The 57,671-nt window shown below is 36.1% G+C and carries 45 protein-coding genes (2 of these 45 running past the window's edge); 37 read left to right on the top strand and 8 right to left on the bottom strand.

The window, feature by feature from the left end; genetic code table 11:
• Together ACQKP0_RS04405 and ACQKP0_RS04400 are read left to right on the top strand one after the other, a co-directional pair.
• A protein-coding gene (locus tag ACQKP0_RS04405; RefSeq protein ID WP_427404599.1) for an SH3 domain-containing protein crosses the window boundary here: on the top strand, positions 1–615 show its 3' portion. It extends 117 nt beyond the left edge of the window; only the last 615 of its 732 coding nucleotides appear in the window; its start codon lies off the left edge, out of view; the stop codon is at positions 613–615.
• A 333-nt stretch (positions 616–948) separates the two neighbouring features.
• Complete coding sequence (locus ACQKP0_RS04400; RefSeq protein WP_427404598.1) at positions 949–1,284, top strand: hypothetical protein; 336 nt, start codon at positions 949–951, stop codon at positions 1,282–1,284.
• Between the two features lie 170 nt (positions 1,285–1,454).
• Here ACQKP0_RS04400 and ACQKP0_RS04395 read toward each other — a convergent pair whose 3' ends face one another.
• Positions 1,455–1,997: a signal peptidase I gene (locus ACQKP0_RS04395; RefSeq protein ID WP_427404597.1), complete on the bottom strand. Its 543-nt coding sequence runs from the start codon at positions 1,995–1,997 to the stop codon at positions 1,455–1,457.
• Positions 1,998–2,587: 590 nt separating this feature from the next.
• On the opposite strand from ACQKP0_RS04395, the gene ACQKP0_RS04390 reads away from it, so the two are divergent.
• The 11 genes from ACQKP0_RS04390 (at position 2,588) to ACQKP0_RS04340 (ending at position 21,115) form a co-directional block, all read left to right on the top strand.
• A complete protein-coding gene (locus ACQKP0_RS04390) occupies positions 2,588–6,739 on the top strand; it encodes a S8 family serine peptidase (RefSeq protein WP_427404596.1) in 4,152 nt (1,383 codons plus the stop codon).
• 123 nt (positions 6,740–6,862) lie between these two features.
• Positions 6,863–7,576 (top strand): hypothetical protein, encoded by a 714-nt coding sequence (locus ACQKP0_RS04385; RefSeq protein ID WP_427404595.1) that lies wholly within the window; start codon positions 6,863–6,865, stop codon positions 7,574–7,576.
• 261 nt (positions 7,577–7,837) lie between these two features.
• Positions 7,838–8,428: a hypothetical protein gene (locus tag ACQKP0_RS04380; RefSeq protein WP_427404594.1), complete on the top strand. Its 591-nt coding sequence runs from the start codon at positions 7,838–7,840 to the stop codon at positions 8,426–8,428.
• Between the two features lie 74 nt (positions 8,429–8,502).
• The gene (locus tag ACQKP0_RS04375; protein ID WP_427404593.1) at positions 8,503–12,021 is read left to right on the top strand and encodes a S8 family serine peptidase; all 3,519 of its coding nucleotides are present in this window, start codon (positions 8,503–8,505) and stop codon (positions 12,019–12,021) included.
• Between the two features lie 431 nt (positions 12,022–12,452).
• Positions 12,453–15,134, top strand: a complete 2,682-nt coding sequence (locus ACQKP0_RS04370; RefSeq protein WP_427404592.1) for an SH3 domain-containing protein — start codon at positions 12,453–12,455, stop codon at positions 15,132–15,134.
• 346 nt (positions 15,135–15,480) lie between these two features.
• Positions 15,481–16,182, top strand: coding sequence for a GntR family transcriptional regulator (locus ACQKP0_RS04365; protein ID WP_427404591.1), 702 nt, complete (start codon positions 15,481–15,483; stop codon positions 16,180–16,182).
• A gap of 11 nt (positions 16,183–16,193) precedes the next feature.
• A complete protein-coding gene (locus tag ACQKP0_RS04360) occupies positions 16,194–17,396 on the top strand; it encodes a CaiB/BaiF CoA transferase family protein (protein WP_427404590.1) in 1,203 nt (400 codons plus the stop codon).
• Positions 17,397–18,284, top strand: coding sequence for a hydroxymethylglutaryl-CoA lyase (locus ACQKP0_RS04355; protein ID WP_427404589.1), 888 nt, complete (start codon positions 17,397–17,399; stop codon positions 18,282–18,284).
• A gap of 16 nt (positions 18,285–18,300) precedes the next feature.
• Positions 18,301–19,332, top strand: a complete 1,032-nt coding sequence (locus ACQKP0_RS04350; RefSeq protein WP_427404588.1) for a DctP family TRAP transporter solute-binding subunit — start codon at positions 18,301–18,303, stop codon at positions 19,330–19,332.
• A 14-nt stretch (positions 19,333–19,346) separates the two neighbouring features.
• The gene (locus ACQKP0_RS04345) at positions 19,347–19,844 is read left to right on the top strand and encodes a TRAP transporter small permease (protein WP_427404587.1); all 498 of its coding nucleotides are present in this window, start codon (positions 19,347–19,349) and stop codon (positions 19,842–19,844) included.
• Positions 19,841–21,115, top strand: coding sequence for a TRAP transporter large permease (locus ACQKP0_RS04340; protein WP_427404586.1), 1,275 nt, complete (start codon positions 19,841–19,843; stop codon positions 21,113–21,115). The genes ACQKP0_RS04345 and ACQKP0_RS04340 overlap by 4 nt, the downstream gene beginning before the upstream one ends.
• Positions 21,116–21,268: 153 nt before the next feature.
• On the opposite strand, the gene ACQKP0_RS04335 is transcribed toward ACQKP0_RS04340, so the two are convergent.
• Positions 21,269–21,838, bottom strand: coding sequence for a hypothetical protein (locus ACQKP0_RS04335; protein ID WP_427404585.1), 570 nt, complete (start codon positions 21,836–21,838; stop codon positions 21,269–21,271).
• Between the two features lie 360 nt (positions 21,839–22,198).
• On the opposite strand from ACQKP0_RS04335, the gene ACQKP0_RS04330 reads away from it, so the two are divergent.
• The 3 genes from ACQKP0_RS04330 to rbsK all read left to right on the top strand — a co-directional run bounded on the left by ACQKP0_RS04330 (position 22,199) and on the right by rbsK (position 24,344).
• Complete coding sequence (locus ACQKP0_RS04330; RefSeq protein ID WP_427404728.1) at positions 22,199–22,372, top strand: substrate-binding domain-containing protein; 174 nt, start codon at positions 22,199–22,201, stop codon at positions 22,370–22,372.
• Positions 22,373–22,389: 17 nt separating this feature from the next.
• A complete protein-coding gene (locus ACQKP0_RS04325) occupies positions 22,390–23,346 on the top strand; it encodes a nucleoside hydrolase (RefSeq protein WP_427404584.1) in 957 nt (318 codons plus the stop codon).
• A gap of 104 nt (positions 23,347–23,450) precedes the next feature.
• Positions 23,451–24,344 carry a ribokinase gene (gene rbsK / locus ACQKP0_RS04320; RefSeq protein ID WP_427404583.1) on the top strand — a complete coding sequence of 298 codons (894 nt, stop codon included), beginning with the start codon at positions 23,451–23,453 and terminating at the stop codon, positions 24,342–24,344.
• 139 nt (positions 24,345–24,483) lie between these two features.
• Here the strand turns inward: rbsK and ACQKP0_RS04315 are convergent, their stop codons facing one another.
• From ACQKP0_RS04315 to ACQKP0_RS04305, 3 genes are all read right to left on the bottom strand, one after another.
• The gene (locus ACQKP0_RS04315) at positions 24,484–24,990 is read right to left on the bottom strand and encodes a DUF3189 family protein (protein WP_427404727.1); all 507 of its coding nucleotides are present in this window, start codon (positions 24,988–24,990) and stop codon (positions 24,484–24,486) included.
• 164 nt (positions 24,991–25,154) lie between these two features.
• Complete coding sequence (locus ACQKP0_RS04310) at positions 25,155–25,283, bottom strand: hypothetical protein (protein WP_427404582.1); 129 nt, start codon at positions 25,281–25,283, stop codon at positions 25,155–25,157.
• A 122-nt stretch (positions 25,284–25,405) separates the two neighbouring features.
• The gene (locus ACQKP0_RS04305) at positions 25,406–27,784 is read right to left on the bottom strand and encodes a 5'-nucleotidase C-terminal domain-containing protein (RefSeq protein WP_427404581.1); all 2,379 of its coding nucleotides are present in this window, start codon (positions 27,782–27,784) and stop codon (positions 25,406–25,408) included.
• A 442-nt stretch (positions 27,785–28,226) separates the two neighbouring features.
• Here ACQKP0_RS04305 and ACQKP0_RS04300 point away from each other — a divergent pair, with 442 nt between their 5' ends.
• The gene (locus ACQKP0_RS04300; RefSeq protein WP_427404580.1) at positions 28,227–28,646 is read left to right on the top strand and encodes a VanZ family protein; all 420 of its coding nucleotides are present in this window, start codon (positions 28,227–28,229) and stop codon (positions 28,644–28,646) included.
• A 51-nt stretch (positions 28,647–28,697) separates the two neighbouring features.
• Positions 28,698–28,838 carry a hypothetical protein gene (locus ACQKP0_RS04295; RefSeq protein WP_427404579.1) on the top strand — a complete coding sequence of 47 codons (141 nt, stop codon included), beginning with the start codon at positions 28,698–28,700 and terminating at the stop codon, positions 28,836–28,838.
• A 201-nt stretch (positions 28,839–29,039) separates the two neighbouring features.
• Here ACQKP0_RS04295 and ACQKP0_RS04290 read toward each other — a convergent pair whose 3' ends face one another.
• On the bottom strand, positions 29,040–29,954 hold the full coding sequence (locus ACQKP0_RS04290) for an LCP family protein (protein ID WP_427404578.1): 915 nt from the start codon (positions 29,952–29,954) through the stop codon (positions 29,040–29,042).
• A 725-nt stretch (positions 29,955–30,679) separates the two neighbouring features.
• Between ACQKP0_RS04290 and ACQKP0_RS04285 the strand changes: the two genes are divergently transcribed.
• Positions 30,680–31,432, top strand: coding sequence for a Cof-type HAD-IIB family hydrolase (locus ACQKP0_RS04285; RefSeq protein WP_427404577.1), 753 nt, complete (start codon positions 30,680–30,682; stop codon positions 31,430–31,432).
• A 195-nt stretch (positions 31,433–31,627) separates the two neighbouring features.
• Here ACQKP0_RS04285 and ACQKP0_RS04280 read toward each other — a convergent pair whose 3' ends face one another.
• Positions 31,628–33,772, bottom strand: coding sequence for a transglycosylase domain-containing protein (locus ACQKP0_RS04280; protein ID WP_427404576.1), 2,145 nt, complete (start codon positions 33,770–33,772; stop codon positions 31,628–31,630).
• A 262-nt stretch (positions 33,773–34,034) separates the two neighbouring features.
• Between ACQKP0_RS04280 and ACQKP0_RS04275 the strand changes: the two genes are divergently transcribed.
• Together ACQKP0_RS04275 and ACQKP0_RS04270 are read left to right on the top strand one after the other, a co-directional pair.
• On the top strand, positions 34,035–34,463 hold the full coding sequence (locus ACQKP0_RS04275; protein ID WP_427404575.1) for an SRPBCC family protein: 429 nt from the start codon (positions 34,035–34,037) through the stop codon (positions 34,461–34,463).
• On the top strand, positions 34,463–34,834 hold the full coding sequence (locus tag ACQKP0_RS04270; RefSeq protein ID WP_427404574.1) for an ArsR/SmtB family transcription factor: 372 nt from the start codon (positions 34,463–34,465) through the stop codon (positions 34,832–34,834). The genes ACQKP0_RS04275 and ACQKP0_RS04270 overlap by 1 nt, the downstream gene beginning before the upstream one ends.
• A gap of 233 nt (positions 34,835–35,067) precedes the next feature.
• On the opposite strand, the gene ACQKP0_RS04265 is transcribed toward ACQKP0_RS04270, so the two are convergent.
• Positions 35,068–41,826: a SpaA isopeptide-forming pilin-related protein gene (locus tag ACQKP0_RS04265; RefSeq protein ID WP_427404573.1), complete on the bottom strand. Its 6,759-nt coding sequence runs from the start codon at positions 41,824–41,826 to the stop codon at positions 35,068–35,070.
• Between the two features lie 336 nt (positions 41,827–42,162).
• Between ACQKP0_RS04265 and ACQKP0_RS04260 the strand changes: the two genes are divergently transcribed.
• From ACQKP0_RS04260 to ACQKP0_RS04185, 16 genes are all read left to right on the top strand, one after another.
• Complete coding sequence (locus ACQKP0_RS04260) at positions 42,163–43,371, top strand: response regulator (RefSeq protein WP_427404572.1); 1,209 nt, start codon at positions 42,163–42,165, stop codon at positions 43,369–43,371.
• 41 nt (positions 43,372–43,412) lie between these two features.
• Positions 43,413–44,003: a class D sortase gene (locus ACQKP0_RS04255; protein ID WP_427404571.1), complete on the top strand. Its 591-nt coding sequence runs from the start codon at positions 43,413–43,415 to the stop codon at positions 44,001–44,003.
• Positions 44,004–44,494: 491 nt separating this feature from the next.
• On the top strand, positions 44,495–44,932 hold the full coding sequence (locus ACQKP0_RS04250) for a transcriptional regulator GutM (RefSeq protein WP_427404570.1): 438 nt from the start codon (positions 44,495–44,497) through the stop codon (positions 44,930–44,932).
• Positions 44,932–45,462 carry a PTS glucitol/sorbitol transporter subunit IIC gene (gene srlA, locus ACQKP0_RS04245; protein WP_427404569.1) on the top strand — a complete coding sequence of 177 codons (531 nt, stop codon included), beginning with the start codon at positions 44,932–44,934 and terminating at the stop codon, positions 45,460–45,462. Before ACQKP0_RS04250 ends, srlA begins: the two co-directional genes overlap by 1 nt.
• Positions 45,463–45,477: 15 nt before the next feature.
• Entirely contained in the window at positions 45,478–46,485 is a 1,008-nt protein-coding gene (srlE, locus tag ACQKP0_RS04240; protein ID WP_427404568.1) for a PTS glucitol/sorbitol transporter subunit IIB, read from the top strand.
• A 257-nt stretch (positions 46,486–46,742) separates the two neighbouring features.
• Positions 46,743–47,681, top strand: a complete 939-nt coding sequence (locus tag ACQKP0_RS04235) for a sugar-binding transcriptional regulator (protein WP_427404567.1) — start codon at positions 46,743–46,745, stop codon at positions 47,679–47,681.
• A 515-nt stretch (positions 47,682–48,196) separates the two neighbouring features.
• Positions 48,197–49,471, top strand: a complete 1,275-nt coding sequence (locus tag ACQKP0_RS04230; protein WP_427404566.1) for an NAD(P)H-dependent oxidoreductase — start codon at positions 48,197–48,199, stop codon at positions 49,469–49,471.
• A 70-nt stretch (positions 49,472–49,541) separates the two neighbouring features.
• Entirely contained in the window at positions 49,542–49,895 is a 354-nt protein-coding gene (locus ACQKP0_RS04225; RefSeq protein ID WP_427404565.1) for a PTS glucitol/sorbitol transporter subunit IIA, read from the top strand.
• A 493-nt stretch (positions 49,896–50,388) separates the two neighbouring features.
• Positions 50,389–51,372, top strand: a complete 984-nt coding sequence (gene pdhA, locus ACQKP0_RS04220; protein WP_427404726.1) for a pyruvate dehydrogenase (acetyl-transferring) E1 component subunit alpha — start codon at positions 50,389–50,391, stop codon at positions 51,370–51,372.
• A gap of 15 nt (positions 51,373–51,387) precedes the next feature.
• Positions 51,388–52,371 carry an alpha-ketoacid dehydrogenase subunit beta gene (locus tag ACQKP0_RS04215; RefSeq protein WP_427404564.1) on the top strand — a complete coding sequence of 328 codons (984 nt, stop codon included), beginning with the start codon at positions 51,388–51,390 and terminating at the stop codon, positions 52,369–52,371.
• Between the two features lie 12 nt (positions 52,372–52,383).
• Entirely contained in the window at positions 52,384–53,715 is a 1,332-nt protein-coding gene (locus ACQKP0_RS04210; RefSeq protein WP_427404563.1) for a dihydrolipoamide acetyltransferase family protein, read from the top strand.
• Positions 53,716–53,726: 11 nt separating this feature from the next.
• Complete coding sequence (lpdA, locus tag ACQKP0_RS04205; RefSeq protein WP_427404562.1) at positions 53,727–55,133, top strand: dihydrolipoyl dehydrogenase; 1,407 nt, start codon at positions 53,727–53,729, stop codon at positions 55,131–55,133.
• A gap of 118 nt (positions 55,134–55,251) precedes the next feature.
• A complete protein-coding gene (locus tag ACQKP0_RS04200) occupies positions 55,252–55,716 on the top strand; it encodes a PTS sugar transporter subunit IIA (RefSeq protein WP_427404561.1) in 465 nt (154 codons plus the stop codon).
• A 51-nt stretch (positions 55,717–55,767) separates the two neighbouring features.
• Positions 55,768–57,189 (top strand): PTS galactitol transporter subunit IIC, encoded by a 1,422-nt coding sequence (locus ACQKP0_RS04195; RefSeq protein ID WP_427404560.1) that lies wholly within the window; start codon positions 55,768–55,770, stop codon positions 57,187–57,189.
• A gap of 30 nt (positions 57,190–57,219) precedes the next feature.
• A complete protein-coding gene (locus ACQKP0_RS04190) occupies positions 57,220–57,501 on the top strand; it encodes a PTS sugar transporter subunit IIB (RefSeq protein ID WP_427404559.1) in 282 nt (93 codons plus the stop codon).
• Between the two features lie 109 nt (positions 57,502–57,610).
• Positions 57,611–57,671 carry the start of a hypothetical protein gene (locus ACQKP0_RS04185; protein WP_427404558.1) on the top strand. Its footprint extends 359 nt past the window's final position, so the window shows 61 of its 420 coding nt (coding positions 1–61); its start codon is at positions 57,611–57,613; its stop codon lies beyond the right edge, outside the window.

The following is a 57,671-nucleotide window of genomic DNA, read 5'->3' as shown; positions in this document are numbered from 1 at the left end:
GATTTGGAAAATGGAACATTAAATGTTCGAAACGGGCCCGGAATAAATAATAAAAAGATAGGTTTTTTGCGAAACGGGGCAAAGGTGAATGTGTATAATCAGACAAAAAGTGGATGGTCTGAGATTCGATATAATAAGAAAAAAGCTTATATATCCACGCAGTACCTTCGATTTGATTTGAAGATGTCTCTTGCCCAAGCAAAGAGCATTACGGATAAAGTGATTAGTATGCAGAGAAAGACATGGGAAAGAAACTATACGAAAAAACAGATCTATTCTATCATAACTCCCGGATATACAACCGCCTATATTGATAAATACTTTAAACAGCAAATGAGAACTGCTGGAAAAAATAAAAATGGCACGCAATTATATCATGTGATTGAAACTGAAATCTGGGGATATGCCATAGATACGTTTGATTGGAAGGCGGAATATCAACCAAAAAAACCTGCAATTTCCTATAATAAGAAAAATGAAAAAGAGTACGTAGTAGTTTCCCAATTTTTACTCAATGAGGAAAGTGGAGATCATACAAGTAGATTATATTTAAGCAGAAGCAATCCAAAAAAGAATTGGAAAGTTTATAAATATACTAGGAAATACGGGAAATAAGGTGCCTGACACTCTGTGAAAAAATAAACTTTTGATGAATAAGCCAATTGCACAACGTAACCCGTGTCTACCTTAATAAATAATAACGACAATTAAGTTCATCAACCTGCAATCGCCCTCTCTTTAAGAAGGGCTCTTTACCGTTGATAAATAATAACCAACAATAAACTGTCCATCTCAGGTGGAAAAAAGACACAAAAGTCCACGTGCGGTGCCTGACACCCCATGTGACACCACACTGTAATTCTACAGACATAAAAATGAAAAATTCGATTGGTAAAATACATGATAGTTATTCATCTATATTTAAAACGTGAATAAAGGAGATTGAATATGGAAGATCATGTGAAAAAGTCTTTGGAAGAGTGGAAGGCAGAAATTTGTGAGTTGTTAATTGAAATAGATAAAGAATATGAAGAAATAAAACAAGAATTGCAGGTGTACAATTATAAGTTTAGTATTACGAAACAAGTCATACAATCGACTGTGAATGGTGAAATTATTAAAACAATCCGTGAACTTTATCATACTCCTTTTGAACAAAGGTTTAGCCAATTGAAGGAAGATATTAAAGATCTTGAAGAGAAGAAGAAAGTTTTTCAGATGTTTGTTGATAAAATTGATAAAGTGAAAGGGAAAGAAGATGATAAGGCGATTACATATGTTTAATATTCTGGGAACTCTTCATTTCTGACACAACAGTATACATAAACAACGACAATTTAGCTAAAAACCTAGTCACAATAGTCACACATCTTAGCAAAAAAATTCTTCAGCAGTTAAATTATCGGATAGGAAAAAACGTCCTTTATATGTAGGACGTTTTTTTCTACATGTCATTAACTTAGCCTTTCATTCCTCTTTGGCCTCGAAAGTCTTTCATACACTTCCAAACAAATATACCCAGTAGCAGGGATAAGGATTAGTAGAATAAAACCAATAGGGCCGCTAACAAACTTCGCAAAATATCCTGCTTTTGGAATTTTTAAAACAAGACTGCCAACAAGATGATCTGGGGTGACGATCTTTGAATCTTGTACATTATTATTATCCCCTTTAGTGACAAATCCTACTTTCCCTTGATCTTGTTGAACAGCAATGACCCGGTGGGTAATAAATTTTGTCGCTGTTTCTTGAAATGTAATCACATCATTTACTTTCACGTCTGCTGGATTGACTTTATTAATAATGACCATGTCACCAGCCTTTATGTATGGATGCATACTATTCGTTAAAACGGTTAATGGACTAATTCCAAAAATAGTAGGCACTTTCTCTGGATGCTTTTTCGATTGAAACGTGAAATATAGCAAAAAGGCAATGACGAAAAAGATAATGACGAGAAAAATGATAGAAATGACTTTTGACAACGATTTAATCATAATTTACCCAACCTTTACTAAAATATCAGAATGTTCATTAAAATAAATATTCTCTCGCCATTGTAAACTGTTTCGACTCCATTGAAAAACCTTAAAATTATCTGAAATTTTTCCGTTTTAAAGTGGAAATGGAGTCTATTCTCCATATTCCTCCATTTTCCTCATGCTCACAAAGTATCTGAATGGTTTGTCAAAAATAAGTAAAAAATTATGGATTTTCTAACAATATCCATGAAAATTGATAGCAACCTCATTCAACTTGGGGTAATTCCGCTTATTTTTCGCGATAACTCTTTTTTCATATAGGTAATTAGACGCTAGGAATAAAGTGTGTATTTATGCATTTTATTGTCGATTAGATTCAAAATTATGAATTTTTTCCTATTGCATGATGGTAAGAAAGAACCGAGTTTTGAAATAACAATTACCCCAATTTACGACAAATATAGCCTAATGTAAAATTTACTATAGTGAATATTCTATTAATTTATTTTTATTCAAATTTTCTATTATGAATAAAAATTCAAATTAATAGAAGCGCTTCTCAGCGAATATTTTCGCATAAGTAAAAGCCATAAAGGAGGAAGAGTATGAAGAAAAGGAAATTAGGCCGTATTCTTTTGGGAACAGCTTTATCAGCTAGTTTACTAGCTTCCGGCAGTATTCCCCATAATGTATTGGCCAAAGATCAAGTATCATCAACAATTACCAATGTAGAAGAGGTGCTAAAGGGTTTAACCGATGAACAAAGAAGAGCACTTAAAGAACTTGAGATCGGACCTGGATTTGTTATTTCACCCGATATTAACACCAACAGTCCAGAGCTGGTAAATGTCATTGTTGAGTTTAAACCATTGCCTGCAAAAGTAGAAGTACTTAATCAAACGGCAAAAGGAAAAAGATTGTCTGTAACTTCAGCAAATGACAAGGTCGAAGCATCTCACCAACAATTTAAAAAGGAATTTAATAAACTTACGAGTTTGAGGATTGCTAGTAGTCAAAATTTGAATCAGTCAAAGATTACTAGAGAATATAAAAATGCCTTTAACGGAGTAGCCATTACGATACCAGGAAATATGATTCAGGAATTAGTGAAATCAGATGTGGTAAAACGAGTATGGAATAACAAAGAATTTAAGTTAGATCTTCCGAAAGAACCAGAAGAACTGAAATCAACTGGACAATCAGGTACAGCTGACAGCAATCGCCAAATTGGTGTGGACAAGCTGCATGAAGAGCATATCACAGGAAAAGGGGTAAAAGTTGGGGTCATTGATACTGGAATTGACTACAATCATCCAGATTTAAAAGATGCCTTTAAAGGCGGTTACGACTTTGTAGACAATGATGATGATCCAATGGAAACAACATATGAGGATTGGAAAGAATCGAATTACCCAGAAATCAATCCTTACACAGGTTCTACCTACTATACTTCCCACGGGACTCATGTTTCGGGAACGATAGCTGGACAAAAGAAAAATCATGTTGATTACGCAGTCGAAGGGGTAGCACCAGAAGCAGATCTTTATGTTTACCGTGTACTGGGACCATATGGAAGTGGAACAACTGATGCGGTTCTTGCTGGGATCGATCGGGCAGTACAGGATGGGATGGATGTTATCAATCTATCATTAGGAGAAAGTATTAATGATGCTCTCCATCCGACTTCCGTTGCCATAAACAATGCGATGCTTTCAGGAGTGGTATCTGTTGTTGCAGCTGGAAATGATGGGCCAGATGAAAAAACAGTCGGATCTCCTGGTACATCCGCATTAGCGATTACTGTCGGAGCAAGTGATTTTTCGCAAACGATCGCAACATACTCCGGTAGTGTTGGTAATGAGAAGTATAGTGAAATGAAATTGTTAGGGAAGAATTTCACAGACAAGCTAGAAGATTTGAAGGGCAAAGATTTCCCAGTAGTTTATGCAGGACTTGGAAATAGCAGTGATTTTGAAGGAAAAGATTTAACTGGGAAGCTAGCATTAATTCAACGTGGTGAAATCGCCTTTGATGAAAAAATTAAAAATGCCCAAAAAGCTGGCGCAAAAGCGGTTATTGTCTACAATAATGTCGATGGAGAGATACCGGCTTATTTAGGAGAAAGCACGGGTTATGTTCCAACCTTCCAGTTAACAAAAGCTGACGGAGAACGTTTAAAATCGCAAGAAAATGTCTCATTCACATTTGACACAATGGGAGAAGTTCATACAGAAGGTGATCACTTAGCAGACTTTAGTTCTCGTGGTCCTGTCGTGAAAAACTATGATATTAAGCCAGATGTTGTTGCACCTGGAGTGGCGATCTTTTCAACCTATCCAGAATATATGAATCACCCGCAAGAAGGTGAAAATTACGATGTTGCTTACACCCGCATGCAAGGAACATCAATGGCGGCTCCACATGTAGCAGGTTCAGCAGCCCTGATTTTACAAGAGCATCCGGAATATACACCTTTTGATGTAAAAGCGGCATTGATGAATACAGCTGATGCCTTGAAAGAGGATTATTCGGTTAATGAAGTCGGAGCAGGTCGTATTGATACGTATGATGCAGTTCATGCTGAAACAACCTTTAAAGTAATTGACAAAACAGAGAATATGGACGGGGATAAAACCGTTGAAATGGATGAAGAAACAGGATCAATAGCATTTGGCAGCCATTATCAAGACGATAAGGCCATTGATGATAGTAGAAAAGTAGTGATTCAAAATCATAGTCAAAAGGAAAATAAAGAGTACAAAGTAGAAGTCGAATACGTACCAGCAAAAGGTAATATTCAAGATGCACAGAAAAATGGCGTCAAAGTAAATGTACCATCATCCGTTACGGTATCTGCTGGACAAATTAATGAAATTCATCCAGCGATACATGTGCCAGAGAAGGCCGCTTCAGGATTATACGAAGGCTATATTCATTTCGTGAATCAACAAAATGAAGCGGAGAGCTATCAAATCCCGTTTGCCATTCGATACACAGATAAAGGAATAGACTATGTTGATATGATTAAGCCAGCAGTCTCAAACACTATTTCTTTTCACCCATTTATGGATCCATATCTATATGGCACATTCAAATTAAAGAGTCCGATGAAATCGATTGATTTGATTGTCAAAGACGGGAAAACTGGAAAACCAATCGCCCTAATGGCAAGCGGTGGAAATGCAGAACCGGATTACGAATATTTTTTAATTAACTTTAGAGGAACCGTCTATCCGTTTACAGGTGATCCGTCCCAGCCAATTGCTGATAAGCCGATTATGTTATCTGAAGGTGACTATACGTTAGAAATGTTTGCAATAGATGAAGATGGAAAAACCTATACAAACGATCAAACGATTGTCATTGATAATACACCACCGGAAGTTACATTTACAGATTTTAAACCAGACTTCTATGAAGTCAAACCATCGATGCTTACCGATGAAGATGGGTATCATGCCTTATGGGCACACGGCAAGGTGCATGATTCTACGATCGATTTATTGAATTCAAAGGGTTATCATTTTGATCAATCTGCGAATCAGGTTGTCTACTATCAAAATTCACCTTTCCCATCTGGGACATTACCTGTACAGCCAAACGGGGATGTCAAATTTGGTGTATTGCCTGAGGAAATCAATGAACCTATGACTCTTGTGCTATTCCCATATGATTTAGCTACTGCAGCCTATCCGAATGGCAGGTACAAATATACTTTTGTAAAGGAAGGTACAGAGTACGCATTGCAGAGTTACGATAAAGAAAAGGTACAACTTGGTGACAAAGTCACGATGACGTTAAGTTTAAACAATGTGGAAAAACTTTTAAAAGGCGAGTTCGGAGTTGAATACTCTCCAGATTTGTTTGAATTTAAGGATGTAAAGGTAAACAAAGTATTTGAACAGTATGCGAAAGAAAACAAAGTGAAGATTAATCTTGATAAACCTACGCTTACTGATGATATTTGGACCAAAACAGTTCATGTAGGGGCTTCCATAGATCAAAACGATTTTAAAGGATTTGACGGAGATATTCCATTCCTCGATGTCACCTTTAAAACGATTAATGATGAATATTATTATGGTAAATATGAGTTTACAGTTAATAACTTCTCGTATACGAAAGCAGGAGCATCTGAATCAACTAGTATTCCTGGCTTCTCCAAAGAAGGCTTTACGATTGTTTCGAAACATTCCGTCGTACAAGGATACATCAATCCAGAAGGTTTCCTGAAAGAAGATGGGACAATGAGCAATATTGACTATACGAAAATAGGAGCGAAGGTTTACGCGAAAGCTGGAAATGGAAAATCATATCAAGGAACAATTGATGAAAGAGGTTATGCTGAAATCCATGGAATTCCTGTTTCGGAAAATGACTATGATATCTATGTTGAAGTTCCAGGACATCTTACAAGTAAACTAACAGTCAAACTCGGTAAAAATGTAGATGGCGAGTTAATCGGGGAATACTATAGTTCACGAATGGAGAAAAATTATGCCGGAGATGTAAATGGCGATGGAATGATCGATATCAATGATATCATCCAAGCATCTGCCTTTTATGAGAAGAAGCACGACAAAGAAGATATTAACAAAGACGGCATTGTGGATGAAAAGGATATTCGTTTTATTGAAAAGAACTTCATGAGAGTAGGTCCTAATGCGAAGAAAAATGCAAAGCCACAAGAAAAGCTTGGTAATAAGGGATTAGAAGATTTCTTACGTGCTCTCGGCCTTGAACCAATGAAAAAGTAAAAGCGTTTTTAACATTTTACACTAATGAAGTGCCTGTATTAACAACATGTTAATACAGGTACTCATTATCCATACAACATTGAATCCGCATCCACAATATAAATTAAAAGGGAGGATTTTTTTATGAAAAAAGCAAAAAAAGCGTTATTGGGGACAACATTAGTGGGGGCTTTAGTTGTATCAGCAGGATTTGGAACATATTCTTGGTTCACTTCAGAGACGAATGCAGCTGGACAAATTGCTAACGGAACATTGCAATTAAATAATGGACAAAATATCACTGAAAAAATCATTGATGGAGTCGATTTTGCCCCATCCCAATTAAAGTATGGAGAATGGATGACGATTGATAATACGGGAACACAAGATACACACATTAAAGCAAGCTTAAACCAATCATTAGATAAGGATATTAATATTAAAAAATATAAAGTTGGCTACATCGCTTTGAAATATAAGGAAAAGCCAAGTGGAGATGTTTTGAAAGCTTCGAAAATTAAACTTGAAAAACTATTTGATGGAACGACGAATGTGGTAGCAACATTACAAGAGTCTAATGGTGAAATCGAGGTTGCACCAGGTGTAACTGCAGTTACAGGATTAGTGGGAGAAGATGGAGTAGCAGGTTTTAAAGCTGTTTCTAATAAAGAGTGGATTCTAGGAGATGGAACGGATAAATCATTCTGGCGATTGAAATCTGATCAGTATATCGACATCGTGTTTGCTATTAAACTAGATGAAAGTGCAAACAATGACTATCAAGGTGTGAAATACACAGCAGATTTGAAAGTTCAAGCAAAACAAACAGATGATGGTTCCAAATACGACGGTGAATAAGCGGGTAGGGCAGTCGATCATTCGACTGCCTTCATTTAAAAGGAAAGAAAGTATAAAATTTACTAAGGATATTAGGCATGAAAAGTGTCTGCTGTGTCTAGCTCCAGCGCCTATCGGCTAGCGGATTTCTTTGTCTTCTCCCTACGATAAGTTGACATCGACTCGTACCTCGCCGTGTCTCCTTTATCTCAGTCGAAGACTACGAAATCCGTACACCGATGAGCAAGGCGCTTGCGCATTTCTTAGCAAGGAGCGAGTGGTATGAGAAAACATCACTTTCTAATGATCATTCAGTTCACTTTTTTAATCTATTGCATGTTTTTCTTCATTAGCAAATTTAACACATATGCTTGGTTTACATCAGAAATTAAAGCAAGTGGACAAATTACAAATGCAACAACGAGTGATTTATTATCCATTTCAACTAATGAAATTTCCTATCAAAAGAATTGTACGATTTCTCAGGAAATTGTGATTAAAAACATTTCAAATTTAAACATACCTATTCAATTTATTGATCAAAAGGAACAACTGGATCCCGGTGAAACATTCAAGACGACGATCAATCAGATCGTTTCATGTAACGAGACTGAAATTAACTATCATCTCGTCGGATTAAATCATTATATAGATGAAATGATTCGTGTTCCCCTGGATCAAGCAAAGCTTTTAGCTACAGTTGAAATGAAGCAAGAAACCAATGAAATAAAGGAAGATCCAGAAAATAATTCAATTGAAAATACTGGGACAGAGGATGTTGAGAATCAGGATCCAGTAGAAAACAACAAACAACAATTAAAGCAAGAAGATCCCAATAAGGATGAGGAGCAAGAAGAAACTAGTAATCTATAAAAATTGAATATGGCTAACCGATTACGAGTACTAGAGTAAAGTTTTACAGATTCATAATGGGGTGGGGATAAAACATGAAGCGAAAAAAGCGATCGTTTCCATACAAAATCATTAGTTCAAGCATTTTAGCAGCATTATTAGTCAGCGGCAGCAGCTATACCTTTGCGAGCACAGAAAATCATGATAGTCAGAGCAAGGTGAATGTCGAATCTATTGTTAAAAAGGGTCAGGAAATCTTTATAGAAGAGCGAAACGAAGCAAGTAAAGATGCTGCAAACAAACTAGGGATAACGAAACAAGAAATAAACAAAGCAACCAATAAGCCGTTTGCACCTAAGGACAAAGTAAGGATAATGGTGGAGTTAGTCGATGAACCACTGATGGATACGGAAGCAAATAAATCCGAAGAAACGAAACTATTAAACACACAGGAACAAGTGATAAACCAAATTACAAAAAAAAGAATGAAAACAAAACTGAGACATCAATTTGTTCGAGGTGTTAATGGGTTTAGTATGGAAACTGAATTTCGTAATATGGAAGAAATCAAAAAAATCAAAGGTGTTGCCAATGTAACGATTGCAAATACGTATACAGAAGCGATGAAATCTTCTAAAGGAATGGTACAAGCCCAACAGGTTTGGGAAGAGCTAGGCTATCATGGAGAAGGTATGGTAGTTGGCGTTGTCGATTCAGGTGTTGATTATCGTCATAAAGATATGGTGATGTCAGAAGAAGGTAAAGCAAAAGAAAAGTTAACTGAATCCAACATTAAGAAAAAGCTGGATGCGACTGAAGTAAATGACCGCTGGTATACAGATAAAGTCCCAACAGGCTATGATTGGGCAGACAATGATGATGATGTTCTTCCATATGAAAGCTCACATGGAATGCATGTCTCAGGAACAATTGGAGCAAACGGTGATGAAGACAATGACGGGGTAAAAGGAATTGCTCCTGATGTACAAATTCTTGCAGAAAAAGTGTTTTCTGATCATGGCGGTGGAGCTTATGAGGATGATATTGTTGCAGGAATCAACCATGCAGTTGTAATGGGAGCAGATGTCATTAATTTGAGCTTAGGATCAGATGGCGGTTTTGTTGGTGAAGAGGATGATGCGGTGCAAAAAGCTATCCGACTTGCCACCAATAATGGAGTATTGGTCGTTGCTGCTGGAGGAAATGCTTATTATAGTACGAAAAATAGTAAGCTGCCTTCTTCGACGAAACCTTATGCGGATAACCCAGATATTGGTGTTGTAGGATCACCAGGTGTCAGTCCATATGCCTTGCAAGTGGCTTCCTATGAAAATAGTGTCGTGCATAAGCCAAGTATGAAATTATCAGATGGAAGTGAAATTGCTTTTCAAGAGCCTAGTTATTTAAAATTAGAAAAAACAATTAAACAAGGACAAGATTACCCTCTAGTTTTTGCTGGTAAAGGCGATGCAGAGGACTATAAAAATATCGATGTGAAAGATAAGGTTGTCGTTATTCAACCAACTATAGATTATGGCATGAATTCACATCTTCAATTTAATGCTCAAAATAAAGGAGCGAAGGCAGTCATCATCGCACCGATTGCAGCTTGGGGAGACTATAAGAATTCACTATTTAGTCCGTATGCGATTCCTGCTGTTACAACTAGTATAAAGGATGGCCAAAAGCTTATTGATCAATTACAAAATGGCCAGTCTATTTCCTTGAAGCTGGGCGGAGGACTATGGGTTCAAAATCCCAAACATGATGAAATGTCTGATTTTTCTTCAATGGGTGCTCCACATACACTTGACTTTAAGCCAGAAATTACAGCACCGGGTGGAGGAATCTATTCAACGGTTTTTGACAATCAATATGATGTGTACAATGGTACTTCCATGGCAACGCCTCACGTTGTTGGTGGAGCAACACTTGTCCTTCAATCATTCTATGAAAAAGGCTTACCAAAGAATTTGAATACTGTATTAAAAGCAAAAACCGCTTTAATGAATACTTCAAAAATTGAGTATGATCCAAATACAGGAAATCAAATTCCGTATTCACCGCGTAAACAAGGGGCAGGTATGATGCAAATTAAGAATGCATTACAAACACCTGTATTAGTTGAAAGTAAACAGGCAAGTGCAGAAAGTAAAGGCTCGGTGGCGTTAAAAGAAATCAAAAATCAAATGGCACAATTTGATTTAAATATCGTCCCTCTTTCAAATAAAAAGTCAGAAGATATTGAGTATAACGTTTATTTAGATGTCTTAACTGATGATACAGAATACAAGGAATATGATTTAAATGGAGATGGGAAGCCGGACCGTTCTCATGACTATTTAACGCTATCAAGTAAGCGTGTAAAAAATGCCATCGCATTACTAAATGGGAAAGAGATCAGCAATGAAAAACCAGTAAAGGTTAAAATCGAAAATGGTAAGGCACAAAATTTACATGTAGACATTATTCTACCAAAAGATTTAAGAAAAAATAGTTTTGTAGAAGGATTTGTAAGGTTTGTCCCTGTAAATAAAAATCTACCAGAATTATCGATGCCATACATGGGCTTTTATGGTGAATGGGAAGCGCCGAAAAATATTGATGCACCAGCATGGGATAAGGATGTTTTCCTTGGCTATACCGTACTTTGGAACGACTTGGATGAATTGCCTTTAGGGTATGATCTAAATACGGGGAATTTTGATCTTAGCCGTATTGTTTATTCTCCAAACTCCATTGTTCCGGGGGTATATCCTTCATTTACAGTTTTACGAAACTTAAAAGAAGTGAATCTTTCCGTTGAAAACAGTAAGGGAAAGAAAATTCGTCAGTTAGGGAATTTTAGTGAATTTACTCCTGACGGTAGACCGTGGAAGTTTAGCAAAAATATTATGGCGTACGAAGATTTTGCTATTTCAGGAGAAATGTATCCATGGAATGCAGAGGATGACAAAGGAAATGTTGTTCCAGATGGTGATTATCAAATAGCGATTACTAGTACACTTGACTACAAAGGTGCAAAACCGCAAACAGTGAAAATGCCAGTTAAAATCGATTCCGTCGCACCTACCATTGATAATATTCAAGTGGAACCTGAAGATGGAAAATACAGAATTACATGGGATGCTAAAGACAATCCAGGAGGAAGCGGGTATGACGGTGCGATTCTATATGTCAACGGACAGTATTATTCGTTGCCTCCAAACGCAACTTCCTACCTTTCAAAAGAAGAACCAAAAGGAATTGTCGTTTTAGGTATTGACTGGGCAAGGAATGTAGGCTTCGGCGTATGGGGAGATCCATCCTATATCAATGAAGGGATGCTAATCAGCTATTTAAGCGTATACGGTTCTAATATTAACAAAGATAATCCACTACAAATTAATGGATTTGCGATGAAAAAGGTAAATTGGAACTTTAAAATAGCTGGACCAGACGGTGAAATCGTCGATACATTCGACGTCAATCATCAAGTAGAAATTCACTTGAAATGGGAGCCAAAAGCGGACTTGCCAGATGGAGTCTACACCATCTATACAGAAGCAGAAGATGAAACTGGTTTTCATGTAACGGCTAAACCAAGACAATTTACGGTTAAACAAAAGAAATAGGTTGTAAAATCGCCCTTGACCAATGTTAAGGGCGATTTTTATATGTGTGACGGACACTTTTTCTTTGTGCAAAGTACGGGACGAGGGGTCCCTTGTCCCTCTATAGCCTCACTTCAGAAAATACATTCCATAAAGGAAAACAAAGGGTGATTCTATTTTTTTTTAAAAGCTTCCTAAATTTGATAATAGGTATGGCTATAAATTTCTGACGAATTAGATATTAACCTTAGACATTCTTTTCGAACTTGTCTTCTTTTTTCTCCAAGAATTTTTTGTTTTACATGTTATTTATGGTTTTTCTTACTATAAAAATATGAGAAAAGGACTATATAGGAATCTCGAAATATTATGTTTTTTGACAATTATCGACTTGTGCGAGATATCTATGTGCTAGTATTTATATATACCAATTAATAAGGAAGGTGAGAAACATGAAGAAAGGTGTAATTGTTCCAAGCCTATGCTTTGCAGTTCTTTCTACTGTTGCTTTTGAGAACACGATTCATGCCGCAGAACCTGCTAAAAATGAAATTAAAATAGTAAACGTAAGTCAAGGTTCCTCATTGAATATGCGTAGCAGCGCATCGACTAAGGCCTCAATTATTATGAAACTAGCAAAAGGAACAGAGGTTACAATTCTGTCAGAATCGAATGGCTGGTCAAAAATCAAGGCAAAAGGGAAGACTGGCTACGTAAGTAGTCAATACTTAGTAAAAGCAAAGGGAACTGGAACTACACCAGCTAAAACCGTCATCAAATATGTAGATGTCAAAGCAGGATCCTCGCTTAATATGAGGAGCAGTGCATCCACAAGTGCTGCTATTGTAGTGAAATTAACAAAAGGAACAGAAGTCACAGTATTATCAGAATCAAAAGGTTGGTCAAAGATCAAAGCAAAAGGAAAGACGGGTTATGTAAGCAGTCAATATCTATCAAAAACGAAGGGGAAAACGACTAGTTCAATATCCCAACCCCAAAAAGAGACTACGCCAGCTAAAACTGTTATCAAGTATGTAGATGTCAAAGCAGGATCCTCGCTTAATATGAGGAGCAATGCATCCACAAGTGCTTCCGTTATAGCAAAATTGTCAAAAGGAACAGAGGTCACAGTACTATCAGAATCAAAAGGCTGGTCAAAGATCAAAGCAAGCGGAAAGACGGGTTATGTAAGTAGTCAATACCTATCGAAAACGAAGGGGAAAACGACTAGTTCAACATCCCAACCCCCAAAAGAGACCACGCCAGCTAAAACTGTTATTAAATATGTAGATGTCCAAACAGGATCTTCGCTTAACATGAGGAGCAGTGCATCCGCAAGTGCTGCCATTGTAGCAAAATTATCAAAAGGAACAGAAGTCACAGTACTATCAGAATCAAAAGGCTGGTCAAAGATCAAAGCGAGTGGAAAGACGGGCTATGTAAGTAGTCAATACCTTGCAAAAACGAAGGGGAATACAAGTACAACACCCCAACCACCGAAAGAGACGACACCAGCTGAAACAGTTATTAAATATGTAGATGTAGAAGCAGGATCCTCGCTTAACATGAGGAGCAGTGCATCTACAAGTGCTGCCATTGTAGCAAAATTAACAAAAGGAACAGAAGTCACAGTATTATCAGAATCAAATGGATGGTCAAAAATTAAAGCGAATGGAAAAACTGGCTATGTAAGCAGTCAATTTTTGTCTAAATCTAAGCAAAATACGAATACTGAGCCAAAAACAAAATACGTCAATATTGAATCTGTTTCAGGGATCAGTATGTATACGAAACCATCTACAGATTCTTCGATCATTGTAAATATTGCAAAAGGGGTTCCAGTACTTGTTTATTCGGAATCAAATGGCTGGTCGAAAATACGTGTATATGGAGAAGATGGATATGTGAAAACAGAATTCCTCTCAGAAACGAAGCCAATAGATAATTCAGGAGAAAATAATGGGAATAGCTCTGAAGAAGACCAAAGTATTATCAAATATGTAAATGTAGATCCTGGATCAAATTTAAATATGCGTTCTACTCCTTCAGCACAAGGATCAGTTATTACAAAATTAACAAGAGGAACGGCTGTTAAAGTTCTTTCGGAAGAAAATGGCTGGTCAAAAATCACGGCAAATGGAAAAACAGGATATGTCAGCTCTCAATATTTAATACTAAATATGAATGGTTCAGATCTAAATAATGGTTCAAAAACGTACAATTACAATCAATACAATCTTTCATTAGATAAAATGGTTCAAATTCAAACAGCTGCAAATGCGCAAACAGATAATAAATACCGTACATATATTAGAGAAGATGCTTTGACATTAGACTCCTTAACAAAACCAACGAAAGGAACTGTTAACGGTACTGGTTGGAATGTACGAGGCGGTGCAGGGACAAGTTATTGGATAGTGGGACAAGTATCGAGCGGCAGTTCTCTAAAAATTCTCTCCTCTATCAAAGGATCTGATGGATATACATGGTATGAAGTCGATTATAATAAGACTTGGGTAAATGCGAGTCCTGAAGATATTAAATATTATCTAGATCCAAGCAACTTTATCAACGACTCAATGAAATCTCTGCAGTTTATTAATCTATCAAAATCAACAAACCTTGAAGTAACTGAAGTGAACGATCGAATTCTTTCTGGAAAAGGTATACTAAGTGGGAAAGCAGCAGCATTTATTACTGCTGGACAACAATATAATATCAATGAAATATACTTAATTTCCCATGCGCTACTTGAAACAGGAAACGGGACATCTACCTTAGCTAAAGGTGTTAAGGTGAACGGAAAAACAGTTTATAATATGTACGGAATCGGAGCATATGATGGAGATGCGATAACAGCGGGTGCACAATTTGCTTATAATGCTGGCTGGTTCACACCAGAACAAGCCATTATCGGTGGTGCACAATTTATCGCACAAGGATATATTAATGCTGGCCAAAATACACTTTATAAAATGAGATGGAATCCTGATGGAGCGGTAAAATTAGGTGCTGCAACTCATCAATATGCAACTGACATTGGCTGGGCAGAAAAGCAAATTATCCAAATTCATAATTTATATAGTTTAGTAAGTTCCTATTCTTTAATCTACGAAGTACCAGTTTATAAGTAATTGATTACATGGCCATCTTTAACTATATCTTGGTTAAAGGTGGCTTTTTCATGGTGGGACGCGGGGTTCACTGTCACTTTTATAGTATTTCACTCATCTATTCTCTATACTTATACCTCTTATTCAATAGCCATAAACTTCTCCTTTTAGCTAATAGCAGAATTGAAAACTCGTGTTAGTACTAACACACTTTCACACATTAACTCCAAATTTTTCTTATTGATCCTAAAATGTTCATATAGCTATATCAAAACCCTTTAGGATCAATCTTTAAGACCAACTAATATTAACACATAAAAAGGGTTGACTATTAAAATTATTTTGACTATTATAATAAATATGATTATTGTATACAGTCTACGAAATAGCAAAGAGGGTGATCTCAATCGTTCAGGCTATAAAAAAAGGAACAACTTTAAAAACACAAGTATATGAATATTTGAAAGATCAGATTATTATGCAAGAACTGAAACCTGGTGAGAGACTAATTGAAGAAAAAATATCAGAAGAATTAAAGGTTAGTCGTAGCCCAATTCGTGAAGCTATTAGAATGCTTGAAAAAGACGGATTATTATTGGTCAATTCTTCTGGGGGAGTAACTGTAATTCAACCATCTAAAGAAGATTTTCAATATTTATTTGAATGTAGGGTGGAGGTAGAGCCACTTGCTGCCTATTACGCAGCACAAAGACGTTCTCAAGATCAGCTTGAAACAATAAGAAGTTATCTATTACAAATGGAAAAGATAACTGATTCGAATACTGTAAAAAAAGTTCACGATGCAAACGTTAATTTCCACGAAGCAATAGTTGAGGCGAGTCTAAATCCATTTCTGGTTTCTATGATTACTCAACTTCGCGGAGTGAATAGTTTTTATCGAAAATCATTTTTAGAAGTAAATCAGATTTATTTGGAAGATGCAATGCGAGATCATCAAAGGATATTTCAAGCAATTGTGGACCAAGATGCGGATGAAGCTAAACGTTTAATGAAAGCACATATTGAAAACGATTACACTTCCTTTATGAGGTTTAGTGATCAATCGTAGGAGGGTGACAGATGTCTAAAAGAAAACCACTTGAAGGAATCAAGATCCTTGAACTAGGAAACTTAGTTGCTGCACCATTTGCAGGAAAGATATTTTCCGAATTTGGGGCTGAAGTGATTAAGGTGGAAGAGCCGGCAAAGGGGGATCCACTTAGGAATTGGCGAGTTATGCATAATAATACATCCTTATGGTGGTACGTCCAATCACGTAATAAAAAGTCTATTACTGTTAATATGCGAGATGAACAGGGGCAGAAATTAATAAGAAAAATAGCAGCAAAAGTGGATGTAGTTCTTGAAAACTTTAAACCTGGTACTTTAGAAAGATGGGGCTTAGGGTTAGAAGATCTACGTAAAGTAAATCCATCCATTATTATGACAAGAGTTTCAGGATACGGACAAACCGGTCCATATCGTGAAAAACCTGGATTTGGAAGCGTAGCTGAAGCAATTGGTGGTCTCCGATTTTTAACGGGATATCCGGATTTACCACCTGTACGGGTAGGTATTGCGATAGGTGATCTAGTTGCAGGTTTATATGCAGTAATTGGAACGTTAATGGCACTGCGTGCAAGAGAAACGAACCCTGACAAAAAAGGACAGCTTGTTGATGTAGCACTCTATGAATCTGTTTTTAGTTTACTAGAAGGAATTCTTCCTGAATACGATTTAACAGGATTAGTGAGAGAGAGGACAGGGACCACTCTTCCAGGAATAGCACCGTCAAATACATATGAGTGTGCAGATGGAAACCACGTTGTGATCGGAGGAAATGGGGATAAGATTTTCCAAAGATTGATGACAGCAATAGGGAGAGAAGATTTAGCGAATGATTCGAACTATGCTACTAATCAAGGTAGAGCCGCAAATGTAAAATTCATTGATCATACAATTGAACAATGGACGAAAAAGTATCCACTAAAACATGTTCAGAAGATACTGGATGATGCATCGGTCCCAGTAGGTCCAATCTATGGAATTAAAGAAATTGTTGAGGACGAGCACTATAAAGAAAGAGGAATGTTGCAAGAAGTAGAATTGCCCGATGGAAAAAAGGTATTGGTCCCTGGAATTGTACCCAAGTTATCTGAAACCCCAGGTGAAATAAAATGGAATGGACCAAAACTAGGTGAACACAATGAAGAAATTTTCAAGGAATATATGGATTTTACTTTTGAGGACTTTAAAAACCTAAAAGAACAAGGAGTCATATAGATGACGGATGTGAAAATAATCGATGTAAGCCCTAGAGATGGATTACAAAATGAACCGAATTTTGTACCAACAAATAAAAAGAAAGAATTAATAAAATTACTGCTGCAAGCTGGGTTACAAAATATCGAATCAACTTCGTTTGTCCACCCTAATAAAGTGCCACAAATGGCTGATGCTTCTGGTGTATTAAATGAGGTTAGTACTTTTGAAAAGCTTAAAGCAACTGCATTAATCCCCAATTTAAAAGGATATGAAAGAGCTAGAAAACATTTACTTACTGAAGTGAATTGGGTGAGTTCAGCAACTGAAACCTTTAATCAAAAAAATATTGGTCAAACAATAGATGAAAACTTTAAACAGTTTGAGTTACTTGTCAAACAGGCTAAACATGATGGTATAAAAACATGCTTTTCCATTGCAGTTAGTTTTGGATGTCCGTACGAAGGTATGGTATTAGAAGATCAGGTTTTGAATCTCGTAGAACGAGTGAAAAACGCTGGTGCTGATCGTATAGGTATTGCTGATACAATCGGTATTGCAACACCGGATCAAGTGGGAAGATTAATGAAAAGAGTATTGGAAATATCTAGTGAAACACCGGTTGCCATTCACCTGCATGACACAAGGGGATTGGGATTAGCGAATGCATACTCTGCTTATTTGACAGGAGTCCGCATATTTGAAACCGCTGTATCAGGCATAGGAGGCTGTCCGTTTGCACCGGGGGCAGCTGGTAATTTAGCAACTGAAGATTTAGTGTATTTATTCCACAGGATGAACATTGATACAGGATTAGATTTTGAAAAACTTCTTGATGCTGCAGATTACGCTGCAAGTCTTTCTTCTAAAAATCCACTTGGACGCATCAGGCACGTAGAAAGAAAATAATGAGGGGGTAATAAAGGTGAAAAGAGTGATGAAGTCATTTGTAATGTTAATAATGTCTGTACTTATTTTGGCAGCGTGTAATACATCAAAACTTAAAACTAGTAGTTCCAATGCTAGTGGAGATGGCTATGAAGAAACAACAATTCGTTTAGCATATAATCTACCTCAAGATCATCATATTTCAAAAGGTATTGAGCAATTTGCAAAGGATGTAACCGAAAAGTCCAATGGAGCAGTGAAAATTCAAGTGTATCCTGCAGGTCAGCTACTTAGCGATAAGGATATGAACCAGTCAATATTGACAGGTGGCGTAGAGATGGGAGTAAATTCATCCACACTTTGGGCTAGTACAGTACCAACAATGGGAATTTTTGATGTTCCATATGTATTTACAAATTATGAAGAAGCTGGGGAAGCTTTGAAAGGTGAGTTTGGTGATAAATTACGTCACGCAATGGAGGAGAAAGGTGCGAAAGTACTGATGTTTGCAGATTATGGGTATGCACAATTTGCAAATAACAAACGTCCATTAAAATCACCTACTGACTTCAAAGGATTAAAGATTCGTAGTATTGGAGATATCCCGTCAGAAATGATTAAAGCGTATGGTGCTTCACCAGTATTCATGGGTGGAGGGGAAGTATACATGGCACTTCAACGTAATACCGTAGACGGTGCTACTTCAGGAACAACAGCTATGGTGCAGCGGAAATATGACGAAGTTACAAAATATTTAACAATCAATAATTATGCATACTTGGAATTCATCTTGGCAGTAAACAAGGATTTTTGGGATAAACTACCTGAAAAAACTCAAAAATTATTGACTGAAACAGCAAAAACGACAGAAGATTGGATTCGTTCGCAAGCTAAAATAGAAGATGAATCAACAGCAAAACAGTTAAAAGATAAGGGAATGGATGTATATGTAGTTCCTGAGGAAGATTTACCAATGTGGAAAGAAGCAGCAAAGCCTGCTTGGGATGCATTTTCTAAAAATGCAGGGGATTTAGGAAAAGAATTGTTAGAAATGGTTGATCAGAAGTAGGGAGGAAACTGAATATGAAGGTAATGTACAAACTATCTGATCTACTCATCAAATTGGGAGCCTATTTAGCGGGTTTCTTCATCCTTCTAACAACATTTATGATTTTCTTTGAAGTCATCTCGCGAGCAGTATTTAATCATCCGACAAGTTGGGCAACCGAATTATCTATTTATTCAATAATCGGTAGCTGCTTTCTGGGTAGTGCTTATGCTGTCAGGACTTATTCCCATATTACCGTAGATTTACTTATAAATAATGTAAATGACCGTATAAAGACTATTCTTGCATACTTATCAAATACACTAGGGTTAGTATTTAGCATCATTTTTGCATTTTATGGATTTGAGCATTCAATGAAAACCTTGGAGTTAGGTGTTAAATCTGCATCTTTATTACGAATCCCTATGTACCTACCGGAATTATTTCTACCGGTAGGTGGAGTGTTAATGTGCTTGGCCTTTATCTTGCAAATTGTTGATGGTGGAGTCCATAAAGGAGGAAAGCACTTATGAACCTATTTTTCGTTGGAGGTATGGGAACACTATTATTGCTTGGATTGCCAGTAGCTTTTTCACTCGCATTATTAGCAGTAGCGGGTATGTACTTTTATAACGGTGGAACATTTGCTTTCATGCAGATTCCGATCATTTCTTATAAGTCACTAGATGATTTCACTTTAACTGCGTTACCGATGTATGTGTTAATGAGTCAAGTATTGCTTGTAAGTGGTGTAGGTCGTGATTTGTATGAAATGGGAAGTCGTTGGTTTAGACATTTACCTGGCGGCCTTGCTATTGCAACACTTTTTTGTTGTACTATTTTTTCCGCAATATCAGGTTCAAGTGTAGCAACAGCGGTTACAGTTGGTTCTGTTGCACTTCCGGAGATGGTACGTCGCGGGTATAATCGAAGACATGTCTTAGGACTTCTCGCAGCTGGTGGAACTTTAGGAATCTTAATTCCTCCAAGCGTTCCTATGATTATTTATGGATCTGTGACAGGTGAGTCTATTGGAAAATTATTTATAGCGGGTATTGTTCCAGGACTAATTTTAACAATTGCATTTATGATATTTGCATCTTATCAAACTAGACATATTAAAGATACACCTGCAACTTGGAAGGAACGAATGGAAGGTACAAAAAAAGCTATTTGGGGACTTTTGCTTCCAGTTATCGTTATTGGAGGCATATATAGTGGTCTTTTCACTCCAACAGAGGCAGCTGCAGTAGGAGTTGTAGTAAGCTTTGCTATTTCTGCATTTGTTTATCGAAATTTGAATTTGACAAACTTTAAGAAAATGATCATTTCTACTGTTAATACGAATGCTATGATTTTGTTTATTATAGTTGGTGCAATGTTACTTGGGTATATCATGACTGTATTACAAATACCACAAACGATTACTAATTTTGCAACACAACAAAATATTTCTCCATGGGTTATTTTTATTCTAATTAATATTGCCCTATTGATATTAGGAATGTTTTTAGAAACGATTTCAATTTTAGTTATTACATTGCCAATTCTGTATCCAATCATAACAGCATTAGGATTTAATCCTGTTTGGTTTGCGATTATTATGGTTATTAACATGGAGCTTGCGTTAATCTCACCACCTGTTGGATTAAACTTATTTGTTCTTAAAGGAATTGATCGATCGAATTCTATCAGTGAAATAGTTAAAGGTGTAATCCCATATGCTATTATTATGGTACTCTTCATAATTGTACTGTCCTTTTTCCCAGAGATAGCTACTTTTTTAATTGATAAGGTTGAATAAATGTTGTTGTTTGAGAGGAAAATTAAATTATAGTATATTGTTACAAAGTTAATAATATTAATAATGAATAAGTGCCAGTTGCACCACAAATGATTACATATAACATCATTTGTGATACGACTGGCACTTGCTCTTCTTTACCAATTATTTATTTTAAAATTGATATGGATACTCTTTTGGAGGAAGCGTTGCTGCATTCCCATGTAAGTCAACAAATTTATTCTTTAATTGATAATATACAACTCTTGCACCGATAAAATTGTCTTGATCATTCGAAGTCACTTGTCCGCCGTATATTATAATCTTTTTTTGTTTCAATTTAACCTTAGGTAAGTCATTCAATAAAAAAGAGTAAACTTTTCCAGCTTTATAAGGACTAGTTACTCCATCTGCTTCGCTTTGGAATGTTTTTTCTACAAGCAAATTTAATACTTCTTTCCCGCTTTTATTTTTTTGAAGGCTTTTAACTGTCCCTTGGATATAGTATAGTCTATGCCCTAATTGGACCCATTTCCCGTCTTTTCTAAGTGGAGGCTTTGAATTAGCATCGGAATCATTGCTGTTAGAATTGGTTTGGTTTGTATTATTTTTTTGATTAGTTGAAACTTGTGAATTGTTTTCTTTGTTCGGTGTTTTGTTATTCTTATTTACTGAATTTATTTCATTACTGCAACCAACTAACACTAAAATCAATACAATCAACACAGTTAAAATTCTCTTCAATATATACCCCCCTTTAAAATAATTTTATAGATGTTTTACCATATAATAACAAAGATTCTTTTACTTTTTTTAAAAGGGACAGCGTATTATTCTTTGTATTTTGGTATTTAGGAATAAAGAAAGTTTCAGCCTTGGTAGCTGGAGTTATGCCAGAGGTAATATTTATTACCTGTTTTCTGGAAATGTTAATAGTATAATAGATGAAGTTTTTTAAGGTTCTCCTTTTTCAAAAAAATAAATTGATATATGAAAGTACTAGCATTATGATAGAACCAATTAGAGAAAACGTTTTCTCTCAAGATTGTATTAGGTGGAGATGTTATCGAAAACGAAGGACTCTTTACTTTATAGGATTATGATATTCCACTAGTATCCGCACTTAGTCCAAAATTGACGACTGTGCATCAGGAAATATATGAGATGGGGAGAAAAGCAGTAGATATGCTTATTCAACAAATCGAAAAGGTAACGAAGGGATCCGTGATGTTCGAACCTTTTCTGGTAAAACGAGACAGTACAACGGCAGCAATGTAGAAAAAGGAGCGATATAAATGAAGATACCAGTAATAATTGACTGTGATCCAGGTATTGATGATGTAATGGCACTTTTATTAGCTTTTTCTCGTGAAGAACTTGATATACGATTGATTACGACCGAACCAGGCAATCAAACTCAGAATAAAACAATCTATAATGCTCGGGCATTTACTGATTATATGAAACAAGAAATCGAGATTGCTAGAGGTCTAGATCAACCGTTTTTCCGAGAACTTGAAGTTGCTGATGATGTCCATGGAGAGAGTGGACTTGGGGAAGTCCTATTTCCTGAACCAGCTCTGCCGGAAAGTAATCGGACAGCAATTGATGCAATGAGAGAAGTTTTAAATAACAGTGAGGAACCGATCGTACTAATTGCAACGGGTCCTTTAACAAATGTGGGAGCTTTATTTCTCGCACATCCAGAAGTGAAAGAGAAAATCCGGTATATCTCTTACATGGGAGGGGCTGCTGTCGCTGGGAACATGACCCCTTTTGCAGAATTTAATGTGTATGTCGATCCACATGCGGCAGAAATTGTCTTCCGTTCAGGTGTACCAATTGTAATGAGTGGTCTTGATGTTACACATAAGGCGTATATTACAATGGAAGAACTTGATGAAATTATTAATATGGGTACAGACTTGTCAAATAAAATTGGTTCAATGTTGAACTTTTATACGAAGGCGTCTAAGAAGACTGGATTCCACGAAGAACATTTTGATCGTGTGATTCGTTTGCATGATCTTTGTGCAGTTTCCTATGTCGTAACGCCTGAGTTATTTGATGGGGATGACTGCCATGTTGTCATTGAAATGGAAGGACGCCACACTGCTGGTGCTACTGTAGTCGACTACACACAGAGCACGGGAAAGCCGCGTAATGCAAAAGTATTGCATTCGGTAAACCGTGAAGCCTTTGTAGAGCAATTTCTTGGCGCAATTAAAAAAATGGGCAGTTTAATTAACTGATAACTCAAAAAGGTGGGAGAAATAATTACCAAGATTGCAGGAGAGTCACAAATTTTAACAAATATTAAAGAACAAGGCGAATTACAGAAGGAGCATAATTGGTCATGAACATTTCAGTTGTAGGCAGCATAAATATTGATCTTGTATACCGTGTTCCACATATTGTTAATGGAGGTGAGACCTTACATAGTAAGGGTCACAGTGTATATTTTGGCGGGAAAGGTGCTAACCAGGCAGTAATGGCAAGTCAATTAGGGGCAAAAGTCCATTTTTTAGGAAGTGTCGGAGATGATAGTCACGGCAATCAATCGATAAAAAATTTATCTAATTATGGTATTAATACGAGTTCAATACATGTGAAAGGAGTAACTGGACAAGCGCTTATCCAAGTAACAGATATGGGGGAAAATGCGATTGTCCTCTTTCCGGGAGCTAATTTCCAGGTTACATCAGAGCTTGTCGAACAATCCGCACCAATAATCGAAAATAGTGAGGTATTGGTTTTACAGCTTGAAATTCCGTTAGAAGCAGTTGAAAAAGCGGTTTATATTGCGGCGCAACATGGAACGAAAGTAATTTTGAATCCTGCACCTTCTCATCATTTACCGAATTCATTATTGAAAAATGTTACATTTTTGACACCAAATGAAACAGAGCTTACACAGTTAACAGGAATCGAAGCAACATCAGAAGATAATCTCCGGAAAGCATGCAGCCTGTTGCTAGAAAAAGGAGTAGGTACGGTAGTCGTCACACTTGGTTCAAAAGGATCTTTCTATATGAATAAGAATGAAAGTGGCTGGATAGATGCTAAGCATGTCGATGCTGTTGATACAACAGGTGCAGGTGATGCATTTAATGGAGCATTAGCAATGGGAATTAGCAGAGGTGATTCACTCAAAGAATCGATTGAATATGCAACAGAAGTGGCTGCCTTCGTTGTTACGCAAATGGGGGCACAGCCTATGATTCCAGCTTCCTTTCAAGTGAAAAAGTGAGAATCCAATCCATCGACACTGGGTTTAGCGGCATTCTTACATTAATAACGAAAAAATGATATTTTATTTAGAATAAAAAAGGACTGTCCGTGTGGGGTGGAAAAATAGCTAAAAAATCCACGGACAGTGCCTGACACCATTATTTAAATTCTTTATTTTCCAATACGTTTACTTTTTCGTTGGTTAATTTTGCGAATTGTTTCGTGTGTTCGACTAATTGAATGATATCATTAGTGCATATTTTAGCTCCTGCGACTAATAGTGGTACACCTAAAAAATCAATTTTTAGTCCTCTGGAAAGAAAGCCTCCTATAGACATGGGGAAGGGAACCGTATGAGAAGTATTGGAAAAAATGATTTTTTCCTCCTCTTTAAATTTCTTTAGAAATAATGTACTTAGATTTTTCATCGCAGGAATAACAAGCTTTTGAGATTTTCTTCCGATTGTATAAACAGGGTTTCCATCTTCATCTTCCCCGTGGTAAAGCAGCTTGCCGAAGTCATCAGAAGTTAGCTTATTGAAATATTTAACATTTAAAATTTCTTCTTTGGTGAGTGGTCTATCAGTAGGTAATTTTTTTAGATGAAAGGCAGCGGCTAAGGAAGTTGTATGGGTTCCACCATAATCATTATAGATATATATCATTGTATCATCCTTCTTCGTTTTTACTGTTTCATTTAATATCACCAAAATATGGAGATTCCATTCGAATTTTTATTAAAAATGAAGAATAAACAGTATAAAAAAACAATAACAAAAGGGACCTATAGTTTAAAAAAAGTCCCTTATTACCTACAATATCTATAACCTTACTCCTCATGATACATCATCACTTCACCTTTTAACGAGATCCAGATGATGTCCCTAGTTTTCACTTCTGGGTTACCAAACAAATGAACAGGAACTTCAAATACATACTCATTTCCTTCTATTTTCAAATGAATGAGTTAACGATATCCGAAATAGGTCTTTTTTATAACTTGAAATGGAAAAGAGGGAAGAGGTGCTCCATAACAAGTGTTAGACACTTATGGACCACCCCCAATTTTTACTGCATCATTTATTTTCCAGCAATATCTACTATTCTACCTTCTATTACTGGATTAACAGTTTTCAACTGTTGTACATAATCCCTTAGATTTTCCCAATCAGATAATCCAAGATCGGTTACTCGTCCTTCTTCATATGCTTTTTGGAAAACGGTAAAGCCATCTCCGCCTTTGGCAGTAAAAGCATTTGTTGCGACAACATAGTTAGATGTTAATTGCAGATCAGAATAAGAACCATCGTCTCCTTTTACTTCAACCTTTTGTACTCGCTGCCCTGCAGGTTTTGAGCTATCATACGTAAATTTTAAGCCTGATACATGTAAGAAGCCGCCATTTTCATTTGGAGCTTGACTCACACTATGCTCCAAAGCTTCAATGATTTCTGAACCTTTTAAAGTCATTGTTGCAAGTGTGTTTCCAAAAGGCAGCACTGTCAAAACATCGCCTAAGGAGATATCCCCTTGCTTAATGTCTGAACGAATGCCTCCTCCATTTTGGAAAGCGATGACAGTATCTTTATTATATTCTTTCGCTTTTGCAAGCATTCCGTCTGTGATTAAGTTACCAAGCTCAGTTTCATTTTTACGAACGCTTGGATTGGTTAAAATTCCTCCATCACGAGGATTTTCTAATGCTTTTACAGCTGTTGCTCCTGTTGGTGTGTTTCTGACCTCGGAAATTTTCGCAGCATATGGTTTAAGCATTTCAGCAGCTTCAAGATCTTCAGCTTTATCAGCGATTGTGATTAAATGACCAGATTGTCCTATAACTCTTCCTTTTTTGTCAAACTCAACATCAAGTGTGCCTAAATAATCATTATATTGGTAGGCTTGGACGATGACAGTTGGATCCTTCTTCTTGCCATTTTTATCTTTATTGATGACAACCGGCTCTTCTAATTTTGTATGGCTATGTCCGCCAATAATTACATCAATTCCGTCCACGTTAGAAGCTAACAGTAAATCATTGTCATAGTCTGGATTGTCATCAAATCCAATATGAGTGATTGCAATAATCTTGTTCACACCTTGTTTCTCGAATGCTTTCACTGCCTTTTTAGCTTCTTCAATATAATTTTTGAATTCTACTTTTCCTGGACTTGAAATATCCTTTGTTTCCTCAGTTGTTAACCCGAAGAATCCAACCTTTTCACCGTCTATTTCTTTAATGATTCCGTTGTAAATTTTTCCTTCTTCAGGTTTACTTGAGATTAAATCACTAAATAATCCCTTTAGTTTGTCGTCCTTAGAGTAGTCTACGTTAGAACTCACAATTGGGAAATGTGCTCCCTTGATAAAATCAGCCAATGCTTGATGGCCCTCAGGACTTGAGCCTAAATCAAATTCATGATTTCCTACTGTCATCACATCGTATTTCATTAAGTTCATAAATTCAAGATCTGCTTGTCCTTTGAACTCATTAAAATATAATGTACCGGAAAAAACATCACCAGCATCGATTAAAAGGGAATGTGGTTTACTTGCACGTATTTCCTTAACGGCTGTAACCTTTTTGGCAATATCATCTAGGTGTGCATGTGTATCGTTAGAGTGCATGATTGATAGTTTGAAAGTTTCTTTTCCATTTTTGAGATCATTAATTGCTTTATTGAGATCTCCATCAAATTTCTTTGCTAAAGTTCCTTTAATATAACCAAGTTTCTTCCCATCGATTAATTTTTTCTTGATTTTTTCTATAAGAGCTTCTGCCTTTTTGTCCTCATCATTTGCGATCAGTTTATTTAACTCGGTAAAATCCTTTTGTACCGCAATTACATAGCTAAGCGCTTTGTCTGTTTTAGTAAATTTGTTAAGATATGCTTTTGTAAATGCTTGCTTCGTTCCAGTACCCTTTAATTGACTAATAGATTTGGAGAACTTCTTTATATCAGCCGAGAATTTTGTATGAATCTTAATAATAGAAGAATCGATATTCCCTTTATTTAAAGCCGTTTCTAGTTTTTTATTTGTTTTGTCAAGCTCTTTTGCGGCATTTACAACTTTTATGTATGCTGTTGCATTTTTATATGGCGTTTCTACCTTCGATGAAAGTCTAGATAGTAATGTCTTTTTTGATTTTCCATTTAGCTTATTGACTTCTTTTTTAGCTTTCTTTAAGGCAGCTTCTGTTTCTTTATAGAGTTTCATACTTGGCAATCCAAGTTTGTCTTTTGGGAACAACTTAGCGCGGGATTCATAAGTTATTTGCTTCTTTAGCTCTGCAGCCTTTTTTTCTGCATTTTTTACAAGCTTTTCTGCATTCTTCGCAAGCTTTGCCGTTGTTGGTTTAGTAGCCGCTTCCGCTTGTGAGGCAGCTGCGATTACACTTGTTGCTACTGCTGTTGATAGAACAACCTTTGCCACGTTTAACCCTTTTTTCTTAAAATTCACGAAAAATCCCTCTCCCTATAAATTTAATTGAATTATATGATTCTGATTTATTTTACTATAAAAAAATAAAAGTTTTTTTAAGTTATTGTAAATAAATATTTATTTTGTTTAAATAAGGAATTAGTATGATTTTTATTAAGGCTGTTTTCGAATAAAAAATATATCCGTATAAATATAGTGGCCTGGTATCTTTTCATAAAGTTTATTCATCCCTTATTTATTAGGAGTTTGTATCTACAATCTATTCATAGGACTAAAAGTAAAAGTTCACGAAAAGAGCCTTTATTAATGATTATTGGTACAATCTTTGCGCAGCACTCTTCCAAACTAATTTATGATCTACTATAATAGTAATAGAATAATTGGAAATTTTAGAATAAATGGAAAGGTAAATCTATATATTTAGTATAAATTAAGTAATGATGTACCAAAGGATGTTTTAATGAAGATAAATTATTTCACATTGTTATTAGCGATCGTATGGCTCATATTCATTTTTGTCATCACTGCATCACCTTCTGCAACAGGAGAGCATACATTAAATATAATTCAGAAGTATTTAGGATTTAATGAACAAGTAGCGAGTACTGTAAATTTTTTTGGTCGAAAATTGGCGCATATCGTTGTGTTTGGCATGCTATCAGTTATTTTATTTTTTGTTTTTAAAGAGAGGAAGCTTTTTTGGTCATGGTTTTTTACAACGCTATATGCAGTTACAGATGAATTGCATCAATTATTAGTAGAAGGGAGAACACCTTCTATTTATGATGTAGTTCTGGATTCTTTTGCTGCCATTATAGCATTACTATTGTTGCGGTTGTATTTGAAAGGAAGAGTACAAAGGGAAAAAGGGATTTTGTAACTCAATGACTGTGGGCATATGAAGAGGAGAGCGATTAAACTGGAAAAGGAAATGGAAAAGCAGTTTAAGCAAATTCTTGATTATGGTTATCAAAAAGGAAACGAAAATACGGACATGTCGGCATATGAGTTGATTAAAGAATTATCGGTGAAATTGGAAATGATGCTCCAACACATCGAAAAGGATAAATAAAGATGTTAGTGCAGAGGAATAAAGAACATTGAATAAGATTATACATTCGATTAAAAGCATAGCAAATATAAATACACAAAAAGCTGTTGCTAAAGCTTTAGCAACGGCTTTTCACATGATCTTATCAATAATCGACACAGCACTGTCCATATGGGGTGGAAAAAAGACCATAAAGTCCACGGGCGGTGCCTGACACCAAGGTTAACCTCTTTCCAAATTGTCTTTGAGCATTTGGTTTATTTTTGATTTTTCTTGGTCAGGTACATTGAGGTAATATATGCCGCCGATTTTTCCTCCCGCACCTTTTACTTCATATTGAGTAATGTTTTTTCGAGAGTCACGGTAGTTTTTTTGTATTTCCATCATATCATCAAAGGTCATGTTGGTTTTTACATTATTTCCTAATGCAGCTAGAATATCATTAAATCGAGTAACGGATGAAATACTAGCAGCTTTGTCAACAATTGCCGTAAGAACTTGACGCTGACGTTTGTTACGACCGAAGTCACCGTCAGGATCTAAATGTCTCATTCGGACAAATCCAAGTGCTTTTGCACCATCTAGTTCGATATCGCCTTTTGTGAAATGATACCCTTTTTTGTAATAGCCCTCGTCGATCCAATCAAGATCATTATGAACAGTTACACCGCCAACTGCATCAACAAGTGCACTTAATGCTTCCATATTTACACGGATATAATAGTCCATTGGAACGCCAGTAAACTTTTCTACTGTGTCTATGGCCATTTTGGGTCCGCCAAATGCGTAAGCATGGTTGATTTTATCCATCGTTCCATGACCGACAATTTCTGTTCTCGTATCACGAGGGATACTGATCATTTGCATCGTCCCTTTTTTCGGGTTCAGTGTCATCGCGATTAATGTATCTGAGCGCCCTCGGTCCCCTGAACGTTCATCGACACCTAACAATAATATTGAAATGGGTTGGCCATTACTGAGTACTGGATTTTTATGTGACTTGCCCAAATCGACAGAGTCATGCATTTTATTTGCAGTATCTTTAACAGAATTATATAAATAAAAGGCGTATCCGCCTATTCCAACTACTACTATCCCAATAATGCTTGCAATAATTATTAGGATCTTTTTCTTCATATATAAGACCTCACTTTAATATTTTTCTAACAAATTATAACATGATTTTACAATAATACTAGATATGATAAAAATGTAAATATTAGTAATTTATCCAGAAGTAACGGACTGAATGATTTAAAAATAGTACTGATGATTTATTTTATATACGGCTCAGCAGTTTCCTTTTGAATTAAGGAAAATATTCGACAATAATTTTTATTTCTCATTCCTATGTTATGACAATAATTTCAAGGGACAACCCTTATGCTAGAAGTACACACATGAACCTCTACACCTTTGAAAAAAATGAAAAAGGTGTGGTGTTTGAATGGATCATGATAATGGAAATTTTGTTAAAGGAATGTTTTGGGGAATATTATTATCGGTTCCTTTATGGATTTCATTTTTCGGATGGGTGAAAATGCTTCATTTATGATTGAGGTAATTCTTGGGCTTCGCCTAAGCTTTACCTTCTTTTTTTGTGGGAATGATTGATATAGTTGTCTAGCTCCATTAAGCAAATAAAGGATAAATAACTTAGCACTGTCCGTCTGAGGTGGAAAAAAATGCGAAATGTCCACGAGCGGTGCCTGACACCGATTTTTACTCAAAAATAAGAAAATGTACTTCTTACAATGGCTTTTCATTTCTATGATAAACGTTTTACATTGATAATTTCTTTCGAAAAGGGATAAATTGTATTAGAATAGTTGGAAAAGGTATGGTGAGAAAGGGAGGACGTAATGAAAGCTATCACACAAAAACGGGATATTCGCTTAATTGCTTTGGATATGGATGGGACACTCCTTAATAATGAACATAAAATTTCAGATATTAATAAACAAGCAATCACAAAAGCAAAAGAGATGGGTATACATATTGTTATAAGTACTGGCCGTTCTTATGGAACTGTACATCAGTATGCAAAGGAGTTGCAGTTGAATTCATTTCTCGTTACAGTAAATGGCGGTGAGACATGGGATTCAAATGGAAATTTATTGGAGCGAAATTTATTACAGGTCGAGGAAATCGAAATGATGTGGGATTTGAAGAAGCTGCATAATACAAGGTTCTGGGCCGTTACGGTTGATCAGGTTTATCGGGAGGATTTTCCGACAGATTTCGCCTTCTCAGAATATGAATGGTTAAAGTTTGGTTTCGATATAGAAGATGATGAGATTCGGCAAACGATTATGGAGGAACTAAAGAAGAATAGATTCCAGGTGACCAATTCAAGTCCTACTAATCTGGAAGTCAATCCTTATGGTATCAGTAAAGCAAAAGCGCTTGAAAAATTATGTGAAAGAATTGGTATAACGATGGATAATGTGATGGCGATGGGAGATAGTTTAAACGATATTGCCATGATTACTGATGCCGGATTGGGAGTAGCAATGGGCAATGCACAAGAAACAGTGAAAAAAGCGGCTGATTGGGTGACCGATACAAATGAAGAAAATGGGGTTGCAAAGGCATTTTATCATTGGGTTCTTTAGCCTTAAGTGGAGAGGTTTCGCTTAGGGGGAGTCTTAATTTAGTTCTCGTAAAATAATAGCTAAAATTATAGTAAAAGAGCATCGGGGTTCCGATGCTCTTTTATGTTTTGTGCTCAAGCAACTAGATAATTTCTCTTTTTGCTTATTTAAATGAAATGAATGATTGGAGATTAATTGGTTTTTGATAATTTATATTTAATGCTTCTTTTTCCCCTTATGCTTCTTTCCTTTTTTCTTGTGCTTCTCTTTTTCGTGTTTAGGCTTATGATGCTTTTTATCCTTTTCCCACTGCTCTTTTTTCTTTTTGGGTTTCGGAGCTGGTGGCAGCATATCCGGATTGACCCCTTTAATGTAAAGTTCATTTCTTATTTTTTCTACTGTTGGCGGTTGTTCAAAATGGCTCTTTCCAGTTTCGAATCTTTGAATCATTGATTTAAAAATAAAGTGAGAAATTTTCGTTGTTTCTCCTGCCATATAGTTTCCGAAATTAATTCGTGGGTAACCAGTCCATACGGTCATTGTGTAATTTGGTGTATAGCCTGCAAACCAACTATCATTAGTAGCGCTCTCTGGAAACCCAAATTTTCTAGTTGTATTGAGGTCAAAATTGGTTGTCCCTGTCTTACCTGCAATATCTAAACCTGGTATGTCTGCACTATGCCCCGTTCCATTTGGAGCATGGATTACACCACGGAGGATATCTGTAATCATATAAGCGGTATAATCTTCCATAACTCGCTTGCTTTTTGGCTTAAAGGAGATTGTTTTTCCATTTGAGAGAACAACTTTTGTAACAAAGTGTGGCTTTGTATACATTCCTTTATTTGCAAATGCTCCGTATGCTCCTGCTAATTGAAGAGTGGAAACAGGGTTGCTGCCAATTGCAAAGGATTCATAAACTTGATCATTAGGGAATGTAATGCCTAGAGATTTCGCGAAATTCTTTGCTTCATTTAAACCTACCTGTTGCAATGTTTTTAAAGCGGGAATGTTCCGAGATTCAACTAGTGCATTTCGGATTGACATAGAGCCACTGTAATTCTTATAGGCATTTCGAATAGGATCCCCATTTGAATAATGATATGGTTCATCAACAACTTGATGATACGTTGACCATTTTAACTTCTCTATTGCTGGAGCATAATCAAAAATCGGTTTAAACGTCGATCCAGGTTGAAGTTTTGAGTCGATAACCAGGTTGTTTCCGCGAAAAGTGGCTTTGTATTTATTACGACCACTCCCAATGGCTCTAACTTCACCTGTACGGGAATCCATAAACGTAAATGCTGTTTGGAAGCGTTCATTTGGATAATCAATGAATTTTTTCGAGTTTGCTAATTCATCAGCATACTGTTGAATTTCTGGATCTAACGTTAGGTAAATCTGTAATCCGTCAGTACTTATATCTACATTCTTTAATTTGCTCTCCACTTCTCGTACTGCAGCATCTAAGAAACCTTCATATGGCATACCTTTTTGCTTATTTTTAATAATTCCTTTAGTTACCGAAATGTTCATTGCATCTAGCATTTGCTTCTTGGTGATATACCCTTGTCTATTCATCGATTTTAAGACGATATTACGTCTCTGTTCAGCAGCTTTCTTATTTTCTGGTTTGGAAGGATCATAATTATTTGGACTTTGGGGGAGCCCAGCTAAAGTAGCAGCTTCCGCGAGCGTCATTTTTTTTAAATCCTTTACATCTAGACCATAATAACTTTTTGCGGCAGCAGCTACCCCATAGGAGCCATTACCAAAATTGATTTTATTTAAATACATGATCAAAATTTCATGCTTTGAATATTCTTCCTCCAGCTTGTATGCTAAATACCATTCCTGTATCTTTCGTTTTGTCGTTTTTTCAGGAGATAAAAAAGAATTCTTAATCACCTGCTGCGTAATCGTACTTCCACCTTGAGAGCCAAATCCATTTGTAATATTTTCAAAAATGGCTTTTGCTGTCCTTTTAACATCAATCCCATGGTGGCTGTAAAAGCGGCCATCTTCCGTAGCAATTACCGCTTGCTCAAGTACTTTAGGGACCTGTTGGTAAGTGATTTTCGTACGTTTTTCCATTCCGTATTCATGAACAAATTTCCCGTTCTTGTCATAGAACTTCGTTGAAAGAGGATCGGCTAATTTGGACTTATCTAGTTCAGGTGCATCTTTAATAATAGCTAGAAAAATTACTACTACTATTCCTAAAGAAATAAATCCGAATATTAAACATCCAAGAAAAAGTTTTATCAATACACTTTTAGCAAGTGAATTTGATCGACTATTCTTTTTCCTTTTCATTGATAATTTATACTCTTCACGAGTTTGATTCGTTTCAGGCATGATGTCACCGTTTCCTTACAGTATAGATAAACATGAAATTGCAAAAGTTAAACGTACAATTGACTCAGTATAAAGGTTTCGAAACAATCTTTTTAGTTGTGGGGGTCGCTCGCAGAGATTCGAATAGTCTGTTAATACCGATTTAAAAAAATATATAGTTTAAGAAAAGAGCATAAATGAATGTTGACATAACACCAAAAGGTTTTATATAATTCAAAATGAAACTAAAAGGTGTTATATTTTAACGAGAAAGAGGGACAATATGGATAATCAAAATACTCTACAAGATATTAAGCAAACAGTGATTTTAGAAGCACCTATTCAAAAGGTTTGGGAAACAGTATCAACCTCTGATGGTATTGCATCATGGTTTATGCCAAATGATTTCCAGCCAGAAGTTGGATATGAATTTCATTTACAATCACCTTTTGGTCCATCTCCTTGTAAAGTTACAGAGTTGGATCCTCCCCATCGCCTTTCTTTTACTTGGGATACCGAAGGATGGTTTGCTACATTTATTTTAAAAGATCTAGGGAATAAAACAGAGTTCACACTGATTCATGGTGGCTGGCAGCATCCTGATGCGATTGTTCAAAAAGCAAATCAGAAAAGTTCAGTTATTCGTGACACTATGGAAAAAGGTTGGATTGGAATTGTTCAAGAACGGTTGCCAAAGGTTGTTGAGGGTTAATGAATTCATCCGTACAAAAGTATGATGTCTTTCAAGCGATTGCAGACCCTACTCGGAGAGAGGTTTTAAGATTACTTTCCGAAAAAGAATTACCCATTTCGGAAATTACTTCCCATTTTCCTATGACTCGTACAGCTGTTGCAAAGCATCTTCACATCCTCTCAGAAGCAGAATTGATTAGCGGACGAAAGGTTGGAAGAGAAAAACGCTATCGGCTGCAACCAGAGCCGTTAACAGAATTAAAACAATGGCTTTCATATTACGAGCAATTTTGGAACAATAAACTGTCCATGCTTAAGCATGTAGTTGAAAATGACGTGAACCCGGGATTAAAAGTTATTAAAAACGATTCCGATGAAATTAAAAAATAGCATTAATGAAAGTATGATCGGCATTCTAAATGTCGGTCTTTTTCTTCTAATTTTGTTAATATTATTGTTGTTTTATGGTGTAAATGCTATTTAGTTACACCTCAAACAATGCAGATTTTTAATCTCTACTAATATAGAATCCCGTATCATAATATAGAAAAGTAGTCCTAATTGAAAAACCTGCCACTATTATTCGTATGTGGCAGGCTTGTTAATATTTTATTAGTTTATTATTATTCTAATCTTCTACGACTAATGGTAAATAGGATAGAACCGATGATTAATAAGGAAACACCAATAAATAACCACGTGTACATATTAGTAGCTGTATTAGGTAATTGGAAATGGGATTGATCTTTGTTATTGTGATCACTTGAATCATTATCCAAGTTGTTGTCTGAATTATTATTTGATCCATTATTTGGATCATTCCCCGAATCATTTCCGTTATTATGTCCATTATTATTATGTCCATTATTATTTCCGTTTGGCTTATCATCATCATTATCTTTTTGTTGTTTTTCGTTTTCTACCGTAACTTTAATAAAGGTTTCTTGATTTTTTTTAATCGTGAATTGGATTGGTGTGCCGTCTAAGATGTAATGTTTTGGTGCTTTAGTTTCGATAAACTGATAGCTGCCAGGTTTTAAATCTGTGAGCACAAGTTTTCCATCTTTATTCGTCGTTAAGTTATCGGCAATAATTTTTCCTTTTTTATCTTTAAGTGTGAATACAGCATTTTCTAAATGGATAGAATGGTTTTTTTGATCGACTTTCGTTAACTCGACTGTTCCTTTTTCAATTTCTGTTTTGTTTCCGTCATCATCCACTTTTTCGTTTTCAAAAGTTATTTGTAACTTTTCCATTTGTCCAACGCTGATTGTAAAATCAATAGGTTCTGGGTTTAAAATATACCCAACCGGTGATTTCGTTTCGATCAATTGATAATCGCCAGGTTTTAAATTCGAAACATCCAGTTTTCCTTCCTTATTCGTTGTAAGGCGTTTTTGAATAACTGAACCGTCTTTTGTCTGTAAGGTAAACTCGGCACCTGCTAACTTGTGATGATGATCATCTTTATCAACCTTTACTAATTCAACGGCCCCTGTTTTTAGTTGATTCGTAAAAGTAATCTTTAATACACCTAATGGTTCATTGATGATTGTAAATGTGATTGGCTTTTCATCCAAAACATAGCCGAAAGGTGCTTTTGTTTCGATCAACTGGTAGGTACCAGGTTTTAATTGATCGATCGTCAGCTTACCTTGTTTATCCGTGGTTAATCCTTCTTTAATAATGGTTCCATTTTGATCTTTTAAGGTGAAAACTGCATTTTCTAATCCTAATAACGGCTGATCTTTATCAACTTTAGTCAATTCAACCGATCCCTTAGGATCAACTGGCGGGTAGTAAATGATCTCATTTTCAAAGCTGATTTCTAACGGCTTTGTTTGACTTCTTTCAATTGTAAACTTAAGTGGTGTCGAATTAAGTGTGTACCCAAAAGGTGCCTTTGTTTCAATAAATTGATAATCACCCGGCTTAAGGTTTTCTACTTTAATTTGCCCTTGATCATCTGTTTCTAAATTGTCCTTAATGAGTGTACCGTCTTGTTTTTCCAGCTTAAAGAGCGCGCCTTTTAATGTGACTGAAGGATTGTTTTTATGGATTTTTGTTAAGATCACATTGCCAGGAATTAAGCTATTTTCAAATGTACGAGTTACAGTTTTCTCAACGCCTTTTTCAATTGTAAATTCTATAGGTGTTTTGTTTATCTCATAATCATTCGGTGCTTTCGTTTCGATTAACTGATAGTCGCCAGGTTTTAAGTCAGAAACGAAGATTTTCCCGTCCTTGTCAGTTGTTAATGTCTCTCTAATAAGAACGCCATCTTTTGTTAGTAACTTGAATTCTGCACCTTCTAATGTAATTGTCGCATTATCTTCATCCACTTTCGTTAATTCAAAGCTTCCAGTCATTAATACATTTTTAGCTGTTAGTTTGATAACTTCTGTTTGATCCATTTCGATAGTGAATGGAATTGGCGTAGTGTCTAAAACATAGCCAAAAGGTGCTTTCGTTTCAATTAACTGATAGTCACCAGGTCTTAAGTCACGGACGAAAATTTTCCCATCCTTGTCAGTTGTTAATTTATCTATAACAAGAACACCATTTTTTGTTAGTAATTTAAATTCTGCATCTTCTAATGTAATTTCTTCATTATCTTTATCCACTTTTTTCAACTCAAAGCTACCAGTCTTTATTTTATTTCTAGCTGTTAGTTTAATAACTTCGGTTTGATTTTTCTTAATTGTAAAAGGGATTGACGTAGTGTTTAAAACATAGCCAAAAGGTGCTTTTGTTTCAATTAATTGATAGTCACCAGGTTTTAAGTCAGATGAAATTTTCCCGTCCTTGTCAGTTGTTAATTTCTCTTTAATAAACTTTCCATCTTTTGTTAGTACCTTGAATTCTGCACCTTCTAATGTAATGGTCTCATCATCTTCATCCACTTTCGTTAACTCGAAGCTGCCTGTTTTTAATGAATTTTTAGCAATTAGTTTGATAACTTCGGTTTGATTCTTTTTGATCGTGAAAGGGATTGGCGTATTGTTTAAGACATAGGCATAAGGTGCATCTGTTTCAATTAACTGGTATTCACCAGGTTTTAAGTCAGAGACAAAAATTTTCCCGTCCTTGTCAGTGATTAGTTTTTCTTTAATGAGCTTGCCATCTTTTGTTAGTACCTTGAATTCTGCACCTTTTAAGGTAATCGTTTCATTATCTTCATCCACTTTCGTTAACTCGAAGCTGCCATTCGCTAATTTATTTTTAGCTGTTAGTTTGATAGCTTCCGTTTGATTTTTCTTAATTGTGAAAGGGATTGGCGTAGTGTTTAAGACATAACCAAAAGGTGCTTTTGTTTCAATTAGCTGATAGTCACCAGGTTTTAGGTTAAGAACAGTAAATTTCCCGTCCTTATCAGTTGTAAGATTCTCTCTAATAAGCTCGCCATCTTTTGTTAATAACTTGAATTCTGCATCTTCTAAAAGAATAGTCTCATCATCTTCATCCTCTTTTGTTAACTCGAAGCTGCCGGTCTTTATTGTATTTTTAGCTGTTAGTTTAATAACTTCGGTTTGATCCTTTTTGATCGTGAAAGGGATTGGCTTAGTATCTAGTACATAGCCAAAAGGTGCATCTATTTCAACTAACTGATAGTCACCAGGTTTTAAATCAGAGACAGATATTTTCCCGTCCTTGTCGGTGATTAGTTTTTCTTTAATAAGCTCGCCATCTTTTGTTAGTAATGTGAATTCTGCCCCTTTTAATACGATAGTAGGATTATCTTTGTCAACTTTTATCAATTCAACCGCTCGTTGTATTTTTTTATTTTCAATTGTTACTTTTTGTTCTTTTTCATGAAGTTTTACTTTTTCCCCTTTATTCTTATCAGATATTGAAACAACATAACCTTCAGGGGCTGAAACTTCTTTAATAAAATATTCATCGTACAACAATTTATTAAAGACGATTTTCCCTTCCTCATCTGTTGTAGCGGTTTTGATCGCAACACCAGTTGAATCATAAAGTGTAAACGTCGCTCCAGGTAAAAAATGCTCTTTATCATCTGCATCGACCTTTATTAAGGTAAGTTGACCGGTTTCACCAGATCCTGTACCAGATCCTCCTGACAATCTCACTGTAAAGGAAATTTCATCTTGATCTTCTATATCTTGATTGTTTTCTCCTTCAAAGAAAACTTTGTTTGAGGCCTGCTCTTTATCTCGTGCATTCAAATACGATTGATATTCTAAAATATAAGCAGAATCAATATCGTCTTTGAAGCTTAATTCAAAGCTTTGGTTTCCAGCCTCATCTTCATGGATGGTTAAAGTGTAATCTTTATCAAGTTCTAGTTCCTTGTCTTTTGTTACAGTTCCATTTGTATCGACTTTCGTACCAAATAGCTTGAAGCTGTTTCCTAATAAAATTTGGTTTGCACTTGGTTCGTCGATGATTTTTGCATTTGACACAAGGGATTGGCCACGGTTAATATAAACCTTCCAGTTTACTAGTTTGCCATCCTGTTGGCCTTCTTTTTTAACGTACTCCCCGCCATGCTTGACGGATACACTCGCTTTTAATTCTGTTATTTTATTCTCACCATTAAACACCGTAGCAGTATTTTCATATTCTCCATTAACGAGCTGGTCCTTAAGTGTTGTCTTGAAAGTAATATAGTATCCTCTTTCAATTTTTTCGTTGAATTCGATTCGGAAGCCAGGGTTGTTATTTTCATCTTTGATTTCATGAACAGTATATTGATCTTTTTCAACTGGACTCCCTATTTTAACCCCTTTTTCGCCACCGGTAAGTTCCATTTCGTACACTTCTATGGAATCTTTCACAAGCTGCTGCCCATTCAAAAGAAAATCTTGGACTTTTGCATGTTCAAATGTTTTTAAGTTGTAGTTGATTCCGATCTTCCAAGTGATTTCTTTTTTTGTCGCATCGTAGGATCCATCTTTGAAACCATTATCTTTTGTATATTGATCTGGATTAAAGGTAGCTGAATCTTCCTTTTCCTTTTGTTCCCCTTTTTCGTCTTTCCATGTAAGTAATGCATGGTTTTTGTATTCTTTGGTTTCTTTGCTGCCCTTCCAGTCATCATTAAACTTTGTTGTAAAGGTAACAGTATAGCTGTTTTTAACTGGATTGGTAAATTTAATGGTGAATCCTTTACCTTCGCTCGATTCAAGCGTAAAATCTTTATCTTTTGTTAGTTCTTTGCCAGCTTTATCTTTAATTTTAAGAGATTCTACGATAAGTTTAAGCCCTTTATTTATAAATGTATCAGTTAAAACGGCATTATTCATTTCAAAGTTGTTTTTATTAAATGTGATTTCCCAATTCACTGTTTTCTCTGCATAATTCGCACCTTTAAAATATTTATGGAGCACTTCTTGTGAAATCGATTGTCCAATTGTTTTCTCATCACTAGAAGATTTAACGGTATTTGAAATTGAACCATCATCAAAAACTTTATCTGTTGTTACCGTCTTATAAACGATTTTATACGCAGATGAAATATCTTGTTTAAACTGTAATTCAAATCCGTTTTGGTCTTTAGTTGATGTAGGAGTAATTTTATAATCCTTATCTTTATCGAGTAGCTTTGTTTCACTTTCTTTTTCGTTTCCATAATCATCTAAAGTAATTTTATAAACTTTAAATTCGCCATCCATCAACTTATGCGAATTACTAAACAAGTCGATTAATTTCGCATCTTCTTTTTTAATTGTCTTTTGGTTGTAATTGTACTTGATTTCCCATTCAATCGTTTGAGTGGAAGAATCATACTTTAAAGCTTTTTTAGATAGAGGCACACCACGTCCTACTGAAACTTCTGCTTTTGCAGAGGCATCATTTATTTCTTTTCCTGATAAAGTAGCCTTATTCGTATACTTCTCACCATCGTCATCGGTAATATCTGTTGTGTAAGTAATTCGGTATGCCGAATTGATGTCCGATTTAAAGTGAATTTCAAAGCTTTTACCGTCTTCTGCTTTGATAATATCGTAATTATTAGGATCTACAGGCTCACCAAGTGTGACTGTTCCATCGATCTTTACGTCTAAATTAAAAAGTTTAATAGACTCTGGTTGCAGTACAAGTCCAGCTTGAATAGGGTCTTTCACAATAGCATTTGATATTTGATCAAGCTGTTTATTAAAATCAATGGTCCAATCAATTTTTTTGGCATTATATCCGCGATCAGGAGTTCCTTTTTTATCAATGGTTGAGCCCTTTGGTGGTAAGAAGTCTATTATGATTGTTTTCTCTTCATCTCTGATTGGAAACTTAATTTCCTGATGAGTACTTCCTGTAATTTTGGTTTTGCTAAAAATGCTCCAAATTTCAATTGTACCTTTAATGTTGGAAAGTTTTTCAATGCTGTCGTTGAATGTCATTATGGCTTTGTTATCTTTTTTGGTCACCTTGAAAGTTCCAACTTTCCCAAATGAAGAAATTAAGTCCCCGTCAACATCATTGTACAGTTCGAATGCCTCTGGTAGTTGAAATTCAAATGTATCCCCAGCTTTATAACCGTGCTTATTTTGTAGTGCCCATTCGTATTGGATAATTACTTCTGAACCAACAAGCGGGCGATTGGTTGGATTCTTATTTGCATCAATTTCCACGCCTTCTTTATTTGTAAGTGTAACACCAGTAATAATATTCTCTTTTATTTGCGCTGATGCGATTTCTTTTTGTGAGTCATTAATTTTGTTAGCATCATTTGCTTCAATCGCCTCGTTTGCATCATTTGCTACATTTGTTTCATTCGATTCGCTTTCAACATTTGTCTCATTCGCACCATTCGTTTCATCACTGGCTTCTTTTACAGACTCATCATCTGTTTTAGGAGCAGAAACAGTTTCCTCTTCATTATTATTCGATGCGAACATAACATTGATTGTTTTTGTGTTGTCAATTAAGTTAAAAGTTATCGCTACAGCATCATTACCAGATATAACCGATTCATTAAATTGAGCAGGGATGACGATCTCCCCTTGATCATTTGCATGGTTTTCTGCTTCATCATTTAATGATACGGTCACATTCCCTGATCCAGTAATATGATAGCTTCCAATTGTAGTCCCACCACTGATTGTTAAAGGATGGTCCCCTTCCTGATGAATGCTGAATTGAGCAGGTACCTGAAATGAAATCTGATCTCCATCAGTTACAGACTCGGAAAGTTTCCAATTGTATGTAACTTGGACCATTTCATCTCGTTGCGGAAGAAGATTAGGATGATTATCCGCGTCGATCATTTGTCCATTTTCATCCTTTATGGACACATCAGTGAGCAATAATCCTTTGAGTTCAGCAGCATTCGATTGCTGAATAGGACCTAATCTCAAAAAAATAGTTTGCGAGATTAGAAAAAATACGATCGTAAGAATGCTTATTTTTCTTTTCATGCTAATAAATAACCTCCGTTTACTTAGCTTGCTATATGTTTCTAAATTTTAGATTTTCCGAAAATTTCACCCCTTTAATTAATAGGAAATTTGAATTATGCTTATAGTCTTGTAGGCATGGGAAAAATGAAAGGATTATTCTTGTAGAATTTTGACAAGAATAATGCTTCCATCTGAATGAAATTATAAAAGACAAATCTCTACAATTTCTTTACAAACTGAGGAGAGGAATAGGATTTACTCAGTATATGTCGAGTGAAAGATTAAAGATAATAATTGCGTTTTGTGGAAGTTTTTACTGCAAATCTTTATAATATAGTTAATATTTGTCATCGTATGAGTTACTTAATTTGTAAAAAAATTGAGGATATAGATAGAAAATACATTGAAAAGGAGAACTTAATGAAAGCAATTCTTGTCGATGATGAAAGTCTTGCCTTGGAGTATTTAGAACATTTATTACTACGCATTGATTCAAGTATTCAAATAAAAAAATTCATAGATCCATTGCTAGCAGAAGAGGCTATTCTTCTTGATAAGGTAGATGTGGTTTTTTTAGATATTAATTTTCCGGAGATAAATGGAATCGAATTGGCTGAAAGATTGCTCGAGGGTAAGCCAGATTTACCAATTATTTTTACAACTGCATATAGAGACTTTGCTGTACAAGCATTTGAAATCAATGCTCTTGATTATCTTGTAAAGCCAATTCGGGTGGAGCGTTTAAGCGCTACAATTAAACGAATTCAAAAACAGATGAAAACAAAACAAGTTAATGTATTGGAGAATAGGGATGAGCTTTACATGGCGTTGTTTAATCAAGTTTCCCTTAAAAAGGCGGATGGAACTGAATTAACAATGGCATGGCGTACAAAAAAAACAGAGGAATTATTTATATATTTATTGCAGCACCACGGGAAATTTGTTCGTAAATCATTTCTCGTTGAGATTCTTTGGCCAGAGAATGAAACGGAGAAGGCTTATTCCTACCTATATACAGCGATCTATCATATTAGAAAAGTAATAAAAGAATTTGGAGACTGCTTCCAATTGAAAAATACATCGGAAGGTTATATGTTATCATTGAATGCTGTGGTATTAGATACGAATGAATTTGAGAACAAAATGAAGAATATGCCGGAAGTTAGTGCGGAAACAGTTATGTTTTACGAAGCGGCATTAAATATCTATACCGGAGAATATTTGCAAGGATATGATTATTGGTGGGCAGAAGCAGAACGGGAAAAATTTAAGAAATGGTGGATTTGGGCTTCTTACCAGCTCGCTAATTGGATCTATGACTCTGGGAGGCTAGAAAAAGCGTTTCATTATTTTCAGCAAATTTCTAACTTCTATCCTGAAGAAGAAGAGGCATGTTTTAAATTAATGCAAATCTATGAATCTATGGGTAATTTTTTGTCAGTTCAACAGCAATATGAAGCTTTATCGACATTTTTATTGAATGAACTAAATGTAGAGCCGAGTCCACATATTACTGAATGGTTTATTGGTTTTAAAAAAAGGAGAGGTTTGGTGGGGAAATAGGATAGGATGATTAAAAGCTAATCTAGAAAGGAGGACTGATTATGGTAAAATGGCTAGGATATTTCTTTCTGATAAGCGGTATTAGTCTTGTTGCGCTCTTTTTTATTCGATTTATTCTTAGTGAGCAGGCTCAGAAAAGTGCACTTGATGAAGCTGAGGCAAAAATTCAAACTTATCAAGGGAAAATAATTAAGGGCACAAATTCTAAAGCTGAAGAGTTTCATCCAAAGGATTATGAGGCGTTTGCTACATTAGAAATACCAAAGCTGAACAAGACATTGCCGGTTGTAGAAGGTGCGGATGAAAAAGCGTTAGATAAAGGAATAGGGCACTTATCACAATCGGTTTTTCCAGGAAAAGGAGAGCAAATTGTTTTATCGGGGCATCGCGATACTGTGTTTCGAGAATTTAATAAAATTGAGATAGGTGATCTCTTCACTGTTCATATGCCCTATGGCTCCTTTAAATATAAGATAAGGAATACGGAAATAGTCAATGAAGATGACACAACAGTGATTCGCAAAATGGGTGAAGAAGTACTAGTAGTCACGACCTGTTATCCATTCCATTATATTGGAAATGCACCTAAACGCTTTATTGCTTATGCATATCCGGTTGATAAAGTGAAATGAGGTTAACTTGGTAAAAACGTTATACAACACAACCTTCGTTTTATAACTAAATTTTATAGGATACAAGAGCCAATGGCGGAAAATTTAAACTTTTAGAATGCTACATTGGCTTTTTATAATCCCATCTGTGTTTATATCCCCAAAATTATGTAGAACCTTTCCTTAAAGTTATCTGTTATGTCTAAGTCCTCATATAAAATATCATCCTTCACAAATTTAAATCTTCTATTTATAGATTTAGGGCAAAAAACTTTCTAAAAATTTAAAAATCATTATTGACACATCTTTTACATTCAATTATTCTATGTTTATAACATATGTAATAATATATAACATATGTCACTTAATGTGGTACAAGATTACGCAGTGTAACATTTGTTACTCCTTATTAAAAACTCTTTTTGCTATTAATTATTAGCGCTTTGAATGTAAGCGCTTTAAAAGGGTGGGGGAATACAGGAGTAAAGAAGTATATCGATTGGGGGGATTCTATGAAACTTGCAATTATTGCTTGCGCTATTCTTGTTGTCCAGTATGTGTTTTCAATCATTCAGATCCGCTATTACCGCAAAAGCATTGATAAGATTGTTAGCGGCTATAGAGGGAATGATGGTTATTTTATGTTTTCTGGAATGGAGAGAAGCAAGTTTCGCAAAGGTGCTATTGCGATTTTAGTTGTAGACAAGGATTATATCGTTCATGAATGTCACATGTTAAAAGGAGTATCTATCTTATCGAAGTTTAAAGAGATAGAAAAATATAAAAGACAGCATGTGGGAGTCATATTGAATGATGCACATGAACTTTTACAAAAAGAGAAGGGGAATAAAATTCCTGCATTTTGTAAGGCGCTTTTTAAAGCAAGTGAAAATGCATTAGTTTCTATTTCGAAGAAAAATATTCCAATCGAGAAAGGGGTAGGTGTTTAATGGAGTGGATTAAATGGTTTGGAGAGCACTTTATCGGTATGTTTGATGCTGGTGGAAAGCAATTTATGGGTCTTTTAACGGGAATTGTCCCAACGTTGGTTGTATTACTTACATTCACATATGCGGTTATGAAGTTTATAGGAGAGGAAAGAGTAAATAAGGCGATTCAATTTGCCTCGAAATATATGCTTCTAAGATATACGTTGATGCCTATTCTTTCGGTACTTATTTTAACAAATCCGATGGCATATACCTTTGGACGATTTTTACCGGAAAAACAAAAGCCGGCCTTTTATGATTCTGCTGTTTCCTTTGTTCATCCTGTTACATCATTATTTCCTTATGCAAATGCAGGTGAGCTTTTCGTGTATATCGGAATAGCAAATGGAATTAAACAAGCTGGCTACTCCATGTCAGAGTTAGCTGTTCGCTATTTCATTGTTGGAATAGTCGTTATCTTGTTGCGTGGGATTGTTACAGAGATGATCACAAAATATTTAGCGAAAAGAATGGAATCAAAGTCATTGTAGAAGGGGGAGAACAAAATGAGTCAAAAAGCGGTATTTGTTTCAAAAGGCCCTGGTGGATGGGGAGTAGGTCTTCATATTGAACCAAAAGGCAAAAAAAGGAAGGTTGTTTCTATTACTGGTGGTGGAATCCATCCTGTTGCGCAAAGAATTGCAGAGTTAACAGGGACAGAAGCGATCGATGGTTTTAAAAATTCGGTGCCAGAAGATGAAATGATGTGTGTCATCATTGATTGTGGAGGAACAGCAAGAATTGGGATTTATCCGATGAAACGAATTCCTACCGTTGATATTCTTGCATCTTCCCCATCAGGACCACTTGCAAAGCATATTACGGAGGATATATTTGTATCTGGAGTGACACCGAATCAAGTGGCATTAGCTGATGGATATACAGAAGCAGCGGGCGCACATGAGGAGAAGCTAACATTTGATACGAAAGATAAAGAAAGCTTCAAAGAAAATTATGATAAATTAAAAAAGGAAAAACTGGATAATAGTGATAACTTTTTAATGAGATTTTCCCGAGGGATTGGAAAGGTGACAGGAACGTTCTATCAAGCGGGACGGGATTCTGTGGATATGTTAATCAAAAATATTATTCCGTTTATGGCATTTGTTAGTATGCTAGTAGGAATAATCAATTATACTGGTATTGGTGATGTTATTGCCAAATCATTATCACCACTTGCCGGTTCAATATGGGGTTTATTGCTTATTGTTGTAATTTGTACTTTACCATTCTTATCTCCTGTTCTTGGACCAGGAGCCGTTATTGCCCAAGTTATCGGAGTATTAATCGGTAGTCAAATTGCATTAGGAAATATTCCGCCGCAATTCGCGTTACCAGCATTATTTGCGATAAATGGTCAGGTAGGTTGTGACTTTATTCCTGTTGGATTATCACTCGGAGAAGCTAAGCCAGAAACCGTTCAATATGGTGTGCCTGCTGTTTTATATAGTCGTTTAATTACAGGTGTATTAGCGGTTGTAATCGCATATTTTGCAAGCTTTGGAATGTATTAATATGTAGAGGTCTATTCCTTATACTTGCTGTTTTTGAAATGAATAATTACTAGTAGTATTGATTTGGATTTTAATAAAGTAATGGTTTTACATCCATAACTCGGACATGAGAGTCATAATATTTGCAGAAAAAGAGCAATAATCACAATTTCACTCGGGAATTCATTTATCTTTTATCATTGCAACTATCATTTCGAAAACAACTATATGTAACGTGGGATAATGATTTGGGTAGTTTAAAAAGAAGGGATGCAGTTATGGCTTTTCAGGAAAATAGACGAATTCTGATAAAGGTTGCACAAATGTATTATGAAGAAGGGGCTACTCAATCTGAGATTGCAAAAAAAATAGGTGTAAGTCGTTCACTCATTTCAAAGTACTTAACAACTGCAAGAGAGTTAGGAATCGTTGAAATAACTATTCATGATGAACATTATCGACAGTATCGTTCATTGGAAAGGAAAATTGAACGTTTGTTTGAATTAAGAGAGGTTATTTGCATCGATAGTGTGGGCTTAGAATCCTCAAAAAAACAATTGGGTGAAGCAGCCGCTCAATATTTGTTGAGAATGGTGAAGGACGGACAAATTGTCGGGATATCATCTGGAACAACCTTACATGAGGTGGCAAAAGCGCTAAATTCACCACAGGGCTTTCCTGAAGTGACAATTGTACCTTTAGTTGGAGGAGTTGGGAATGAACGGGTTGACATTCATTCAAATTATCTAGTGGCTCAAATGGGTGATTCGTTAAAGGCCAATTATGAGTTGCTACATGTTCCAGTAATGGTCGATTCCAAAGAAGCGAAAGAGGTTTTGATGAGACAGCCCTCTATTCGTAAAACAATAGATTTAGCGGAACAATCGAATATAGCGGTGGTAGGGATTGGGGGAAGTCCTGAGCACTCTACTATGGTAAAGTCATACCTTGGATTAGATCATCAAAAAATTACGCATGATGAAAGAATCGTAGGTGACATTTGCTATAATTTTATCGATAAATTTGGAAAATCAGTTGAAAATTCATGGAATGAGCGTGTGATTGCGATAGAGCTTGATAAATTAAAAGAGATCCCACTTGTTATTGGGGTTGCCTCTGGCTTAGAAAAAGTAAATTCGATTAAAGCAGCACTTGAGGGGAACTTAATTCATGTTCTTATTACAGATGAAGCTACAGCAAATGATCTATTACAATAAAGATTCTTTTCTTAAACTACTTGTGAAATGGTAATACGGAAACAGCTGCATTAACTTAAAAAAGCTGCGATGGTTCATATCTGCAGCTTTTTCTCATTGTTTGAAATTGATAAAAATAGTTACTTTAGCAGAACTTCCATGGAAGTCCATGTCCCTAGCTCCAAGAGGTAAGAATACCAACAACCTATGAAAACTTAATCAATGGAAAATTTAGAAGCCATTATCCCGGAACATTTTTCTCGATACTAAGGCCCTTAGCACTTGTTTTTTAATATGGTCGTACTTTTAGTCCATATTTCCCGAATTGAATTTTTTGAAATTTCCACCTTGACAGTTTTTTTAGCTTAATTTACACTTATAATTAACAAATGGTAATGAGTGTGACAAATGTGACAAAATATTAAGTTATGTTATTAGGCTTATAATTTGTCATTATTGTTTATTAAATGATAGGTTATTAGTTTTATTAGGAAATGAAAGCGCTTTTTGAAGATTTTTTATTGGGAGGAAAAATCATGTCAATTTATCAACAGCTATTGCAAAGAGAGAGTGAACAGGCACCTATTAAGGTAGGAGTCATTGGAGCGGGGCAAATGGGCTTTGGGATGATTGCTCAAATATCCAAAATTCCTGGGATGAGTGTTACTGGGATTTGCGATGTAAATATTGATGCTGCAGAAAAAGCAGGAAATTTCTATAACTCACAAGCTGTAAGAAAAGAGGCTATGGTTATTACCAATGACTATCGTGAAGTGATCCAATCTCCAAATGTAGAAGTTATTGTAGATGCAACGGGCGTCCCTGAGGTAGGGGCAAATATTTCACTTGAAGCATTGAGATCTAAAAAACACTTAGTTCTTTTAAATGTTGAGGTAGACATTACGATCGGTTCCATTATGTATCAAATGTTTACAAATGCTGGATTAGTTTATACGGGCTCAGCAGGGGATGAGCCAGCCGCAACTTTAGAATTATATGAATTTGCAAAAACAATGGGCTTTGAAGTATTAGTGGCAGGAAAGGGGAAAAATAATCCGTTTATTCCTACATCCAACCCTGATGTTTGTGCCGAAGAGGCCAAACGAAAACATATGAGTGCACATATGCTTGCTGCATTCCAAGATGGAACTAAAACAATGGCAGAAATGAATCTTTTGAGTAATGCTACTGGTTTAGTTCCAGATAAAGTTGGAATGAATGGTGTGGAAGCCAATGTAGAAACGGTGGCAGATAAACTTAATTTGAAAGAAAATGGCGGAATACTGGACAGTTTTGGAGTAGTTGAATATGTTAATGGCCTAGCGCCAGGCGTCTTCGTTATTGTTAAAAGTGATTTAGAGCCAGTAGATGAAGAACTTCGTTACTTAAAGGTTGGCAAAGGACCACATTATACATTATATCGTCCATATCATCTTGCCAGTTTAGAAACACCAATTACGATTGCGAAAGCTGTTTTACAACATGATTCGTCTATTCATCCTTTAGGGGCTCCAATCTCAGAAACGGTTGCAGTAGCTAAACGGGATATTCAAGCTGGTGAATCCATTGATGGAATTGGAGGTTACACAGTTCGGGGTGTACTTGAAACACATGAAGATATGAAAAAGAACGGTCATATCCCAATTGGACTAATCAGTGGAAAGATTGTTGCCAAAAAGGATATTAAATTAGGTCAGTTTTTAACATTAGATGATGTTGAACTTGATCCAACTACAACAGTATGGAAGTTAAGATCCCTTCAAGATCAGCTATTCCCATCTGCAACAACTAAGGGAAGTCTAGTAAAATAATCTATTAATATATAGAAGGAAAAATATTTTTTATTGATTCAAAGAAGTATTTTCGTATGGAGGTAGAAGCATGTCTAAAACAATTGTTCAGGAAATTGGTGTTTTAGTTCCTACATTTAAAGAGGATAAAATTGTAATATTATTCGGGCCACAAGCACCTCAGGAATTAAGGGAAATATCTGTGATTCATGAGTTTGAAGAGCTAACTGAGGAATCAATAAAAGAAGGTGGAACCATTCGTTTTGACGAAGAAGAATTTACTGTTACTGCAGTAGGCTCTTTAGCAAATCAAAACTTCAAGGAATTAGGGCATATCTCAATCTATTTCCAGGAACCACAAGGGGAAGTATTACCTGGCTCAGTATTCGCAAGCCCACACCAATTCCCAACCATTCAAGAAGGAACGGTCATATCATTTAAATAAAATTGTACCTGACACCGACGGGAAATCCGTCGGTGTCAGGCACCTTCAGTGGACAAAACAGTATTTTTTCCACCTGAGATGGACACTTTACTAAGTGTATGATGTTTTCTTCAGTGTAATAATACAAGACGATTGTTTCCTCATATCTCATCAAAGTTTTTTATCTGTCTATCTTCAAAAATATTACTACCATTTTATGTAATCCTTCTTTCACTATCAACTACTAATCTACCAGCTGAAATTGGGTTTTACCCATATCCCTCTTTAAATATTATTCAATGTCCTAATTAAAACAAATGCTGCTCCCTCTTTTGTAACAATTATTACGTATTTATTTGAACTCGCAATTATTAATTCTTACAGAAATAGCAATATGGAATTTTTATAAATGTCGAAAAATTATGTGTGTTTCTCTTGACGAAAATCAAAAAGAGTATTACGATATTTACAAATGTAACATATATGAACAAATGTAAAGGGAGGATTAATAATGATGTTAAGCACAGTTAAATTGCCACCCCATATTACGGATGAAAAGTTAATTAGTTTATATAAAGAAATGTGGGTCATTCGTTATTTTGATGAAAAGGTTGATCAATTTTTTGCAAAAGGAATGATTCATGGGACTACTCATTTATGTGTTGGCCAAGAAGCATCTTCGGCTGGAGCTATAGCCGCATTAAAGGATATTGACCAAATTACAAGTACCCATCGTGGTCACGGGCATTGTATCTCTAAAGGTGCAGATGTGAATCGAATGATGGCTGAGCTCTTTGGAAGGGAAACGGGATATTGCAAAGGGAAAGGCGGTTCCATGCACATTGCTGATTTGGAAAAAGGGAACCTAGGTGCAAATGGAATAGTTGGTGGAGGAATCCCTCTTGCTGTTGGTGCAGCACTAACTTCGAAAATGAAAGCAAAAGGTTATGTTGTCCTTTGTTTCTTCGGAGATGGCGCTAGCAATGAAGGTAGTTTCCATGAAGCTCTTAATCTAGCATCGATTTGGAATCTGCCGGTTGTGTTTATTTGTGAAAATAATCTTTATGGAATGAGTGGATCGGTAAAGGAAATGACGAACATACAGAATATCGCTGATCGTGCTAGTTCCTATGGAATACCTGGAAAAGTCGTTGACGGTACAGACATCATTGAGATTATGAATTCGGTATATGAAGCAGTTGAAAAGGCACGTGAAGGTAATGGACCCGCTTTAATTGAAGCAAAAACATATCGTTGGAAAGGTCATTCGAAAAGTGATGCAAAAAAATATCGCACTCGGGAAGAAGAGGCGGAATGGAGAGAAAAGGACGGCATTAAAAAGTTTAAAGAGCTATTAATTCAGGAAGGTTTGTTAACTGAAGAAAAAGCTCAAGCATTACAACAAGAAGCGAAGCAAGAAATTGAGGAAGCTGTTACGTTTGCAGAAAATAGTCCGGAACCATCATTGGATTCTCTTTTAGAAGATGTATACGCATAAGGGGAGGAAAAAGAAATGAGAGAGATCACATATTTAGAAGCAGTCAGAGAAGCAATGAGCCAAGAAATGAGACAAAATGCTGATGTCTTTATTTTAGGCGAAGATATCGGAGTTTATGGTGGTGCTTTCGGTGTAACACGCGGGATGATTGAAGAATTTGGGCCCGAAAGAGTAAGGAATACACCAATTTCCGAAGCGGCGATCGCAGGGGGAGCAGTTGGGGCTGCATTAACAGGCATGAGACCGATTTTAGAATTGCAATTCTCAGATTTTATCACGATTGCTATGGATCAAATGGTCAATCAAGCGGCAAAACTGCGCTACATGTACGGTGGAAAAGGAAAGGTACCGATGGTTTTACGAACACCTGCTGGATCAGGTACTGGTGCAGCCGCTCAGCATTCACAAAGCTTAGAAGCATGGATGGCACACATTCCCGGCCTTAAAGTGGTTCAACCCTCTACTGCCTATGATGCCAAAGGATTATTAAAAGCGGCAATTGACGATGATAACCCAGTTATTTTTTACGAGCATAAGCTTTTATATAAAACAAAGGGTCATGTCCCTGAAGAACAATATTCGATTCCATTAGGGAAAGCAGATATCAAACGGAAAGGAAAGGATGTAACCATTGTTGCCACTTCGATTATGGTTCACAAAGCCCTTGAAGCAGCACTAGAACTAGAAAAAGAAGGCATTGATGTTGAGGTCATTGATCCAAGAACACTTGTCCCATTAGACGAAGAGACCATTATAGAATCGGTAAAAAAGACAGGACGCTTAATCGTTGTTCATGAAGCAGTAAAACGCGGCGGATTTGGTGGAGAGATTGCCAGTGTAATTGCAGAAAGTGAAGCCTTTGATTATTTGGATGCACCGATCAAACGCTTAGGGGGACTTCCGATCCCAATCCCTTATAATCCTAATTTGGAAAAGGCAGCTATACCGCAAATCCCGGATATTATTCATGCAGTAAAAGAAACCATTCGTTTTAAATAAGGAGGGAAGATGATGGCGAAGGAAATTTTTATGCCTAAGTTGAGCAGCACGATGGAAGTGGGGACCCTCCTTCAATGGTTTAAAGAAGAAGGGGATTCGGTAGAACTCGGTGAGCCGATTTTTGAAATTATGACAGATAAAATTAATATTGAGGTCGAGGCCTATGAAGACGGAATATTGTTGAAAAAATACTACGAAGCAGATGATGAAATACCGGTTAATCAAATAATTGGATATATCGGAGAAAAAAATGAAAATGTACCTGAAGTCTCTCCCGGAGTATCATCCAATGATTCCTCAATAACGGAGGAAGAAGTGCAAAAAGACAAGACCGAATTGGAAGAGCTATTTTCCGCGGCAGGTTCCACATCTTATGAAAAGGTACGTGCTACACCAGCTGCTAGAAGAGTGGCCCGTGAAAAACAAATTGAACTCCCTGGCGTTCAAGGGAGCGGTCCAAAAGGGAGAATTCAAGAAAAAGATGTACATGCTTTAAGTATTAGAAGTAAAGACGAGGTGAAAATAACACCTCTTGCTAAAAAAATCGCAGAATCCAATCAAGTTAATCTAGATACCATAGCAGGAACGGGTATGAACGGAAAGATAGTGAAGGAAGATGTAACAAAATCACTTCAAGTACCTGATCAGAAAACTTTGTTAAAACGGAAAAAGCTTTCTGGTATGCGTAAAGTCATTGCTGATCGGATGCAGCAAAGTGTGACAACGGCACCACATGTTACATTGACGAGTGATATTGATATGACCAATGTGAAAGAACTGCGTGCTCAACTTCTACCAATTATAGAAAAACAAACGGGATATCGTTTGTCTTTTACAGAAGTCATCGTCAAAGCAGTTGGTCAAGTGCTATCGCGTTATCCAGCTGTTAACGCATCATTAATAAAAGATGAAATTATCTATAACGAAGAAGTAAATATTGGCTTAGCGGTTGCGGTTGAAGACGGATTAATGGTACCAGTGCTGAAACATGTAAATGTAAAAGGTCTTGCTGCTTTAACTACGGAGGCTAAAGAAATTGGAAAGAATGCACGTGAACAAAAACTTTTGCCTGAACAAATGAAAGGCTCAACATTTACGATTAGTAATTTAGGAATGTACGCTGTCGATGCTTTTACACCAATTATCAATCTACCAGAAACGGCTATCTTAGGGGTTGGAAGAATCCAAGAAAAACCAGTAGTTGTTAATCAGAAGATTGAAATTCGTCCTATGATGACAGTAAGTCTTTCTTTTGACCATCGTGTAATTGATGGAGCACCAGCAGCAGAATTTTTAACAGAACTCAAACGAGTCCTTGAACAGCCGTTTGAATTACTCGTGTAAGAGGTGAAAACATGCAGAAAACATATGAGATTGCTGTTGTCGGTGGTGGACCAGGAGGATATGTTGCAGCAATACATGCAGCAAAAATGGGGAAAAAAGTAGCCCTCGTTGAAGCAGATTTCTTGGGTGGAACCTGTTTAAATAGAGGCTGTATCCCATCAAAAACACTATTGAGACAAGCCGAAATCATTGACTCGATTGAAAAAGCAAAAAGCTGGGGAATCGAAACAGGTGAGGTTATTCTTTCCCTTGAGAAAATGAAAAAAAGAGTAGATGAAGTCATTACTCGTTTACGTAATGGGATTCATTTTTTAATGAAGCAAGGAAAAATTGATGTATTTCAGGGATATGGTACGATTGAAGCTTCGAACCAAATTAATATTGCAATGGGTGAGGAAAAGGAAATCATTCAATCAGAGAAAATCATTATTGCCACTGGATCAACCCCTGTTGTTCCGCCAATCCCAGGTCTGGCTACGGTTTCTTTCGATACAAGTGACTCCATCTTTGATTTACCGAAAATACCCGATTCGATCACTATTATCGGTGGGGGTGTAATCGGTGTCGAGTTTGCCTGTATCTTTGCAAGCTTAAAATCGAAAGTGACAATTATTGAAATGGCCGAACGACTTGTTCCGAGTGAAGACGAAGAAGCATCTAGGATATTGGAGAAGGAATTAATAAAAAAAGGTGTTCAAGTTTTTACAAATACAAAGGTTGAACGTGTTCAGCCAGTTGGAACAAACAAAGCTGTCATTTGTACAGACAAGAAAGGAAATGAAGTGATAGTTGAATCAGAGTCACTAATTATCAGTGTCGGCAGGAAACCCAACTTATCAGTCGTTTCCAATATAAAGCTTGATCTTGAAGGCCCTTATATAAAGGTAAATGAAAAAATGGAAACCAATTTAGCTAATGTTTATGCGGTAGGTGATGTCGTGGGAGGCTATCAACTCGCGCATGTGGCAAGTGCGGAAGGAATCGTAGCAGCGAATAATGCAGCTGGTGAGTTGGATTCAATCGATTATAAAGTTGTTCCACGATGCATCTATACTTTTCCGGAAATTGCAAGTGTTGGAATGACAGAGGCAGAAGCTCGTAAAAAAGGCATTAAAGTACGATCGGAAAAATTTGATCATATGGCAAATGGAAAAGCAATCGCACATGGTGAAACAGTCGGATTTACCAAGATTGTTTATGATGAAAAGTATGGTGAAATTATTGGTGTTACAATGGTCGGTCCCCATGTAACAGAAATGATCTCTGAAGCATCAGCCTTTATGTATCTGGAAGGAACGGTGGACGAGGCCGCTAAAATGATTCATCCACATCCGACGGTTTCGGAAACGTTTTATGAAGCAGCGTTAGGTGTAATAGGAAAAAGAAGCGACTTTAGTGGACAAAAAAAATTTTCATAAAACACTTGACCGAGTTTTCTTAATATTTTATTATTATTACAAATGTAACGTGTCAGAACAAATGAAACATTCTGGCACGATTATTTTTTTCAATAATTACTGAAAGGGGGAGGGGGCATTGGATAAATTAATCCAACTTGACGAAAACATAGTCTGTCTAAATGTTAATGCGGAAACCAAAGAGGAGGTCATTACTACATTATTTAATAAATTAAAGGAAAACAATTATGTAAAGGATTCTTTCATTGAAGCTATCTTGGAGAGAGAAAAAGTGTATCCAACGGGTTTACCTTTAGCAAGTATGGGAGTAGCTATTCCTCATACTGATCCAGAACATGTACTTAATCCAACTATTGGTGTAGCTGTACTAAATCATCCTGTTAAATTTCACATGATGGGAAGTGTAGAAACGATTATTGATGCTGATATTGTATTAGTACTTGCCATTTCAGAGCCATCAAAACAAATCGTTATGCTAGAGAGGTTAATGGGAGTTTTTCAAAATGACAAGGCAATGTTATCGATAAAAAACGCCAGTTCAAAAAAAGCAGTAATAGACATATTGAATCAAGTGAATGTCTAATTAGTTTTAACGCCTTTAGTGAAAGCGTTATCAAACAAGGGGGGTATATCAATGATTAAACAAGCTGTTGACTATATTTTGGCATTAGGTCCATCAATCATGCTTCCGGTCATCATGACTATTTTTGGATTATTGTTAAAACAAGGATTTAAAAAGTCTTTTACAGCAGGAGTAACAATTGGGATAGGGTTTGTAGGGATTAATTTAGTTATCGGTCTTTTAACAGAAGCACTGGGACCAGCTGCGCAAGCAATGGTTAAGTCATTAGGATTAAATTTAGACATTCTTGACGTAGGATGGCCGATAGGAGCAGCCATTTCATTTGGAACACCTGTTGCACCGCTAATGATTCCATTAGTACTAGTCTTGAATGTAATCTTATTATCTACTAATTTTACTAAAACATTGAACGTCGATATTTGGAACTTTTGGCATTTAATTTTTGCAGCATCAGTTACTTATTATGCATATGACAACATGATTCTGGCATTGGCCGTTGGATTAATCGTATCAGCAATAACGTTAAAATTAGCCGACTGGACTGCACCTGCAGTTGAACATCATTTTGGTTTAAAAGGTGTTTCAATGGCTCACTCGGAAACGGTTAATTTTGCTCCTATTACCTATGCAACGAATAGAATTGTTGATAAAATACCTGGCTTGAATAAACTCCATGCTGACCCTGAAACATTAAGCAAACGATTTGGAATATTTGGAGAACCTTTAGTTATGGGATTAGTATTAGGGATGATTATTGGATTATTGGGTGGTTATGACGTAAAAGGTATTTTAACATTGGGTATTCAAATGGCAGCAGTATTAATCATCATGCCGAGGATGGTAGCTCTTTTAATGGAAGGACTTATTCCAATATCTGAGGGTGCTCGTGACATGATAAATAAGAGATTTCCTGGGAAAAATGTCTATATCGGGTTAGACACTGCGATTGTAATTGGTACTCCTTCAAATATGGCTGTTGCTCTTATTATGGTGCCTATTACCATACTTTTAGCAGTAATCCTTCCATACAATGGAATGTTACCATTTGCAGACTTTTCGGTCTTACCATTTACCGTTGTTTGGGCAGTAGCTGCTGCAAGAGGAAATATTATTCGAGGAATTATTAATAGTATTGTTACTTTAATGATAGTATTCTTCATTGCTACAAATCTAGCAGATCTAGCTACTACTATGGGAAGAGCGGTTGGTTTTAATTTTCCAGATGGGGCAACTAGCATTGCTGGAATCGACTTAGGTTCCCATGTTATTCCTTGGATAATAGTCCGTCTCCTTGATCCAAGTAATCCATACTTTATTGCGGCTATTCTTGCAGCATTTGTTTATGCATTACTATGGTTTTGGGTACGGAACGATATTAAAAAGCAGTATGCAAAAGAGATGGGGTTAGATCCTAAAACATTAAAAGAAATAAGCACCATTGCTAATAATAGTGATACAAAAAATATAATCTAATTGATTTAAACAAATAGGGAGGTAATAAAAATGGCAAAAAGAATTTTAGTTTCATGTGGTACCGCAGTTGCAACTTCAACAGTCGTAGCAAAAAAGGTTGAGGAAGTTCTTAAAAGTAGGGGATATGATATTGTCGTTGAGCAATGTAAAGCCTCGGAAGTTCCATTTAAAGCAGAACGCGCAGATTTAATCATAACAACAACTCCAGTAAGTGGAGTTGGAAATATACCGGTTATTCACACGATTTCTTTCCTAACAGGAGTAGGGATAGACGAGGATATAAAGAAAATTATCGAGCATTTAGATAAATAACAAAGTCTGAAAAAGCATAGGGCCAAGAACCATAATCCAATATACATTTGGGAGAGGGGACTGGCCCTAATAAACCTATGCCAACATATAAAAAATCGGAGGAATCAATATGAAAAAATATTATTATAGTAGACAAATATTCTTTGCTTCCATTATTTTTCCGGTATTTC

The organism is Heyndrickxia sp. NPDC080065, assembly GCF_050281185.1.
Taxonomy (GTDB): Bacteria; Bacillota; Bacilli; order Bacillales; family Bacillaceae_C; genus Heyndrickxia.
Note: the sequence above shows the minus strand (reverse complement) of the source record. Positions and strands in the feature narration are given on the sequence as shown.

What these genes read in the sequence shown, in the direction of transcription:
- ACQKP0_RS04400 (WP_427404598.1), top strand. Translation starts at nt 949, where the DNA reads ATGGAAGATCATGTGAAAAAGTCTTTGGAAGAGTGGAAGGCAGAAATT.
- ACQKP0_RS04395 (WP_427404597.1), bottom strand. Translation starts at nt 1,997, where the DNA reads ATGATTAAATCGTTGTCAAAAGTCATTTCTATCATTTTTCTCGTCATT.
- ACQKP0_RS04390 (WP_427404596.1), top strand. Translation starts at nt 2,588, where the DNA reads ATGAAGAAAAGGAAATTAGGCCGTATTCTTTTGGGAACAGCTTTATCA.
- ACQKP0_RS04385 (WP_427404595.1), top strand. Translation starts at nt 6,863, where the DNA reads ATGAAAAAAGCAAAAAAAGCGTTATTGGGGACAACATTAGTGGGGGCT.
- ACQKP0_RS04380 (WP_427404594.1), top strand. Translation starts at nt 7,838, where the DNA reads ATGAGAAAACATCACTTTCTAATGATCATTCAGTTCACTTTTTTAATC.
- ACQKP0_RS04375 (WP_427404593.1), top strand. Translation starts at nt 8,503, where the DNA reads ATGAAGCGAAAAAAGCGATCGTTTCCATACAAAATCATTAGTTCAAGC.
- ACQKP0_RS04370 (WP_427404592.1), top strand. Translation starts at nt 12,453, where the DNA reads ATGAAGAAAGGTGTAATTGTTCCAAGCCTATGCTTTGCAGTTCTTTCT.
- ACQKP0_RS04360 (WP_427404590.1), top strand. Translation starts at nt 16,194, where the DNA reads ATGTCTAAAAGAAAACCACTTGAAGGAATCAAGATCCTTGAACTAGGA.
- ACQKP0_RS04355 (WP_427404589.1), top strand. Translation starts at nt 17,397, where the DNA reads ATGACGGATGTGAAAATAATCGATGTAAGCCCTAGAGATGGATTACAA.
- ACQKP0_RS04345 (WP_427404587.1), top strand. Translation starts at nt 19,347, where the DNA reads ATGAAGGTAATGTACAAACTATCTGATCTACTCATCAAATTGGGAGCC.
- ACQKP0_RS04340 (WP_427404586.1), top strand. Translation starts at nt 19,841, where the DNA reads ATGAACCTATTTTTCGTTGGAGGTATGGGAACACTATTATTGCTTGGA.
- ACQKP0_RS04325 (WP_427404584.1), top strand. Translation starts at nt 22,390, where the DNA reads ATGAAGATACCAGTAATAATTGACTGTGATCCAGGTATTGATGATGTA.
- rbsK (WP_427404583.1), top strand. Translation starts at nt 23,451, where the DNA reads ATGAACATTTCAGTTGTAGGCAGCATAAATATTGATCTTGTATACCGT.
- ACQKP0_RS04315 (WP_427404727.1), bottom strand. Translation starts at nt 24,990, where the DNA reads ATGATATATATCTATAATGATTATGGTGGAACCCATACAACTTCCTTA.
- ACQKP0_RS04300 (WP_427404580.1), top strand. Translation starts at nt 28,227, where the DNA reads ATGAAGATAAATTATTTCACATTGTTATTAGCGATCGTATGGCTCATA.
- ACQKP0_RS04295 (WP_427404579.1), top strand. Translation starts at nt 28,698, where the DNA reads ATGGAAAAGCAGTTTAAGCAAATTCTTGATTATGGTTATCAAAAAGGA.
- ACQKP0_RS04290 (WP_427404578.1), bottom strand. Translation starts at nt 29,954, where the DNA reads ATGAAGAAAAAGATCCTAATAATTATTGCAAGCATTATTGGGATAGTA.
- ACQKP0_RS04285 (WP_427404577.1), top strand. Translation starts at nt 30,680, where the DNA reads ATGAAAGCTATCACACAAAAACGGGATATTCGCTTAATTGCTTTGGAT.
- ACQKP0_RS04280 (WP_427404576.1), bottom strand. Translation starts at nt 33,772, where the DNA reads ATGCCTGAAACGAATCAAACTCGTGAAGAGTATAAATTATCAATGAAA.
- ACQKP0_RS04275 (WP_427404575.1), top strand. Translation starts at nt 34,035, where the DNA reads ATGGATAATCAAAATACTCTACAAGATATTAAGCAAACAGTGATTTTA.
- ACQKP0_RS04270 (WP_427404574.1), top strand. Translation starts at nt 34,463, where the DNA reads ATGAATTCATCCGTACAAAAGTATGATGTCTTTCAAGCGATTGCAGAC.
- ACQKP0_RS04265 (WP_427404573.1), bottom strand. Translation starts at nt 41,826, where the DNA reads ATGAAAAGAAAAATAAGCATTCTTACGATCGTATTTTTTCTAATCTCG.
- ACQKP0_RS04260 (WP_427404572.1), top strand. Translation starts at nt 42,163, where the DNA reads ATGAGTTACTTAATTTGTAAAAAAATTGAGGATATAGATAGAAAATAC.
- ACQKP0_RS04255 (WP_427404571.1), top strand. Translation starts at nt 43,413, where the DNA reads ATGGTAAAATGGCTAGGATATTTCTTTCTGATAAGCGGTATTAGTCTT.
- ACQKP0_RS04250 (WP_427404570.1), top strand. Translation starts at nt 44,495, where the DNA reads ATGAAACTTGCAATTATTGCTTGCGCTATTCTTGTTGTCCAGTATGTG.
- srlA (WP_427404569.1), top strand. Translation starts at nt 44,932, where the DNA reads ATGGAGTGGATTAAATGGTTTGGAGAGCACTTTATCGGTATGTTTGAT.
- srlE (WP_427404568.1), top strand. Translation starts at nt 45,478, where the DNA reads ATGAGTCAAAAAGCGGTATTTGTTTCAAAAGGCCCTGGTGGATGGGGA.
- ACQKP0_RS04235 (WP_427404567.1), top strand. Translation starts at nt 46,743, where the DNA reads ATGGCTTTTCAGGAAAATAGACGAATTCTGATAAAGGTTGCACAAATG.
- ACQKP0_RS04230 (WP_427404566.1), top strand. Translation starts at nt 48,197, where the DNA reads ATGTCAATTTATCAACAGCTATTGCAAAGAGAGAGTGAACAGGCACCT.
- ACQKP0_RS04225 (WP_427404565.1), top strand. Translation starts at nt 49,542, where the DNA reads ATGTCTAAAACAATTGTTCAGGAAATTGGTGTTTTAGTTCCTACATTT.
- pdhA (WP_427404726.1), top strand. Translation starts at nt 50,389, where the DNA reads ATGTTAAGCACAGTTAAATTGCCACCCCATATTACGGATGAAAAGTTA.
- ACQKP0_RS04215 (WP_427404564.1), top strand. Translation starts at nt 51,388, where the DNA reads ATGAGAGAGATCACATATTTAGAAGCAGTCAGAGAAGCAATGAGCCAA.
- ACQKP0_RS04210 (WP_427404563.1), top strand. Translation starts at nt 52,384, where the DNA reads ATGGCGAAGGAAATTTTTATGCCTAAGTTGAGCAGCACGATGGAAGTG.
- lpdA (WP_427404562.1), top strand. Translation starts at nt 53,727, where the DNA reads ATGCAGAAAACATATGAGATTGCTGTTGTCGGTGGTGGACCAGGAGGA.
- ACQKP0_RS04195 (WP_427404560.1), top strand. Translation starts at nt 55,768, where the DNA reads ATGATTAAACAAGCTGTTGACTATATTTTGGCATTAGGTCCATCAATC.
- ACQKP0_RS04190 (WP_427404559.1), top strand. Translation starts at nt 57,220, where the DNA reads ATGGCAAAAAGAATTTTAGTTTCATGTGGTACCGCAGTTGCAACTTCA.